Below are 57671 nucleotides of genomic sequence, written 5' to 3' on the forward strand. Positions count from 1 at the left end.
GTCGGTGGTGTCGGTGGCGGTGATGGTGACGTGGGCGCCGAGGGTGGTGAGTTCGGTGTGGAGGTGGTCGGCGCCGGGGGTGTGGGGTCCGCGTCTGCCGGTGAGGATGAGGTGGCGGATGTGGTGGGTGGTGACGAGGTGGCGGGCGATGGTGGCGCCGAGGGTGCCGAGGCCGCCGGTGATCAACACCGTCCCCTCCGGGTTCCAGCTCCCGGTTCCACCGTCGGCGGAGACCCGGCCGAGCCGGGGCACGAGCAGGGACCCCGCCCGCACCGCCACCTGAGGCTCGTCCACGGCGACCGCCGTCGCCACCGCGTACGGCAGCGCGGCCAACGAGGCGTCGTTCCCGTCCAGATCCGCCAGCAGCACACGTCCCGGATGCTCGGTCTGCGCCGAACGCGCCAACCCCCACACCGGAGCCGCCGTCAGGTCCACGACCTCACCCTCACCTGCGGCGACGGCACCCCTGGTCAGGACCAGCAGCCGTCCGTCGTCCCATCGTTCGACCCATTCCCGTAGTACGGTCAGCACCCGTTCCGCGTTGTCGTGCGCCCCGGCCACCGGGTCGTCCTGGGAGGAGACCGCGAGTACGACGAGTGAGAAAGGCGGCGTCCCGGTCTCGAGGTCCTTGGCGAGCGAGGCGAGGTCGGCGTACGACGAGACCGTGACCCCCGCCGGAGCGGGGAACGGCCCGCCCAGCACCGCCCACCTTTGTTCCCCGTCCACCCGGGCCTCCGGCGGGAGCGCCTCCCAGCGGACCCGGAACAGCGCGTCGCCGTGCGCCGCCCCCCGAAGCCGGTCGCGCCCGACCGGGCGAACCCGCAGCTCGTCGATCGAGACGACGGGCGCCCCCGTGGCGTCGGCCGCGTGCAGGGCCAACGACCCCGAACCGGAGACCACCGCGCGCACCCGCAGCGTGGTCGCGCCGGAGGCGTGCAGCCGTACGCCGTTCCAGGCGAACGGCAGCCGGGGGTCGTCGCCGAGCCACTCCAGCGCGGCGACGTGCAGGGCCGCGTCGAGCAACGCCGGATGCACGCCGTAGGGTGCCGCGTCATCCCGGGCTCCGTCAGGCAGCGTGACCTCGGCGAACAGCTCCTCACCCCGCCGCCACGCCCGCCGCAGCCCCTGGAACACCGGCCCGTACCCCAGACCGGCGCCGGCCAGCCTGTCGTAGGCGTCCTCCACGTCGAGAGGCCGCGCGCCCGGGGGCGGCCACGCCGACGGGGTTCTCACCGCGCCTCCCGCCGCGGTGAGAACCCCGTCGGCGTGCCTGGTCCACTCGCCGGTTCCTCCAGCGGTTCCCCTTGAGGGACGGGAGTAGATCTCGACGGATCGCCGTCCTGACGTCTCCGCCGAGGCGGTCGTGATCACCTGGAGGTCGACGGCCGTGCCCTCCGCGAGGACGAGCGGAGAGTGCAGGACGAGTTCCTCGACGCCGTCGTGCCCGGCGTGGTCGGCGGCGTGCAGGGCGAGTTCGACAAGGGCCGTGCCCGGGACGACGACCGTGCCGAAGACCGCGTGGTCGGCCAGCCAGGGGTGGGTGGTCGTGGACAGGGTGCCGGTGTGCACCGTGCCTCCACCGCCGGCCAGCCGGACCTCTGCCCCCAGCAGGGGGTGACCGGCCGAGACGAGGCCGAGATCGGCGGGGTCCGCCGCCCTGCGGGGTGCGTCGATCCACAGCCGTTCCCGCTGGAAGGCGTAGGTGGGCAGGTCGACGGTCCTGGGCTGTCCGGCGAGGGCGGCGGCCCAGTCGACGTCCACACCGCCGACGTGCAGGCGCGCCACGGCGGCGAGCGCGGCGGCGTCCTCCGGCCGGTTACGGCGCAACACCGGGATCGCGGTCACGCCCTCGGCGCCCAGGGTCTCCTGGACCATCCCGCTGAGCGTCCCATCCGGGCCGATCTCCAGGAACGTGTCCCACCCCTCACCCGGTTCTGCCCCCTCGTGCAGACGCCGTAAGACGTCGTGGAAGCGGACGGGGTGGCGGAGGTGGTCGGTCCAGTAGGTGGGGTCGGTGTGGGTGAGGGGTTGGCCGGTGTGGTCGGAGATGACCGGCAGGGTCGGGGGGTTGAAGGTCAGGGTGGCGATGGCGTCGTGGAAGTCGTTGAGGATGGGGTCGAGGTGGTGGGAGTGGAAGGCGTGGCTGACCGTAAGCTTTCGGGTTTTGCGGCCGAGGTGGGTGAAGTGGTCGGTGAGTTTTTGTACGGCGTCTTCGTCGCCGGTGATGACGGTTGAGGTGGGGGTGTTGAGGGCGGCGATGGTGACGTCGGGTTGGAGGAGGGGGAGCACGTCGGTTTCGGGGGCGTTGATGGCGGCCATGGCGCCCGGCGGGAGGGCGTCCATGAGGCGGGCGCGGACGGCGACGAGGTGGGCGGCGTCTTCGAGGGTGAGCACTCCGGCGAGGTGGGCGGCGGTGATGCCGCCGATGGAGTGTCCGGCGACGGCGGTGGGGTGGATGTTCCAGGAGGCGAGGAGGTGGTGCAGGGCGGTGTGGAGGGTGAACAGGGCGGGTTGGGTGTAGAGGGTGTGGTTGAGCAACTCCTCATGGGCCGGGTCGAAGATGACGTCCTTCAAAGGAACGGGGAGGTGCCGGTCGAACAGGGCGGTGACCTGGTCGAAGGTCTGGGCGAAGGCGGGGTAGGTGTCGTAGAGGGTGCGGCCCATGCCGGTGCGTTGGCTGCCCTGGCCGGTGAAGAGGAAGGTCACCCGGGGGGTGCCGGTGGCTCCGTGGGAGTCGGTGAGGGCGCGGAGTCGTTTGATCAGGTCGGCGTTCGTGGTGCCGAGGATGGCCGCGCGGTGTTCGAAGACGCTTCGGGTGGTGGCCAGGGAGTGGGCCACGTCCTCGGGGCGCAGATAAGCGTGAGCTTCCAGGTGGTCGGCCAGGCGCGAGGCCTGGGCGGTCAGGGCCGCCGCTGAGCGGGCTGACAGGGGGAGCGCGACGGGCGCGTTCTGCCTTTCGTCGCGGGGTTCCGAGGGTGTTTCCGGGGCCTGTTCGATGATGACGTGGGCGTTGGTGCCGCTGATCCCGAACGACGAGACACCCACGCGGCGGGGCCGTCCGTTCCGGGGCAACGGAACGTTCTCGGTCAGCAGCCGGACCCCGCCCCCGGCCCAGTCCACATGCTCGGACGGCCGGTCGGCGTGCAGCGTCCTGGGCAGGACACCCTCCCGCAGGGCCTGCACGACCTTGATGACACCGGAGACTCCCGCGGCGGCCTGGGTGTGGCCGATGTTGGACTTCAACGACCCCAGCCACAGGGGCCGGTCTTCCGGACGGTCCTTGCCGTAGACCGCGATGAGCGCCTGCGCCTCGATGGGATCGCCCAGGGTGGTACCGGTGCCGTGGGCCTCTACGGCGTCGACGTCGGTGGAGACCAGCGCGGCGTCCCTGAGCGCCTGCCGGATCACCCGCTGCTGCGCGAGCCCGTTGGGGGCGGTGAGGCCGTTGGAGGCGCCGTCCTGGTTGATCGCGGTGCCCCGGATGACGGCCAGCACCCGGTGCCCGTTGCGCCGGGCGTCCGACAGCCGCTCGACCAGCAGGAGGCCGACGCCTTCCGCCCAGCCGGTGCCGTCCGCGTTCCCGGAGAAGGCCTTGCAGCGGCCGTCAGGAGCGAGCCCGCCCTGCCGGGAGAACTCGGTGAACATCCCGGGGGCCGACATGACGGTCACCCCGCCCGCCAGCGCCAGATCCGACTCCCCGGAACGCAGCGAACGGACCGCCAGGTGCAGCGCGACCAGTGACGACGAGCAGGCCGTGTCCACGGTCACCGCGGGTCCCTCAAGGCCCAGGACGTAGGAGATCCGGCCGGAGGCGACACTCGCGGTGGTGCCGGTCAGCGCGTACCCCTCGGCCCCCTCCCCGGTCTCGTGCAGGCGCGGGCCGTAGTCCTGCGGCGTCAGCCCGACGAACACCCCGGTGCGGCTGCCCCGCAATGTCTCGGGCACGATGCCGGCGCGTTCGAGTGTCTCCCACGCCGTCTCAAGCAGCAGCCGCTGCTGCGGGTCCATCGCGGCGGCCTCCCGGGGGCCGATGCCGAAGAACTCGGCGTCGAACCGGTCGGCGTCGTGCAGGAAACCGCCCTCCCGGGTGGTCGAGGTGCCGGGCCGTACGCCTTCGGGGTCGTGGAGCGCGTCCACGTCCCAGCCCCGGTTGGCGGGGAAGGCGCTGATCGCGTCGGTGCCGTCGAGCACCAGTTCCCAGAGGGCCTCGGGGGTGTCGGCGCCACCCGGCCACCGTCCCGCCATCGAGACCAGCGCGATCGGCTCGTTCTCCTGGCCCCGCCGGTCGTCCTCGGCGGAGGGAACGTCCGTCGTACGGCCCCCTGCCGTCGCCTCCAGATGCCTGGCCAGGGCGAGCGGGGTCGGGTGGTCGTAGGTGACGGTCGTGGGGATCGTCAGGCCGGTCGCCGAGGACAGGCTGTCCCGCAGCTCGACGGCGCCGAGCGAGTCGAGCCCCAGATCCCTGAAGGTACGGCCCGCCTCGACGGCTCCCGGGTCCTCGTGGCCGAGGACGTCGGCGGTCGCCGAGACGACCAGGGAGAGCAGCTCGCGAGTGTGCCCGGATGGCCTGGCGACCGGCTCCGTGACGGGAGGCGCCTCAGGAGAGGGTACGGATTCGGTGGCGTCGATCCAGTGGCGGTCGCGCTGGAAGGCGTAGAGGGGCAGGGGCACGCGGCGCGCACCGGGACGCAGCGCGGCCGTCCAGTTGACAGGGGCGCCGTGCGTGTACAGGTGGGCGAGCGCCAGCAGGAACCGGTCCAGGCCGCCGTCGCCACGCCGCAGCGTCCCCGTCACCACCCCGTCGGAGGAGCCGGGCGCGGCGCTCTCCAGGATTCGCTCGAGTCCGGTGGACAGGATCGGGTGCGGGCTGACCTCGACGAACACCGTGTGGCCGTCGGCCAGAGCGCCACGTACGGCCTGGTCGAACTCGACCGTCTGCCTGAGGTTGCGGTACCAGTAGTCGGCGTCGAGCGTGGCGGTGTCGAGCGGACCTCCGGTGACACTGGAGTAGAACGCGACGCCGGTGCCACGCGCGCCGTACCGGGGGAGGAACTCAAGCAGCCGGTCCCGCACCGCCTCGGCGTGCGCGGAGTGCGAGGCGTAGTCGATCCGCACCCGCCGTACGGGGACGTCCTCGGCCTCGTAGTGGGCGATGAGTTCGTCGAGCGCGTCGGCGTCACCGGAGACCACGGTCATGTCGGGGCCGTTGACGGCGCCGATGTTCAGCCGTCCCTCCCAGCGGGCGAGTGTGGCGCGGACCCGCTCGGCGGGCAGCGGGAGCGAGGCCATCCCGCCCCGTCCCGAGATGGCGGCGAGCGCCTGGCTGCGCAGCACCACGATCGCGGCGGCGTCCTCCAGGGACAGCGCCCCGGTCACGGCGGCGGCGGCGAGTTCCCCCTGCGAGTGGCCGATCACGGCGTCGGGGCGGACGCCGAACGACTCCCACAGCCGGGCCAGCGCGACCATGACCGCGAACAGCGCGGGCTGGACGACGTCCACCCGCTCCAGGGAGGGCGCCCCCGGCTTCTGCCACAGCACGTCGGTCAGGGACCAGTCCACGTGCCGTTCGAGGGCCTCGGCGACGGTCCGCAGGTGCCCGGCGAACACCGGGGAGGACTCGGCCAGCCGCCTGCTCATGCCCGCCCACTGCCCGCCCTGGCCGGGGAAGACGAACACGGTTCCGCCGAGCTCGCGGGCCGTGCCCCGCACGGAGCCCCTGACCGGCTCGCCCGCGCCGAACGCCCTGAGCCGCTCGCGCAGCTCCCCGCCCTCGGTCCCCACGAACACCGCCCGGTGGCCGAACGCGGTCCGGGTGGTGGCCAGTGAGAACGCGACGTCCGGCACGTCCCCGTCGAGCGCGGGGGAGGCGGCCAGCCTCGCGGCCTGCGCGCGCAGCGCGGCGGGCGTTCTGGCGGACAGGACCAGCGGTACGGCGCCGGCCTCCGCGGCCGGTTCCGAGGTGACCTCCTCCCGGGTGCCGGGGGGCGCCTCGCCCAGGACGACGTGGCAGTTCACACCGCCGACCCCGAAGGAGCTGACCCCCGCGAGAAGCGGGGCGTCGGGGCGGGGCCAGGGCTGTGCCGTACCGGACGCGACCCGCAGGTTCAGCGCCTCGAAGTCGATCAGCGGGCTGGGGGTCTCGAAGTTGAGACTGGGCGGCACCTCCCGGTTGCGGATGCTCAGCACGGCCTTCAGCAGTCCGGCGATGCCCGCGGCCCCCTCCAGGTGGCCGATGTTCGTCTTGACCGAGCCGACGAGCAGCGGTTGCCCGGCGGGGCGGCCGGCGCCGAGGGCCGCCCCGAGCGCGGCGGCCTCGACGGGGTCGCCGACCCTGGTGCCGGTGCCGTGCAGTTCGACCACCTGTACGGCGGAGCCCTCGATCCCGGCCCTTCCCAGGGCCAGGCGTACGACCTCCTCCTGGGCCGTGGCGTCGGGCACGGTCAGGGCGGCGGTCGCGCCGTCGTTGTTGACCGCGCTGCCCAGGATGACGGCGTGCACCTCGTCCCCGTCCGCCAGCGCCCGGGCGAGTGGCTTGAGCACGACCAGGCCGCCGCCCTCCCCGCGCGCGTAGCCGTTGGCGCGCGCGTCGAAGGTGAAGCAGCGTCCGTCGGGGGACAGGCCGCCGAACCGGTCGGCGGTCACCGTGCTCTCCGGCACGAGGTTGAGGTTGACGCCACCCGCCAGCGCGACGGCCGACTCCCCCGAACGCAGGCTCTCGCAGGCCAGGTGCACCGCGACCAGCGCCGACGACTGGGCGGTGTCGACCGTCAGGCTCGGGCCGCGCAGCCCGAGGAAGTAGGAGACGCGGTTGGCGAGGATTCCCCTGGTCAGCCCGGCGAGGGTGTGCCGGGTCACCGCGTTCGCACCGTTCCGGTACACCAGCGTCGCGTAGTCGGAGGCCATCGCGCCGAGGAACACCCCCGAGGCCGTCCCCGCCAGCGTGGCGGGCGGCAACCCGGCGTCCTCCAGCGCCTCCCAGGCCAGTTCGAGGACGAGCCGCTGCTGGGGGTCCATGGCCGCGGCCTCACGGGGGGAGACGCCGAAGAACCCGGCGTCGAACAGGTCGACGCGGTCGAGGAAACCGCCCCGCGGCCCCGCGATCCCGGGGTCGGCCCGCAGCCGGCCCTCGGACGGCTCACCGGTCGCGTCGTGTCCCGACCGCAGCAGCTCCCACAGGTCCGCCGGGTTCGGCGCGCCGGGCAGTCTGCAGGCGAGCCCGATGACCGCGATCGCCTCCCCACCGTGACGCTCCCGCCGCGTGCTCTTCTCCGGCTCATTTCCTGCCATTGTGAAAACCCGCCTCTTGTCGTGCCTTCTTCGATCCGTTCGCGCTCCGGATATCGACTTCCGGGAGTTGTGGCGCGGGTGGTGGCCGCCCAGCGGACGTCGCATCAAAAGGCGCGTCGGCGAGAATTCGGTGAGATCGCACAGTCGTGGGGAAAAGACATTTCCCCGCTCGGTCTCTTCCTGCGGGCGGCGGTTTTACGTGGGCGGAACCCGGTGGGACTCAGCGACAGGCCCGGTCGGCCCGCCGTACGTCCCGGCACGGATGGTCGGTCGCGGTTATTTCCCTGTTCACGCTACGAAGGTCGCACGCATTTCCCTACAAAGTCAAGCGGGATTGAGGGTTTTTTGGGCCTCTGACCTGCCATAAGGCTTCCTTTGTCGTTACTCATTAAGAATCGTGATTGGACGCTCCCGTGATGCCGCGCCTAGCGTGCCAATAAGCATCGGCGGTTAAAAGAGAAGACACGGGAGCGGTTCATGACGGTTGTCGCGGCGGCACCGGGGGAGATCGGCCGCGATTCCAGGCACCCGGGGGACAGGCTCGCCCGGCTGCTCGACCCGGGATCGGTCACCCCGCTGCACCCAGAGGACCGCAGCGGCGTGCTCGCGGTCAAGGGTCTGGCCGGCGGGCATCCGGTGGTCGCGTTCTGCACGGACGCCACGGTCATGGGAGGGGCCCTGGGCATCGCCGGGGCACGGCACATCGTGGCGGCGGTCGACGAGGCCGTACGGCTGCGCGTCCCGGTCATCGGCCTGTGGCACTGCGGGGGAGCGAGACTGGGCGACGGGGTCGAGTCGCTGCACGGCGCGGGGCTGGTCTTCGCCGCCAACACCCGCGCCTCGGGGCTGGTGCCGCAGATCTCCGTGGTCCTCGGCCCGGCGGCGGGGGCGGCGGCCTACGGGCCCGCGCTCACCGACGTGATCGTCATGTCCGAGCAGGGCCGGGTCTTCGTGACCGGCCCCGACGTGGTCCGCAGCGTGACCGGCGAGGACATCGACATGGAACGGCTCGGCGGCGTGGACGCCCACGGCCGCCGCTCGGGGGTGGTGCACGTGGTCGCCGCGGGGGAGGAGGACGCCCTCCTGCGCGCCCGGCGGATCGCGCTCGCCCTCGGCGCCCAGGGAGACTACGACCTCGACGACCTGGACGAGGGCCGCGACCCCGCGGCGCTGCTGCCCTCCTCTCCCCGGCAGGCCTACGACGTCCGCCCGCTGGTGCGCGCCCTGCTGGACGAGGACGGGCGGTTCGAGGAGTTCCAGCCCCGCTGGGCGCCGAACGTCGTCGTCGGGCTCGGCCGTCTCGCCGGGCGCTCCGTCGGTGTGGTGGCCAACAACCCGCTGCGCAAGGGCGGCTGCCTGGACGCGCTCTCCGCGGAGAAGGCGGCGAGGTTCGTGAGGATGTGCGACGCCCTGGGGGTTCCGCTGGTCGTGCTGGCCGACGTCCCCGGTTACCTGCCGGGCGTCGCCCAGGAGTGGGACGGGGTGGTCAGGCGCGGGGCGAAGCTTCTGCACGCCTTCGCCGAGGCCCGGGTCCCCCGGGTGACGGTCGTCCTGCGCAAGTCGTACGGCGGCGCCTACATCGCGATGAACTCCCGCGCGCTCGGCGCGACCCGGGTCTTCGCCTGGCCGGACGCCGAGGTCGCGGTCATGGGCGCGGAGGCCGCCGTCGGCATCCTGCACCGCAGGCGGCTGGCGGCGGCGCCGCAGGAGGAACGCGCGGAGCTGCGGGCCAGGCTCGTCGAGGAGCACGAGCGGGACGCGGGCGGTGTGCGCAGGGCGATCGACCTCGGCGTGGTGGACGAGGTGATCGACCCGCGCACGACCCGCCGCCGCGTCGCCGAGGCGCTGGCCGGGGCTCCCCGGGAACGCGGCCACCACGGCAACATCCCGCTGTGAGGGTCTCCCGTCACAGGCGCAGGGCCGCCAGCCGCTCCTCGAACGGCACCGTCTCCCCGGCGCCGGTCGTCGCCTGCCCGTGCCGCATCAGGCCGGCCAGTTCCCCGGCGGCCCTCGTGACGCGGGTGGCCAGGTCCTCCCCCTGCGAGCCCGCACTCGTGCCCCAGTCCTCCGAGGCCGCGTAGACGGCGGTCGGCGCGACGACCGCGCGCAGGTAGGCGAACATCGGGCGCAGGGCGTGCTCAAGGGCCAGGGAGTGCCGTGCCGTACCTCCGGTCGCCCCGACGAGCACCGGCTTGCCCGCGAGCGCGGTGTGGTCGATCACGTCGAAGAACGACTTGAAGAGCCCGCTGTAGGAGGCCGTGAAGATCGGCGTCACGGCGATGACGCCGTCCGCCCCGGTCACGGCCTCGATCGCCTCGTCCAGCGCGGGGGACGGGAAGCCGGTGACCATGTTGTTGGCGATGTCCCTCGCCAGGTCGCGCAGCTCGATCACGCGTACCTCGACCTGGCGCTCCGGTTCGAGGTGTTTCCTGGTCGCCTCGGTCAGCCGGTCGGCCAGCAGGCGCGTCGAGGACGGCTTGCCGAGACCCGCCGAGACGGCGACGAGCTTCAGGGCTGTCAACGTTCTCTCCTTCTCGTGTTCCGTACGGCTTCTATCGGGCCTCGGCGGTGTCGCGCTCCCGCTCCGCGGCGAGGAGGGAGGCGTGGGTGGGGGCGTCGGGCACTCCTTCGGGTCGTCCGGCGGCGAACTCCCTGCGCAGCACGGGCACGACCTCCTCGCCCAGGATGTCGAGCTGCTCCAGAACGGTCTTCAGCGGCAGGCCCGCGTGGTCCATCAGGAACAGCTGGCGCTGGTAGTCGCCGAAGCTCTCCCTGAAGGTCAGGGTCTTGTCGATGACCTCCTGCGGGCTGCCGACCGTGAGCGGGGTCTGCTCGGTGAACTCCTCGAGTGAGGGGCCGTGGCCGTACACGGGCGCGTTGTCGAAGTAGGGCCGGAACTCGCTCACCGCGTCCTGGGAGTTGCGGCGCATGAACACCTGGCCGCCGAGTCCGACGATCGCCTGCTCCGGGGTGCCGTGCCCGTAGTGGGCGAAGCGCTCCCGGTACAGCTCGACCAGGCGCTGGAAGTGTTCGCGAGGCCAGAAGATGTTGTTGGCGAAGAAGCCGTCGCCGTAGTAGGCGGCCTGCTCGGCGATCTCGGGGCTGCGGATCGAGCCGTGCCACACGAACGGCGGCACGCCGTCCAGCGGCCTGGGCGTCGCGGTGAAGGACTGCAGCGGGGTGCGGAAGCGGCCCTGCCAGTCCACGACGTCCTCGTGCCACAGCCGGTGCAGCAGCGCGTAGTTCTCGATGGCCAGCGGGATGCCCTGGCGGATGTCCTTGCCGAACCACGGGTAGACCGGGCCGGTGTTGCCCCGGCCGAGCATCAGGTCGATCCGCCCGTCCGCCAGGTGCTGCAGCGTCGCGAAGTCCTCGGCGATCTTGACCGGGTCGTTCGTGGTGATCAGCGTCGTGGCCGTGGAGAGGATGAGCCTGTCGGTCCTGGCGGCGATGTAACCGAGCAGGGTCGTCGGTGACGACGGCACGAAGGGCGGGTTGTGGTGCTCTCCGGTCGCGAAGACGTCCAGCCCGACCTCCTCGGCCTTGAGCGCGATGGCGACCGTGGCCTTGATCCGCTCGTGCTCGGTGGGCGTCCTGCCCGTGGTCGGGTCGGCCGTGACGTCCCCGACGGTGAAGATTCCGAACTGCATGGTCCTCGCCGTCCTCCCCCTTGGTTGAAGTTTCAACTACGGGAACAGGGTGTGGTTCCCGGCTATTCCCGTCCCCGTCAGCGCCTTCCCCATCGGCGGCCCGGGCGGGTGAGCCGGTCGTAGACCACGGCCGTCGTCAGGCCGTAGGCGAGATGCGGAAGGAGGTCCGAAACCCACGAGGCCGCGTCCCAGCGCCGCGGGTCGGTCACCCCGGCCGCCGCGAGGGGGATGTCGCTCGCGGCCATCGCGGCCAGCGACAACCCGAGCGCGGCCAGCGGCAGCGCCGGGCGCCGCCCGCCGGGGAGCAGGCCGTACAGCACGCCGACCCCGAGACCGGCGGTGTAACCCAGCAGCGCTCCCAGGCCCGTACGCCTGCTGTCGCCCTCCTCGCCGTGCCCCAGGTCGATCCCGGCCCGCCCCGCCAGCTCGTCCGCGGCCTCGGCCGGGACGTCGCTCGCGGGACGGCCGCGCACGACCATGTCCAGGTAGCCGACGGTGTCCAGGGCGGTGATGCCCGCCGCGGCGGCGGTGACTCCGGCTGTGAGATTCATACGCGTCCCCCGAATCCGTGTGCGCGGGCCCCCGGCCTCCACGGTTCGTCTCCCCGCGGAACCCCGGCGGGCGATCCCCTGAATATGCCCAGCCGGAGCGGGCCGTACCCGCCGTGCCTGCCGTATCCGCCGTGCCCGCTGTGTCCTTTAGGTCCTTTAGGGGTGTCCGGATAGTCCGCCCTGCCCGGGGAAGGGACACAGGTCCCGGCCGAAGGGGACCTTCGGCCGGTGAGCCCGGGGCTGGACGGTGATCGGATGAGAACAGACGTGACAGGAGGTCGGAATGACGGCACACGTGGTGGTGGGAACCGACGGTTCACCCTCGGCGGAGGCCGCGGTCGGGTGGGCGGCCGAGGACGCGGCACGGCGCGGCGGCGCGCTGCGGATCGTCCACGTGCGCGAGGACTGGCGGCGCGGGACCCCGAGGGGGCTTGAGGAGTCCCTGGCGGAGGAGGCGAGGGGAGTGCTGGAGACCGCCGTGAGCCTCGCGCGCGGGCGTGCCCCCGGCGTCGATGTCACCACCTCCCTTGAGACGGGCAGGCCCGTCGAGGTCCTGCGGCGGGAGGCGGAGGACGCCGAGCAGATCGTGATCGGCAGCCGGGGGCGGGGCGGGTTCGCCGGGCTGCTGCTCGGCTCCGTCTCGCTCTCGCTGGCCGGGCACGTGGCGGCCCCCGTAGTGGTCGTCAGAGGCGAGGAGCACGGAGGGCACGGCAGAGTCGTCGTCGGGTTCGACGGTTCGCCCGAGTCCGAGGCCGCGCTGGAGTACGCCTTCGGGGAGGCCGCCCGCCGTGGCGCCGGGCTGCGGGCCCTGCACGCCTGGCAGCTGCCCGTCATGGCGGTCGGCTCGGTCGCCTACACACCGCTGATCGAGGACATCTCCGGCACCGAGGAACGGCTCGCCACCGAGATCCTGGCGCCGTGGCGGGAGCGGCACCCGGAGGTCGAGGTCGAGCAGACGGTGCTGTTCGAACACCCCGTGTTCGCCCTCGGTGAGGCCTCCAAGGCCGCCGACCTGGTGGTCGTCGGGTCACGGGGCCTGGGCGGGTTCGGCTCGGCCGTACTGGGATCGGTCAGCCACGGGGTCCTGCACCACGCCGCCTGCCCGGTCGCCGTGGTACGAGCCAAGGTCTGAGGGGTAATGGTCAGAACATAAGTCCTTTTATGGGAGGCCCACATCTCCACGGTGGGTCTCCCGGGTTCCGGGACGTCATCTGTGAGACGGAGCACCACCCATGGACGTCTTGGACCTGTCGCGCTGGCAGTTCGGGATAACGACGGTCTACCACTTCTTCTTCGTTCCGCTGACGATCGGTCTGTCCGCCGTCGTGGCCGGTCTGCAGACGGCGTGGTACCGCACGAGGAAGCCCGCCTACCTGCGGCTGACGAAGTTCTTCGGGAAGCTCTTCCTGATCAACTTCGCGATGGGAGTGGTGACCGGCATCGTGCAGGAGTTCCAGTTCGGAATGAACTGGAGTGACTACTCCCGTTTCGTCGGTGACGTGTTCGGCGCCCCGCTGGCGATGGAGGGCCTGATCGCCTTCTTCCTCGAATCCACCTTCCTGGGCCTGTGGATCTTCGGATGGGACAGGCTGTCCCCCGGACTGCACCTGGCGACGATCTGGGCGGCGGCGATCGGCACCACCATTTCCGGATATTTCATCCTTGCTGCGAATTCGTGGATGCAGCACCCGGTCGGCTTCAGGCTCAACCCGAAGTCCGGCCGCGCCGAACTCGTCGACATCTGGGCGGTGCTCACCAACTCCACGAACCTGATCACCTTTCCGCACGTCATCTTCGGCGCGTTCGTCTCGGCCGGGATGTTCGTCGTCGGGGTGAGCGCCTGGCAGCTCCTCAAGAAGAGGCACGTGGACCTGTTCCGCCCCGCGGCCCGCCTCGGGATGGTCGTCACCCTGGCCGCGGCGCTGGGCGTCGTGATCAGCGGCCACCTGCAGGCGCAGATCATGACCAGGCAGCAGCCGATGAAGATGGCCGCGGCCGAGGCGCTGTGGGACGACGAGACCTCCGCGGGCTTCTCGATCTTCGCCGTCGGCGACGTCCGCAACGGCCGGAACCACATCAACATCCAGATCCCGTACGGCCTGAGCCTGCTGGCGACCGACACCCTGCACGGACGGGTCGAGGGCATCAACGACATCCAGGCCCGTTACCAGCTGAAGTACGGCCCCGGCGACTACCGGCCCATCATCGGCCTCACCTACTGGTCCTTCCGCCTGATGATCGGGTTCGGCGTGCTGGCCGCCCTGGTCGCGCTGGCCGGTCTGTGGCTCATCAGGGGGAACCGGCTGCCCGGGAGCCGCTGGCCGTACTGGATCGCGGTCTGGGGCATCGGCCTGCCGCTGCTCGCCAACTCGCTGGGGTGGATCTTCACGGAGATGGGCCGCCAGCCGTGGACCGTCTTCGGGCGGATGCGCACCGCTGACTCGGTCTCACCCGGCGTCGGCGTCACCGAGGCCGCGATCACCCTCAGCGGGTTCACCCTGCTCTACGGGGTGCTCGCGGTGATCGAGGTCGCGCTGCTGATGAAGTTCGTCCGGCGCGGCCCGGAGGACGAACCGGAACCGGAGAGCACGGGCGAGGCGCCCGTGCTGTCCTACTGACCAAGGATCGTTCATGGAACTCACGACCGTCTGGTTCCTGCTCATCGCCCTGCTGTGGACCGGTTACTTCGTCCTGGAGGGGTTTGACTTCGGGGTCGGTGTCCTGCTGCCGGTCCTCGGCGGGGACGACGGCGACCGCAGGACGATCCTGGCCACGATCGGGCCGGTCTGGGACGGCAACGAGGTCTGGCTGATCGTCGCGGGAGGCGCGACCTTCGCCGCCTTCCCCGAGTGGTACGCCACCCTGTTCTCCGGCTTCTACCTGCCGCTCTTCCTCATCCTGGTCGCGCTGATCCTGCGTGGCGTGGCCATCGAGTACCGCGGAAAGAGCGACAGCCCGCGCGGCTGGGACCGGGCCATGTTCTTCGGCTCCCTGTTGCCGGCCTTCCTGTGGGGCGTGGCGTTCGCCAACATCGTCAGGGGCGTCCCGCTGGACGCCGACCACGAGTACACCGGTTCGCTGCTCACCCTGCTCAACCCGTACGCCCTGCTGGGCGGCCTGGCGACGCTCACCCTGTTCACCCTGCACGGCGCCGTGTTCCTGGCCCTGCGCACCGGCGGCGACCTGCGGGCCCGCTCGGCCGCCCTGGCCGGGAGACTGGCCGTCGGCGCGCTCGTGGTGGGCGGTGCCTTCCTGCTGACCACCCAGCTCACCGTGGGCAAGGCCGCCACCTGGGTCACCGTCGCGGTGGCCGCGGCGGGGATCGCGGGCGCGCTTCTGGCGACGCTGCGCGGCCGGGACGGCTGGGCGTTCACGGCCAGCGCGGTGGCGATCATCGCGGTCACCGTCACGCTGTTCGGCAGCCTGTGGCCCAACGTGATGCCCGCTCTCGACCCGGCCAACAGCCTGAACGTGCGCGACGCGGCCTCGACGCCCTACACGCTGACGGTGATGACCTGGGTCGCGGCGATCTTCACCCCGCTCGTCCTGTTCTACCAGGGGTGGACCTACTGGGTCTTCCGCCGCCGGGTCACCGGCGCCCGCGTGGGGGCGTGAGGCCGGGAGAGCGCGGGAGCGCCCTCACCGGTCGCGGTCCGTCTTCATCCGCGCCGCCAGCGCGGCCACCTGGGTACGGCGCTGCATGTTGAGCTTGGACAGCAGGTTGGACACGTAGTTCTTCACCGTCTTCTCGGCCAGGAACATGCGCTCGCCGATCTGCCGGTTCGTCAGGCCCTCGCCGATCAGCTCCAGGATGTGGCGCTCCTGCTCCGACAGCGCCTCGACCGGGTCCTTGCGGGTCGCCTGGTCGCGCAGCCGGGCGAGCATGCTGGCGGTGGTCTGCGGGTCGAGCAGCGACTGGCCGGAGGCCACCGTCCGCACCGCGCCGATCAGGTCGGAGCCGTGGATCTGCTTCAGGACGTATCCGGACGCCCCCGCCATCACCGCGGTGAACAGGGCGTCGTCGTCGGCGAAGGAGGTCAGCATCAGGCAGGCCACCCCCGGCGTCGCCGAACGGACCTCCCGGCACACGTCGACGCCGCTGCCGTCGGGGAGCCGCACGTCCAGCACCGCGACGTCCGGCCGCAACGCCGGGATGCGGGCGATCGCCGACTCCGCGGTTCCCGCCTCACCGACGACCTCGATGTCGTCCTCGGACTCCAGCAGTGCCGCGACGCCACGCCGTACCACCTCGTGATCGTCCACGAGAAACACGCGAATCATGCTCCGAAGCTAGTCGCTTGTGGCCGTGCGGGGTAGGGACCTTGGTCCCCGGTGGCCCCCTCAAGGCGGCCGGGGTCCTTCCCCTGAGCGGTGGTCCTCGACGACGGTCGTGGCGCGGGGGCCGCCGGCGCGAAGGGCGTCCCGAGGTCACGGTCTCAGGGGGACGGCTCCCGTCCGATCTCCTCAAGGGAGGTCCTCATCAGGGCCGTCGCGCGGGTGAACCAGTCGGCCAGCACGCCGATCTCGTCGGGCGTGTAGTCGGCGAACAGGCCGGAGAGCCGCCGGTAGAAGGGCTCGTAGACGGCGGCGACCCGGGCGGCGGCCGAGGTGTCGGCGACGACCAGCACCCGGCGCCGGTCGGCGGGATCGGCCTGCCTGCGGGCGTATCCGGCCTGTTCGAGGCGGTTCAGCACGCCGGTGACGGCACCGGTGGTGAGGCCGGCCCGCTCGGCCAGCTCGCCCGCGCTGATCGGCCGTCGCCAGGCCCCCATGATGTGGCCCAGACAGGTCAGGTCCGTCGTGTTCAGCCCGAGACGCTGGGCGATGTGCTGCTGGCCGACGAGGCTGAGCGCGATGAGGCCGTCCATCCCGGCCAGGGCCCGCTCCGCCGTCGCCTCGGGCCGCGGCTTGCCCTCCACAGGCATTCTCCTTAGCATCTAAGATAATTATTACGTGAGATAAGTATTCTACGTTCGCCGAGGAGAGGCAATGAGCGGTGTGCACGGTGACGTCGATCTGGGACACACCGTCGCGGGATGGACCGGATGCGTCATCGGCCTGGCCGGTTTCGCGGGAGCGGGCGCGGCCATGTGCGCCGGATGGGCGCCCGGCCTCTGGCTCGGCGCCGGGGTGATCCTCTGTGCCGGCCTGGTCACCTGGGCGCTGCACCTGGCGGGCTGGGGCAAGCCGAGCGGCCCCCGGCCCGCCGGGCGGCGGAACTGGCGGGTGAAGGACCCCATGACCGGCCATCGCGACTGCCTCGCGTGCCGGTTGGCGGGGCGGGCCTGATCGAGACCGGCGCTCAGGCGGACTCGGCGCGGCCCACCCGCCAGTAGCCCATGAAGGCGACCGAGCGCCTGTCGAGGCCGCGCTCGGCGACCAGGTGGCGGCGGAGCGTCCTGATCACGGCCGCCTCACCGGCCAGCCACGCGTACACCGAACCGGCCTCCCGCCCCTCCGGCGGAACCTCCCACAGGATCTCGCTGTCCACATCGACCTCGGGAAGGCCCTGGGCGGCCGGTCCGCCGGGGGCGGGCAGCAGCCGGTCGGCGGCGGCCCGTACGGCGGGCACCAGCAGGTCGCCGTGCTCCGCGCCGTCGCGCGGCAGCCACGTGACGGCCAGCCCCTCCGGCGCGTCGAGATCGAGGACGTCCGCCGCGCACGGCACCTCGAGCAGGGCCTCGCCACGCCGGTCGCGGGGCAGGCGTTCGAGGATCGAGGCGACGGCGGGAGCGGCGGTCTCGTCACCGGCCAGCAGTATCGGCCCGTTCCCCTCGGGCAGGCGGAACTCGATCCCCGTCGGCTCGCCCCCGTGCCGGGCGTCCGGCCCGAGCAGCACGGCCTCGTCGCCGGGCCGTACGGCACGGGCCCAGCGGGCGACGGGGCCGGGGGAGCGGGTCGGGGTGAGCCTCCCGGTCCCGTGAGCGGCCTCGCGTGCGGCTGCGTGCGCCGTGGCGTGCGCGGTCTCGTGCATGACGATGTCGAGGTCGACCTCGCGGAGGCCGTGCCGTACGGCTCTGACGGTGTAGGTGCGGAAGGGGTTGCGCAGCCCGGCGGGCAGGGCGCGCCAGCGGGCGTACCAGTCGGAGCCGGTCGGCAGATGGGCGAAGCCGTGCTCTCCACGGGCCTTCTCGCGGGGTTCTTCGCGAGGCCCTTCGTGGGGGAGGACGAGTTTGATGCGCTGGTCGAACCCGTTGTCCGCGAACAGGTCGAGGTCGTCGCCGGTGAAGGTGACCCGCAGGAAGGAGGGGCTGAGCCGCCGCAGCCCGCTCACCTGTACGTGGAAGAAGCGGAACGGGTCGATCATCGGCTGGGCCTTCCCCTCTGCGCGTGCCGCCGGAGACGGTCCCGGCGAAACAAAGGTAAGGCTAACCTACTCTCTTTTCGAGTGCGGTCGGGTGGTTAGAACCCGGCATTCGGGACACGGATCGGGTGTCGACAGAGAGGAAGGCGAACACGATGAGTGAGCATGAGCGCTCCCGCAGGATCTCCGCCTCCGCGGAACAGGTCTTCGACCGGGCGAGCGACCTGGACAGCATCGACCGCTGGCTCCCCAGGGACCTGCACGTACGGCCGGACGACCTGCCCGCCGTCACGGTGCACGAGGACGAGACGGGGCGCGACGCCCGGGGCCTGTTCCAGGCGGAGCGTGACCAGCTCCGGATGGAGTGGGGCACCCGAGACGACGACAGCTACGCGGGCTGGCTGCAGGTGGCGGGCATCTCCCCGCAGGAGAGCGAGGTGACCGTACACCTGTCGTTCTTCGAGGAGGGGCACCCGCCGCCCGGCGAGTACGTCGAGCGCGCGCTCGACGAGAGCCTGGCCCGGCTCGCCGAGCAGGTACGGCAGCCGGCCTGAGAGCGGGCCGCCGGAGGCGGTGACACCGGGTGACACCGGGTGACGCCGGGTGACGCCGGGTGACGCCGGGCGACGCCGGGACCCGTCCCGGCGTCGCGGCAGGCCCGCGCGGGAGGCCGCGGCTAGCAGATCACGGTGCGGTCATAGGAGCCCAGATTCCAGCGGAAGGTAAGGGCCTGGCCGTTTTTCAGGGAGTAGCAGGAGTTGTCGGGGCCGTTGTCGATGGTAATCTTCACCCTCATCGTCCTGCCGCAGACGTTTGCGACTCGGGCTACTTTAATGTTCTTGTGCACCTCGCGGCCGACACAGGCCGGTGCCGTACCTCCGGCGGCGGTTACGGACGCCGGAGTCGCCTGCTCACGGGCGGAGGTCGCGTTTGCCCGAACGGCGGCGACGCCGGTCACCAGTGCCGCCGCGGACAAGGCGATTCCGATCTTGCGATGAGGCCGAAACATGAGGATTCCCTTTTCTCGCCGGCGCGGAGAATCGCAAGGAGGTAATTCCACGACCCGCGCTCGCCCCGTCTGGCACATTGAATGCCGGGGTAATTCATTCATGTTTCGCGCTGACGCGTCATTGGCTGTGGGCGCACTGGTCTATGCGTGGGGCGCACTGTCGCCTTCCGGCCTTGAGGCTTCGCGCTGTGGCCGCATGACGCGGGAGCGGACTCTCTCCCGAACGTGCCCTCAGCCGGTCAGGTGGCGGAACGACCCCCCGGGGAGGCGGTCACAAGCGCCCGGGCGGGTGCCCTGACGGCGCTCGCCGCGGGGTCACTCGCCGCCACCGCCGTCGCCGCCTCCACCGCCGCCTCCACTGCGCGGACTCGGTATGGCGCCCCCCAGCACGGTGCTGGTGTCACGCAGGTCCTCGGCGAAGGCCAGCACGGCCCCGACACCGCGGGCGCGGTCCTTGCGTTGCTGCCAGCTCAGCCTGAGACCGAGCTCCCCGGCGAGCCCCGCGCCGTCCACGAGGTCGCTCAGGAACAGCAGACGCTCGTCAAGCGGGGCCCGCTGGTCGTAGACGGCGCTTAATCGGGCGATGAGCGAGCCGCGGGCCGACGGATCAGGATGGTGACGCTCTCCGGCCAGGAACCTGCCGGGCCGGTGACGCAGCAGGCCCAGCTCGATCAGCGCGTCGCGGTGCAGGGCGAGAGCCGCGTGGCGGCGATGGCGCAGCCACTTGTGCATCCCCGCGCCGGACTGCAGCGCGCCCAGCACGTCGTCGGCCCAGCCGAGACCGGTGCGGCCGGTGTCCAGCAGCTCGATCGTGCCGCTGAGGCGGTAGACCTCGAAGCCGAACAGTCTGGACTTACGGACGCGTACCCGCAGCCTGCGGCGCAGTGCGAGTTCGCCGAGCTCAGCGGCGGCGCAGCCGTAGGCCGCCTGCTCGGAGTCACGCACCCTGCCGGACTCCTGATGCGCGAGGAGCAGGAACTCCCCAGGCAGGGGCAAGTGCCACATGGGTTCATTATGTGCCGCGGAAGATCGCCGCGAGGCTCAACGCGCGAGCCGGATCGCGGGCACCGTGGGGCCTTTCGGCGCGAGGTCTCCGAGGACACCGCGCGTTGCCACCGAAGGTCGGTGATCAGTAGGTTCACGGCACCGAGGATCGAGCGGGAGGGGTTGCCGAGGTGCTCACATTGACGGCGGTCGCCGAAGACCCGCTTGCCCTGACGCGTCACCTGAACCTGAATGACGGTTCGGAGGTCGTCTTCCGGCCGCTCGTGCACACCGACGCGGAGCGTCTTGCCGGCTTCCTCGAGGGGCTGTCCGCCGAATCGAGGCGACTGAGCACCTTCGACGGGTACGACCTCGGGGCCGCCAGGAAGCTGTGTGACGCGATCGCGCGTTACGACAAGCTCAGGCTGGTGCTTGAGGACGTGTCGTCCGGCAGGGTCGTCGGCCTCGTCGAATTCGGTCTCGACCTCCATCCGGCTGACCTGGTCGGGCGCCGTACCGGGAACCAGGCGGAACTCGGGCTGTCCGGCCGGTGTCCCGGTGCGGCCTGCTTCCGCCGTGTTCCGGTGGCACCTCCTGATCGGGAGGCGGGCAACCCGCGTCCGACCGAACCGGCCCGGCGTCGTCGTCGGCGGTTCGGTCGCCGCTCAAGGGCCGAGTTTCACCGAGCGGTTTCGCCGCCGCGCCATCGGTGACGGTTACGGGTTTTGACCGGCTCCTCACCGTCCGCCATACCGGAAAGTCAGGGCGGTGTTCATCGGGCGCCGATGATTTCCGGTCAAAGGTAATTGGGCGCGCTTTCGGCTGGTGGCGACCGTATGTGAATGTGTTTCGCCTGACGGTCGCGGCCGTGGTCACCTGGGGTCGGCCGGATACCGGCCGTGACGGCGCCCGAGAGGTAGGGCTCCGTGTCGCTTCGGGTAAGCGCGTGAAACAAACTATGTATGACAGAAATGTCTTTTTATTTACTAAGTCTCGATAAATGGTTATTTTGGGTGTTGAGCCGGTTTGTGGTGGACGGAAACAGGGAGACGGGGCGCATGGGGGAGTCCGGTGACCAGGACGATCCGGTTGGTTTCGATGTTCGGCATCTCGGGGGGACGACGGCGCGGGAAACCGGGCCGTCCGGCCGGACGCCGCCTCCCGCACGCCGGTGACGGGTGGCTCCGGCAGCGGTGACCCCCTGAGCCGCAACGGCCCCCGGCCCTTCGCGCCCCGGCGCCGAAGGCCGGGCGCCCGGCACTCCTGACAGGGGACGGACAAGGACCCCGCGCGGCGCACGCGCGGGCACGGGCCCCGGCGCGTTCCACACCGGAAACCGGGGCGTACGGCCGACGTGGCAGGCCGTCGAGTACGGGATTGTCGGTGCGGGGCATTAGCGTTCCGCGCATCACCGTCACAGGTACCGATCCCTGAGGGCGGATTCGTGTCGTGTCGAGAGGTGGGGAGCGTTGGGCTGGCTGTCGGCGGGCGACGGGTACGAGGTCGCCCTCGTGGAGGGCCGGGTGGTGGCGAGGTCCACCTCCGGAAGGGCTGCGGGAAGGCAGCTGAAGTCGCTGCCGAAGCAGGTGCGCGAGCACCCCGAGGCGGAACGGCTGCGCCGCCTCACCGAGTGGCTCGACCGGCACGCCGCCGCCTGCCTGGCGCAGGCCGACACCTGGATGGTCTCCTCCCTGCCCGTCCCCACCGGCCTGGTGGCCGCGGTCTGGCCCGACGAGGCCTGGCAGTCGGTGCTGCGCGACCTCGTGGTGGTCGGCGACGACCCGGAGGAGGCGGGCTTCCTGCGCGACGTCACCGCCACGGGCGAGCTGCGGGTGGTCAACCTCGACGGCGAGACCGTACGGCTGTCGCCGCTGACGGTCACCCTGCCGCACCCCGTCCTGCTGCCCGACCTCGACGAGCTGAGGGAGTTCGCCGCGGAGCTGGGCATCGTCCAGCGCGTCGAGCAGATCCACCGGGCGACCTGGGCCAGGCCCGCCGAGCCCGCCGACCGGGTCGCCGAGGTGACGGAGTTCTCCGGCGGCGGCTTCGACTCCCGGTTCGGCCTCGCGGCCAGGGCGGCCTCGCTGGGCTACCGGGTCTCCGGCGGCTACGTCACCTGCGCGGCGCGCGACGCCGGGGGCGTCACCGAGGCGTCGGTGTGGATCGGCGAACCCTACTGGGACGGCGAGACGGAGACGGGCGGCCTGACCTGGCAGGGCCACGACGGCAGGAAACTGTCGGAGCGCGAGGTCGGCCCGGTCGCCTGGTCGGAGGGGATGCGGATGGCGGCGGCCCTCTACGCGGGGCGGACGGTCGAGGAAGGAAGGGACGCGTGAACGGGGACATGCCGACGGAGGGCGCCGCGACGGCGACGGGAGACGGGGCACGCGAGCTGCTCGACGCCGGAGCCGTCCTCCTCCCGGGGGCCGACGGCGGCGACGAACGGGCGGTCGCGCTCACCGCGCGCCCCTACCGGCACCCGGGGCTCGACGGCCGGGTGGTCGTCCGCCTGGTCACCGAGGACCTGGGGGTCGCGGAGGACGCCGCAGCGGGCTTCCTCGGGCTGGAGGCCGCGGGCGAGCCGGTCGTGGTCGGGGTCGGCCTGCGGCGCTCACTCGGCTTCCCCGAGTGGGTGCTGGTGCACCACCCCCACGACGGCCACCACGCGCTCGCCGTCGTGCCCGAGCTCGAACGCACCGCCAGGCAGGCCAGGACGAAGCCGAAGGCCGCCCTCGACGCCTACCTGCGCCTGGCCGCGCAGCTCGCCGGATCGGTCCCGCACTTCCTGCCCACCTTCTTCGAGGAGGCGGGCCGGGCCTTCCTCGCCGCGGAGAACGTCACCTACGCGGCGCAGATGTTCGGCCAGGCGCGCAGAGCCGAGGCCGAGCACGGCCTGCCGGTCGACGAGGAACGCCTCGACGCGGTCTTCCTGGAGTTCGCGCTCGCCGGGGCGCTGCCGGTCAAGGCGCTGTCCGGATACGCCAAGGAGCTGGCCGCCAGGGTGCCCGCCCAGGAGGCGCTGCGCAGGTTCCGCGGCCTGTGCGTGCGCCGTACGGCGGGCGGCCTGGCACCGTCGACCCAGATGGCGGGTGACCTGCGGCGTCTGGCCAAGGCGGCGGGCAGGGACGCCGAGGCCGAGGAGCAGGACTATCTCGCCGAACTGCTCGGCCTGCCCGCGACCGCCGGGGCTCCGCTCGGCTGGTGGAAGGCGCACCGCTCCGCCCTGGTCGCCCTTGGCGCCCGGGACGCCTCCGTGCGCGGGGCGCTGCTCAACCTCATGCCCCGTGGCGACGAGCGGCAGCTGCCCGCCCTCTGGCTTGAGATCCTCAAGGAGTCGGGGGCCGACGCCGGCCTCGGCGAGGGGGAGGTGACCCCGCAGGAACGGCCGGGCGACGGCGCCGCGGGCTGGCTCAGGCGCTTCCAACGGCTCTGGAGCCCGGGCTGGCAGGCGGAGCCGCGCCTGATGGGCCTGTACGACCTGGTGGGACAGATCGCGGGACGGCTGCGCGCCGAGCTGGCCGAGGCGGGCGAGAGCCTGACGATCAAGCTCGACGTCGACCTGCTCGACCTGCTGCTGGCCGAGGGGGTGCCGGTCGCCGCCCCCGGAGACGACGCCGCCCTGCTGCTCGAACCGTGGGCGCGGGGCGAAGGACAGCGCGACCTGCTCGCCCTGGCCGCCGACCCCCGCTTCACCGCGGCCTTCGACCAGGCCGCCGACCGGTTCCGCGACGACGAGGACGGCAGGCGGGCGGTGCGCGTGCTCGCGGCCTCCCCGGGCGGCAGGCCGATGCTGGCCCGCTGGATGCGGGCGGTCGCGGGCCGTTCGTTCACCATGGGCCTGCCGCAGCTGCCCGACGCCCTCAGAAGGCTCACCTGGCTGCCCGCCGAAGGCCTCGTCCTGGCCGCGGAGGAGGTCGCCGCGGTCGCGCGGGCGGACCTCGCCGCCGAACTGGCCAGGACCCTGCGCGGCGGTCTCGTCGACGAACTCGGCTGGCCCGCCTGGGAGGAGGCGATCGCCGCGCTCGTCAGCCCGAAGGACCTCGACGAGATCGAGGTCGCCGACGCCTGGCCCCACCTGGTCGTCTCCGGCCCCTCCCAGGCCAGGGTCATCGGCGCCGAGGGCACCGTGCTCGTCCACGACCTGCGCAGGCCGCCCGCCGACGTCTACGGCGACCCCGGCTTCCACTACGTGGACGGCGAGCTGCTGGTCTACTGGAACGCCTACGGCGCGGGCGACCAGCTGCGCGGATACTGGCACTCCTCAGCCGGGTCGCTGCGCACCCTCCAGGGACGGGCCGGGATATGGGCGCTGCGCAACGACCTGGTGACCCTGCCGTTGCCCGGCGGCGGCCGGACGACGGGCGCGGGCGTCATCCACCAGGGAGACACCGTCGTGCCCGCCAGGAGCAACCTGATCAGCGACGGAACCTCCTTCTGGGTGCCCGACCAGCAGGGCGACGGCTGGCGCGAGTACGACCCGGTCAGCGGGACGTACGGCAGGCCCGGGCTTCCCGGCTTCCTCGCCGACGCCGTGCGCTCGGCCCCGCCCGGCGGTGCGTTCGACGGCGGCTGGCTGCTGCCCCTCCCCTCGGCCGAGGCGACCCCGGTCGCCGTCCCGGTCGACGGGCTGCTCGGCTGGCGGGTGGTCCGTCTGCCCGGCGGAGGCCTGCGCGGAGAGGACCTCGCGGGACGCGTCGTCACCCTGCCCGGCGACCGGGAGACCCTCTCGGGTGCCGTGACCTTCCCCGGGGACGACCGGCCGCGCGCCCTCGTCGAGAGCTACCCCAGGATCAAGCTCGTCGATCCCGAGGGGGTCGTCGTCGCGGTCGTGACCGTGGGCCGGGAGCCCGGCATGTTCGCCGAGGGCACCGCGATGCTGCCGCCGCCGCGCTACTGGCGCTGCCTGCGCCCCCGCGACCCCGAGGGCTCCCTCGCGCTGCGCCGGATCGACACCGAGACCGCGGTCGCCCTGCTGAAGGCCGCCGTCTGCGCCGAGTGCGAACGGCAGGGACAGCCGGTCCAGGCGGTGCGGGAGGAACTGCACGCGCAGGTCCGCGCACTGCTGCCCCAGGTCAGGGACGAGGCGCTGATCGCGGGAATCGCCGGAGTCGCCCGGTTCGCCGCCGCCCAGCAGATCACCCTGGACGCCGTGGCGACCAGGCTCGGCCGTGCCCTGGCGGGCGGCCACGAGGACCGGGCGCCGTCCGGCCCCCCCGACCAGGTGCTCGCCCGCGCCCTCAACGGCCTGGGCGTCTCCGGCCCCTGGTGGTACGGCAACGCCTCCCACGACTCCTTCCAGCAGCTGAGGACGATCGGCGGGGTCCTGCGTTCCGCCTCGGCCGACACGGTCCCCGAGGAGAGCCCGGCCGCGGTCCAGGGCGTCGCCCTCCACTTCGACGGGCCGCAGCTGCCGGAGACCTCCCTCAGATGGGAGCCCCTGCTCGACCGCTGCGCCGCCGTCGCCTACCGCGCCGTCTCCGCCGCCTTCGAACCCGGGCACACCGAGGCGACGCACGAGCTGCTCCGTGAGATCGGCGCGCTCGGCCTCGGCTCCGCCGCCGAACCCGCCGTCTGGCGCCGCATGTCACTGCACCTCGACGACAAGTGGCTCGTCGACGCGGGAGGGAACCGGCGCGAGGGCACCTGGTGCGGAGTGCTGACCCTGCCGGACGGGGCCTTCATCGCCTTCCAGAACAACTCCCTCGACAACGGCGGCTGCGACTTCACCGCGCTCTTCCACGACCCGTCCGGCCGCTTCGACGTCCCGCCGCCCTACACCGAGCGTCTCTCGGCGCCGGTCGGTGAGGACCGCGAGGACGGCTGGATCGACGGGCTGCTCGCCCTGTGGGCCGAACACGGCCCCGCCCCCTGGCGGCCGGAGGCCGCGGAGGAGTTCGCCCGCCTCACCGGTGTCACCCTGACGACGGCCAGGCTGGTCGTCGCGGGCCTGCCGTACGTCGACAGCCACGACCGGGGCTTCCTGCCGACGGCGGTGAGGACCGGGCTCGGGCTGAAGGCCGCAGACGCCGTCGTCGCCAGGGACGAACTGCGCGAGCTGGACGCCACCGTCCGCAGGCAGGTCGTCGCGGCGCTGCTGCCCGCCGACCCCGCGACGCTGTGGACGGACGGCCCGGACGTCGCGGCGGCGGCGCGGGTGTGGAACGAAAAGGTCGGCAGGCGGGTGGCCGTCCCCGAGTGGATCGTCTCCGAGGCCTCCCACGCGGTGCGGACCCCCTGGGAGCCGAGCCGCGCGCTTCCCGCGCTGCTCGACCCCGCCTCCGCGCCCGAGCTGAGCGGAGACCTGCGCTGGCGGGTGTACCGCGACCGGGTCTCCCCGATCGAGGAGGGGACCGTGGGCTTCACCGAGTCCACGCTCGTCAGCGTGGTCGCCGTGATGGCCTGGCTCGCCCACCGGCTGCCCGCGGGAGACCCGGTGCGGGCCGTGCTGCCCGCCGCGCTGGCCACGGTCAGGGAACGGCTGGCCAACCCCGACCTGATGCTCAGCCTGGGCCGCTACGTCAACCTGCCCGGCTTCAGGAAGGTCGCGGGAACCCCCAGCGAGGTCGCGGACGGGTGGGAGCGCTACGGCGCCGTGATCATGGCCACCCACGACAACCAGCCCGCTCCGGGCATCAGGATGGCCCTGCTCGACGCCTCGGGGGAGGACCCCTACCTGCCCGCCCTGCGAGCCCTCGCCGGGGAGGCCGGGGCGCCGTTCCCGGTCGAGCTGGCGCTGCGAGCCGCCAGGGACACACGTTTCGAGGCGCTCCTGGCGGACCCGGGCGACCCGGCCCAGGGTGAGCGGGCGGCCGACGGCACCTGGTGGCCGCAGGACCCCTCCCGTTCGGCGCCCGAGCTGGTCTCCGAGGTCGTCGCCGAGTACGGCATCGGCGCGGACGCGGCCACGCTCTACCTGATCCTGCTGGCGATGCCGGACCCCACCGACAGGAACGTCGCCCGGTGGACCGGCTGGAAGCCCGCCCGGCTGAAGGCGGCCCGCGCCGAGCTGGCCGCGACGGAGCTGGTGGTCGAGGCCAGCCGGGTCAGGGCGGGGCGTTCACTGTTCCTGCCGGGCGCCTGGACCGACCTCAAGACGCCGCGTCTGCCGTTCGAGCAGTGGAAGGCCCCGCTGTACGACCTGATCAGCGGAGAGAGCGCGCAGCTGGGGGTGGTCGTGCCCATCGAGCCTGCGGCCGCCCTCCACGCCAGGGCGTGGCGGCGCGTCCGCGACGGGGACGTTCCCCGTTTCGAGGAGCTCCGCATCCGGCGCGGCAGGCGCCGCTGAACCCCATGACGTCACGGTCCGAGCCTCTCGCCTGAGCCCCGGCCGGGATCAACGGAGGGGGCGAGGAACGGCCCCGGGACGGATGTCGAAGCCGCCCCCGGGGCGCCCCGCGCCCCCACCACCGCACCATCCACACGACACGCCCTCCCGAGGGGCGCGAGACACGAAGGACCTCCCTCCATGACCACGACGCGACAGGTGGCGCCCGACGCGACCTCGGACGGGGTTCCCCCGGCCAGGCAGGCACGGCCGGCCGAGGAGCGCCACGCCACCGAGCTCGCCTTCCTCGCGGCGTACGACGACGGCCCCCGCCCGCCGGGCTGGGCGCTGACCCCGCGGGCGGTGGTCACGTTCATCTGCGGCAGCGGCGGCGAACCCCTCGAACTGCCGAAGGGGCGCCGCTCCGGCGCCGACGTCACCACCCCGGGCGACGGCACCCCGGGCGACGGCCAGGCGCCGCCGTCCCGGCTCGTGGTCGAAGCCAAGTTCGTCGGTGAGCGCGCCCTGGTCGAGCGCTGCGTGGTCACCCTCGCGGGCGAGCGCGGGCTGCTGCTCGTCGGCGAGCCGGGCACCGCCAAGTCGATGCTCTCCGAACTGCTCGCCGCCGCCGTCTGCGGCACGAGCGCCCTCACCGTGCAGGGCACGGCGGGCACGACGGAGGACGCCTTCCGATACGGCTGGAACTACGCCCTGCTGCTCGCCCAGGGGCCGAGCCCTCAGGCGCTGGTCGCCTCCCCGGTGCTGACCGCCATGCGCTCCGGGCGCGTCGCCAGGGTCGAGGAGATCACCCGTTGCCTGCCCGAGGTGCAGGACGCCCTGGTGTCGATCCTGTCCGACCGCCGTGTCAGCGTGCCCGAACTGGCCGGCACCCCGGACGCCCAGGTCGCGGCGGCCCCCGGCTTCACCGTGATCGCCACGGCGAACCTGCGTGACCGGGGTGTCTCCGAGATGTCGGCGGCGCTCAAACGCCGGTTCAACTTCGAGACCGTCAACCCCATCGCCGACCCCGAGGCCGAGACCGCCCTGGTGCGTGGCCAGGCCACGGCCGTGGTCGGGCGGGCGGGCGCCGCCTTCCGCGTGGACGACGCGGTGCTGGACGCCCTGGTCACGGTCTTCCGCGATCTGCGTTCCGGCCGTTCGGCCGAGGGCTGGGACGTCGAACGGCCGGGAACGGTGATGTCGACCGCCGAGGCGGTGCAGGTCGCGGCCTCCCTGGGGGTCGCGGCCGCCTACCTGCCCTCGGGGGACGTCCTCGACCTGGTGCCCGGCCATCTGCTCGGCGTGGTCCGCAAGGACGACCCCGCCGACCATTCGAGGCTGCTCGGCTACTGGGACGGCCCGGTACGGCGCCGCGCCGAGGACGGCTCCGCGATGTGGCGCCGCCTGTGGGACCTGCGGGAGAACCTGCGTTGACCACCGGAGAAGGCCGGGGGAACGGGGCCCCCGAGGACACGACGGACGTCTCCCGGGAGCCGGAGAGCGGTTCCCGGGCGGCGGGCGGCCCTGGAAGGGCGGCCGACGGTCCCCGGCGGGCCGTCGACACGTTGGCCTCCTGCGCCCGGCCGTACCTCCTGGGGGTTCGCCACCACAGCCCCGCGCTGGCGGCGGTCGTGCCGGCGCTGCTCGCGGAGGCCGGGGCTGAGGTGGTCTGCGTGGAACTGCCCGCCGACTTCCAGCCGTGGCTGGTCCACCTGGCCGATCCGGCGACCGTCGCGCCGGTGGCCCTGGCCGGGACCGGGGAGGACGGCAGGCTCGGGTTCTACCCCTTCGCCGACTTCTCCCCGGAGCTGGCCGCCGTCCGCTGGGCGAGGGAGCACGGGGCCGAGGTGCTCTGCTGCGACCTTCCGCTGTCCGCCCCGGCCACGGCGCGGGACGGGGCACGCGTCCTGTCCGCCCGCGCCCAGACGGGCCGGGCCGGGGTCGCCGCCAGGCCGGGTTCCGAGGAACCCGAGATCTCCGAGCCCCCCGGAACCCCCGCGGGCCACGGGGACGCCCCGGACACGACCCTCCGGGCGGGGAACGCGTTCGCCGACGGGCTCACCGCCTCCTGCACCGGCAGGCAGGGCGACGACATGTGGGACCGCGCGGTCGAGGTGCTCGCCCCCGGCTGCTCCCCCGAGGAGGTGCGCCGGGCCGCGCTCGGCGTCGGCTGGGCACTGCGTCAGGACGCCGAGTCCGCCGGAGGCGTGCCCTCTGCCGACCTGGCCCGTGAGGCGCACATGCGCGAGGTGATCGCCGGAGCCCTGGCCCGTGGGGCGCGGGTCGCCGCGGTCGTCGGCGCCTTCCACGCCCCCGCGCTGCTCCTCGCGGAGGAGGAGCCTGGCGCCGCGGCCTCCGCGCAGGGGCAGGCCGCCGCGCGGGTCCCCGCCCCGGAGGCCGTCCCGGCCGCGACGTCGCTGGTGCCGTACGCCTTCGACCTGCTCGACTCCCGCTCCGGCTACCCGGCGGGCATCCGGGACCCTCGCTGGCAGCAGGAGGTCTTCACGGCCGGAGGAGACCCGGACAGGGTCAGGGACGTCGCGGCCCGCGCGATCACCGGCGTGTGCAGGAGACTGCGCGAGGCCGGGCACACCGCGGGCACCGGAGAGGCCGTGGAGACGCTGCGGGTCGCCTGCGACCTGGCACGCCTGCGCGGGCTGCCCGCGCCGGGCCGGGGAGAGATCGTCGAGGCGGTGACCATGGTGCTCGGCCAGGGCGAACCCCTGGGCCGGGGCAGGGCACTCGCCCGCGCCCTGGAGGCCGTCCTCGTCGGCGCCGAACGCGGCAGGACCGCCCCGGGCACGCCCCGCTCCGGGCTCGGCCCCGCCGTCGAGGCCGAACTGGCGGCGCTGAAACTGCCCTGCCCGGACAACCCCGACGCCAGGGAGGTCCGGCTCGACCCGCTCCGCTCCGACCTGGACGGCCGCCGCGAGATCCTGCTGCAACGCCTCCTGGTGTGCGGGGTCGGGTACGGCAAGCAGATCGAGGTCACCGGGACGGGGGACGCCTCCGCGCTCACCACCCGCTGGCGGCTCTCGTGGACCCCCTCCGTCGCGGCCCTGCTCGACCTGGCGGGCATCCGCGGCGTCACCGCGGAGGCGGCGGCGGCGGGCACCCTGCGCGAGAACTTCCGCCGGGAGTCCGCGGAGGGCGGGCCGACCTGCGAGCTGATCCTGACGGGACTGCGCGCCGCGGCCGTCTGCGACCTGCCCGGCCTCGTCGCGGACCGGCTCGAGGACGCCGCGGCCGTGCTCCCCGCGACCGCCGGACTCCCCGACCTGCTGCGGGCGCTCGACCTGCTGGAGGCGCTGCGGAGACGGCACCTGCCGGGCACCACCCCGCACAGCAGGGAGCAGGCGGCCGAACTCGCCGCGACCCTGCTGGACGCCGCCGTCCGCGCGCTGCCCGGTCTGGTCGGCAGCGACCGGCACGAGGACGCCGCCGCCCTCGTCGCGCTCGTGACCCGGGCGGGTGAGCACCGCCTCAGCATGCGCATGGACGACGTGCTCGCCACCCTGGCGAAGGAGGGGTCCCCGCTCATGCAGGGGGCGGCGCTCGCCGCCAGGGTCCTGCTCGACCTGGACGAACCACGCACCCTCGGCACCCGCGCCGCGGGGTGGATCGACACCGCGACCGGGCCCGAGGGGCGTCACCGCCTGTCCCGCCTGGTCACCGGCCTGCTCACCGCGGCCGGGCCGCTGCTGCAGTCGGCGACGCCGGTGTTCGAACCGCTGCTCGACCGCGTCGACGGCCTCGCCGACCGCGAGTTCCTCGACCGGCTGCCCGCCCTGCGCGGGGGATTCGACACGCTCACCCCGGCCGCCCGTGACCGGCTGCTGCTGGCCGTGACCGACCGGCTCGGTGACCGCGTCGATCTGGCACTGGGCGCGCCACCGGCGCTGCTCGCGCTGTGGACGGCGGCGGACGCCGCCGGGCTGGCCGCCCTCGGCGCCCTCGGAGTCCCCCTGCCGTCTCCGAACCCCGAGGAGACGGACGCCGGAGAAGAGGGACCGCCGGCCGTCCGCGACCCCGGCACGCCGTCACGGGCGGCCCGGAGGCTCACCCCGGCCGACAGGTGGCGTCTGCTGCTCGGCAGGGAGACCGGACGGCTCCCCGAGGACGCCCGCCGCTACGCCCACGCGCTCGACGAGCTGTACGGCGGCGGCCGGGGAGAGGGGGCGGACGACCTGGCGGCAGGGCAGGGCGGACAGGCCGGTGGCCAGGGGGCCTCCTTCCCCGGGGCCCGCGAGTGGGCCGCCGAGCTGGACGCCCTGTTCGGGCCCGAGGTCCGTGAGGAGGTGCTGGCCAGGGCCGCGGACGAGGGACGGACCGACGTGCTGTCCGTGCTCGACCCGGACGCGGTGCGTCCCTCGGTGGAGCTGCTGACCTCGGTCCTGTCCCTGGCGGGCGGCCTGCCGGAGCAGCAGCTGGCCAGGTTGAGACCGCTGGTGCGGCGCCTCGTCGCCGAACTGTCGCGCGAGCTCGCCACCCGCCTGCGCCCCGCGCTTACCGGCCTGTCGACGCCCCGGCAGAGCCGCCGCCGCAACGGCAGGCTCAACCTGCCCGCCACGCTGAGGGCCAACCTGGCGCACACCCGCAGGAACGCCGACGGCGGGTTCGTCGTCGTCCCCGAACGGCCGATCTTCTACACCTCGGTCCGCAAGGAGGCGGACTGGCGGTTGATCTTCGTGGTCGACGTGTCCGGGTCGATGGAGGCCTCGGTCGTCTGGTCCGCGCTGACCGCCGCCGTCCTCGGGGGCGTGCCGACGCTCTCGACCCACTTCCTCGCCTTCTCCACACAGGTGATCGACCTGACCGGCCAGGTGGCCGACCCGCTGTCCCTGCTGCTGGAGGTCCAGGTCGGCGGGGGCACCCACATCGCCGCCGGACTCGCCCACGCGCGGTCCCTGGTCACCGTGCCCAGCCGGACGCTCGTCGTCGTGGTCAGCGACTTCGAGGAGGGCTACCCGATCGGGGGCCTGCTCGGAGAGGTCCGCTCCCTCGTCTCGTCGGGAGTGCACCTGCTGGGGTGCGCCGCGCTCGACGACACGGGGGCACCCCGTTACTCGGTGCCCGTCGCCCAGCAACTGGTCGCCGCGGGCATGCCCGTCGCCGCGCTCAGCCCGCTCGCCCTCGCCCGCTGGGTCGGCGACCGCCTCAGAGGAGAGAACCGTTGACCCCGCCCGCCGTACGGCTGCCGCAGGTCGAACCGCACGTGGCCGCGACCGCGGTCGAGAACCTCACCCCCCGGCTGCGCAAGAGACTGGAGGAGGCGGTCGGACGCTGCGCGGGCCTGCCCATGACAGAGGAGCGGGGCCGCGTCTCGGTCAGCTGGGGGGAGGACGCGGTGGTCACCCTCAGCCCGGCGGGGACGGGCGTCGTCACCGACCCGGCGGCGGCGCTGTGCAGCTGCCTGCTGGCGCCGCGCTGCCTGCACCTGGCGGCCGTCCTCAGCGCCTGCCCGATCGCGGAGGGCGGCCCCGCCGACGACCCGGTCGCGGAGACGACCGAGCCCGTCCTCGCGGAGACGCCCCAGGCCGAGACATCCCCGGCTGAGACACCGCAGGCGAGGAGGCCCGCTCAGGGACAGGTCGCGGCGGCGGCCGAGCTGTGGGCCGCGGGCACGGCCGTGCTGGCGGCCGGGGTGCCGGGAGCGGGGGCGCTGCTCCAGGCCGAGCTGCTCAGGGCCGCGCACACCGCCAGGCTCGCCGGGCTGCCCAGGGCGGAGGCCGCGGCGCTGCGCGTCGTCGGCGGCGTGCGCGCCGCCCGCGAACGCCAGGACGGCCACCGCCTGTCCGACCTGGTCTCCGCGCTCGGCGACCTGCTGCTGACCTCCGGCAGGCTCGCGGCCTCCGACCCGGACCCGGCCCTGGTCGGCACCGCCCGCCGCGCCTACCGTCAGGGCGAGGGACTGCGCGTCTACGGGGTCTGCCGGGAACCGGTGATCAGCGCGACCGGCTACGGCGGGGTGGTCACGCACCTCGTCACCGAGGACGGCCGCTGGTTCTCCGTCGCCGACGTCAGGCCGGGAGGGCCGGCCCGCGCGAAGGGGGCGGGCACGGCGGCCGTCGCGCTCGGCTCCGCGGCCCTGAACCACGCGCAACTGGCCAGGGGAGGCCTGCTGATCTCCGGCGCGACGGTCTCCCCGGAAGGGCGACTCGGTTCGGGAAAGGGCGTCAGGGCCACCTCCGTCACGAGACCGCCCTGGTCGCAGGGGCCGCTGGAGGCGCTGTTCTCCCGGCCCCTGGCCCAGGCGGCGGACCTGAGCCTCGCCGAGGAGGCCTGGCGTGAACCACGGGAGACCGACGAGACGAACCGGCCGGTCGGCTGCGACCTGATGGTCGTCGGAGCCGTCGGGGAGCTGCTGCTCGCCCGCGAGCTGTCTCCCGGGGGAGAGGCGCAGGACGGGCCGCTGATCCGCCTGATGGCCGCGAGCTCCGACCCCGGCCTCGCCCACGTCGCCAACCTGCGGCAGCTGGCCTCCCGGCCGGGGCTGCGGGTCAGGGTCCTCGGGCGGCTCGACCCCGACAGGGCGGCGACCATGCGCCCGCTGGCGGTCGGGCCGGTCCCGGGGGCGGGGGTGACACTTCGCCTGCCCGCCGAGTGGCACGGTCACGCCGACCTCGGCTACGACCGGCTGAGCGGCTCCCACCTTCCCTCCCGTGAGGCCTGCGCGCAGGACGGGCCGGTCGGGGACGAGGCGCCGGGCCCCGACCCGGTGGCCGGCTCACCGCTGTGGCGGGTGCGCCGCCTGGTCGAGCTGGCCGTGACCGGCGGCAGGAGGGCGCTCGCCGAGTCCGCCAGAGGTGGCGACTGCCTCGCCCAGCGGGCCTCGCTCCGCCGGGCCGGCTTCGGCACCGCGGCGGAACTGGTCGGCGCGCTCGGCGCCGAGGCCGACCGCCGTGCCCGTGACGTGTTCGGCCGCCTGACGGACACCGGGGGCGACCGTTACGCCTGGGCGTGGCTGGCCGCCGCCCTCCACCTCGCCGCCACCGAACGGGCGCTGGTCAGGGCCTCCTGGCAGCCGGAGCGCCCCGGCTGAGGAGGAGGTCAGGCGAGCAGGTCGGCCAGGCGCAGGCCGTCCAGCTCCGGGGCGTCCCGTGACGGCAGCCGCAGTGCGGCGGCCTCCTCAAGTGAGCGTTCCCCGCCGGGAACCACCCCGAGCCGCCTGACCTCGTCGATCTCCCCGGCGACCAGCGTGGCCACCCGCTTCCTGTCCAGCGGCGTCAGGTCGGGCGAGCACCAGGCCCGCACCACGGCGTCGGAGCGCAGGTCCCGGAACGTCTGGGTCTCCCCGCGCCGGAGATACTCCTCCCCGGCGCGGTCGATCAGCTGGGCCAGTTCGGGGAAACGCCAGTCGTCCCGCTCGGCCCTGCACTCGATCCGCAGCACCAGGAAGTCGGCTCCGACGGGAGGTCTGCCGTCCACGAGCAGCCTGCCGTCCTCGATCGACGGCGTCCCCGGCGGCTCGGGAGAGTCGATCACCACCAGGTGCCCGGCGCGCACGGTCCTGACGCCGGAGCCGGAGACGCCGGGCACGGGCGCGACCATGGTCCAGTGCACGCCGAGAACCGGCTGTTCTCCCAGGTCGCCCAGGATTCTGTCGACGCCCTCGGACACCTTGGCCGCGATGGTCGCGGCGGCGGCCAGCGGCGGCGCGACCAGCCCGGCCAGCCCCCCGGCGATCTGTACGGCGGTGCCGAGCGGCCCCCTTCCCGAGACGCGGTACAGGCCCGCCTGCACCGTCACCGTGCCCCCGCCGTACGGCAGCAGCGGCGTGATCGGCTCGCCGAGTGTGACGCCGGGGGCCATCCAGGAGGACTGCCCGGCCATCGTGGTGAACGCCAGCGGCTCCCCGCCGAGGAAGGACAGCGAGACCCCGCCGTGCAGCGCCGGATACTGGTCGGCGGCCCAGCTGCGCCGGTCGGCGAGGAACCCCTCGGCGACGAACAGCCGGACGTATCCCTCGTACGGCGCCAGCGCCGCCGCGTCCTCCTCGGGGACGAATCCGACGGTGATGTGCTCAGAGGCGGCGTGGAACCAGGATTCGATCCGCTGCCACATGGTCATCCGGGGGTGTCCTCTCCTGTGAGGGTGGTCGGCAGGAAGAGCAGCACGTCGCAGACGGCCTCCCGTTCGCCGCCCGCCTTCCCGACGAGGGCGCGCAGGTCGCGCTGGAGCCGCAGCAGGTGCCGGGGAAGAAGCGAGGCGCCGTGCCCGGAGGCCCTCGACCGCACCAGGGACACGGCCTGGTCGGCGACGGCGTCGGGCAGCGGAGGGACGACGAGCACGGCGCGGGTGCCCATGGCGAGAAGCTCCCTCGCCATGGCGGCGAAACGGCCACGCTGCTCGGCGAGCGGCGCCGGGGGCCCGTCGACCGGGTCGGCCTGCAGGGCGACCAGGGTTCTCGTCCCGGCCTCCATCGACATCGGGCCGAGCAGTTCGGACCGTCCGCCCTGGAGATCCCCGTTGAGACGGATCCGCGGTCCCGCCGCCGTCGTCACGGCCGTGCCGACGACGTGCAGCATGGAGAAGGACGTCCGGCGCACCACCTGCCCTTCCGCGTTCCGCTCAGGGACGGGCGGTTCGACGGGTGGTGCGGCGGCGCCCCGGAAGACCCGGGCGTGGGGCGGAAGGCGTGACTCCCAAGGCTCGTCGTCGAGAGAGGAGGGAAGTTCGAGCCGGACGAAGGATCGGAGGCGGTCGGCGAAATGGGGGCGCTGGAACTTCCACATGGCGAACTCCCCGCCGTCAGGGGGCCCGCTCCAGGCCACGTCGGCCCAGTCCAGCCTCCGGTTCCGCGGGGACCGGCGGCCGACGACGCGGATCACCGCGCGACGGTGCCCGACGCCCACGACCGTGACGACGAGCATCCGGGGGATCAGCCGATCCAGGAAACCGATCGCGTCCACCGGCACGAGTCGTTCCCAGCCGGAGGGCAGCACCAGGACGATCGCCGCGGTGAACGGGACCAGGGCGGACAGGAACCGCAGGACGGACGGCAGGCGGTCCGCGACGGGAAGCAGCCCCGCCGTGAAGGCCAGCGCGAGCAGCGCCACGACGGCCACCCCTCGTACGGCACCGCCGAACCCGCCGACGGCGAAGGCGGACGAGGAGGCCCCGGGGGACAGGGGAGCCGAGACGGCGAGGTCCAGGGCCAGCTCCGGCAGGTCGGAGCCGGTGGCGGAGGGGTCCGCAAGAAGGCCGCGCAGGTAGGCGATCCGTTCCGGCCAGCCGGAGCCGGGCGGGAGATCCACCTCCCCGAGGGGAAGCGCGTCCAGGACCGCGACGGGAGGCCGCTCGCGCGGGTCACCGGCGCGCACCCGGGCCAGCAACGCCAGGATCCGGGCCTGAAGCGCGCCACGCCGGTCGTACGCCCTGTCGAGCAGCGCCGCCGCCTCGTCGAACATCGGCCCGGCCAGGTCAGGGGAGCGCAGGGCGAGCGTCTCGGCCTTCTCCAGCAGCCGTCTGCCCTCGCCTCCCGGTCCCGGGGGCGGCACCGGCGGGCGAACGGCCGAGGTCTCCGGGTTCCCGGTGTACTCCTCGCGGGCGGCCAGCGTCAGCTCCCAGGGGATGCCGGGCTCGGCCGTGGACGGCGGACCCCAGCCCGGCCGGCCGCCGGCCAGGGCACGCCTGTCCTGGCACTGCCACCAGCCGTACCAGCTGCCCGCCTCCTCGGGTGAGGCGGGCCGTGTCCCGGTCACCAGAGTGAGGGCGATCCAGGCCTCCGCGCGCACCAGGGGCGTCCCCGAGGTCGCGAGTGAGGCCAGTTCGGGGCAGAGGGAGAGCGACCTGACGCGGCGGCAGGTCCGGATCAGGGCGAGCTGGCACTGCTCGACGGTGTCCGGGTCGTCCCCGGCGGCGACCGCCGCCTCGACGCGCCCGCGCAGCAGTTCCGCGGCCCTGGCGGGCTCGCCGAGGGTCAGCCACGCCTCGGCCACCTCGGCCACCAGCGGCCGTACCCGGTGATGCTGCCACGCCGACGCACGTCTGGCCGGGGAGTAGGCGTCCAGGACGGTCAGCGACTCCAGGACGTGCGGGTCGAGCGGCCGTCTCCCGTTGTGGACGCGTACCCGCCAGGAGAGCAGCCGTTCCACGTCGATGTCGTCGATGGGGGCCGAGAAGGCGTGCCACGGGGTCTGAAGGTCGTCGTGCTCCTCAAGCCCCGCCGTGACCAGCCGCCACACGAGCAGGCAGCGCGCGTCCAGACGCCGGGGGACGCGCCAGTCGGCCCAGGCGGGGACGGGCGCGTCACCGGGGGAGGCGGTCGCGACCAGCGCCAGGGACAGGGCGGTGGTGTTCCCCTCCGAGGTGCCCGGCAGGGGTCTCCGCACGGCGGGCAGGGCGGCGGCGAACGCGTCGGCCGCCAGCCGTCCGGCGGCCTCGCGATCACCGTGGTGCAGGGCGAGCAGGGCACGCTGGGCGGTGACGGCGGCGGCGATCCCCGTCCGCGCGGAGCCGTCCGGGCGCCCCTCCTCGGCACGGTCGAGGCCCTCGCCGATCCGCCGCAGGTCCGCGTCCCGCAGGGCGGACCAGTCGCCGTGCCGCATCCACCCGTCGAGCGCGGCGACGAAGGAACCCTCGGGGGCGGCGCGCCGGGCCACCACGCCGGGCAGGACGTCGCCGAGCGGGACATCGGTCCCGGCCGCGGCCAGGCCGAGAAGGGCGCGATCGGCGAGCGCGACGGCCTGGGCCGGATCGGGATGCCCGGGCGCGTGCTCGGCGACCCGCCGCCACAGCTCGCCGGTGCCCCCGGTCCCGGTGTGCGTCCTGGCCGCCGCCTGGGTGGCGAGGATCGCGGCCAGGATCGACGGCCCCGGTCCCCCGGCCCGCGGCGCCTCCTCGGCGGCGGCGCGCACCGTGACCTGCTCGGCCCACGGCCAGGCCCCCTGCGTCACGGCCCTGTTCTCGACCCTCCGCCAGAACTCCGCCGCCTCCCCGGCGGGCAGCAGGCGGACGGCGGCCAGCACGGTCGCCGCCGCGACCTCGGACAGGACGGGGGCGGTGTCGGCGACGGCGGCGGCGTCCCGGCCGAGCAGGTCCCTCCTGAGCGGGAACCTGCCCGGGTCCGCGGCCGTCACGCGGCGCAGGCGGATCCTGACCTGCTCCTCAAGCTCGACCACCCGGGGGCGGCCGTCCCGTCCCGTCTCGGTGACGCGTGCCCACTCCTGGGCGGCCAGACCGTCGAAGACCGCGTCGGGGTCCAGGCCCAGGCGCAGCAGGGCCGGGCGGACCTGCGCCCGGTCGAACCTGCCCAGCTCGGCGGCGACCGCCAGCGCCCGGGTCACCCCCTGGTCGGCGAGACGGCCGATGATCCGGTGCTCGACGTACGGATCACCCTCGGCGTTCCGCAGCCGCAGAGGGTCGAGCCCGGGCTCGCTCAGCGCCCACTCGGCGTAGGCGGCCAGGTCGAAGGGGTTGAAGACGTCCCCGTTCGCCGACCGGGCGAGCACGGCGGGCCTGAGCGGCGGCGGCACCTCACGGGCCGTGAGGTAGTGGTCCGCCTCGGCGTGGGTGAAGCCGTGCGTCCTGACCACCCGCAGGTACGGCCTGGGCCGCAGCAGGGGCCCCGCGGACGCCTCGGCCTCCCCGGCGGCGCCGTACGGCGTGGCGAGCCACCGGCGCCCGGCCAGCAGGACCCGGATCGAGGGCGCCCGTTCGCGCAGCCGTTCCAGCAGGCCGAAGGTCATGTCGATCGCCGGTGCGGGCGCCCCCGGCGGGTACAGCTTGGCCAGCTCCTCGCAGGTGTCCAGCACCAGCACCACCGGCGCCGGAAGCTCCCCGACGAACCGGGCGAAGGCCCTCACCATGTGGTCGAGCATCGGGGCGGCCCTGCCGGACAGGCGCCTGCCGCGCGCCAGCTCCTCGTGCAGGCCGGTGACGGAGTCGGCGAACCTGCGGTGGGCGTTCTCGGCGTCCCTTCCGATGCCGAACCCCAGCAGCTCCTCGCCGAGGGCGAGCAGGATCTCCCCGGGGCGGTCCTGCGGATAGCGGGGGTCGAGGTGGTCGAAGTCGACCCTGGCCACCGGAACGGGCGCCAGCCCCCGGTCCCGGGCGTAACGGCCGGAGGCCAGGTGGCGGACGACCATCGTCTTGCCCGCCCCGCCCGCGCCCAGCAGGTGCAGCGCCCAGTACGGCGGGTCCTCGCCGAGCAGGTCGGCGAGGGCGGCCTCGATGCCCGCGCGGGGCAGGTAGTGACGCAGGAAACGGGCGTCCTCGGCCTCGCGGGCCGCGCGGTCGACCCGGCGCCGTGCCCGCCGCGCGGAGCCGGCGAGCGGCTCGCCGAGGACCTCACCGAGCATCCGGGCGGTCGCGACGAGCTGGGCGGCCTCGCTCACCGCGCCCGACTCGACGAGGCCGGAGACGTCCGCCATGAGCGTGGCGCCCGAGCGGTCCCCGCGGTAGACGGTCGCGGCGCGCCGCCAGTCGCCCAGCTCGGCGACGCGGTACGTCAGCTGGAGCAGCTCTCCGGTGACCTCGTCGAGCAGCCGCCCGTGCGCCTGGCGCAGGTGGGCGCCGAGTTCCGGCCGCCTGCTCGCGCGCACCCAGAACGCCTCCTGCCCGGTCGGCAGGGTCCGCGACTCGACCAGCCCCAGGTCGTCGAGGTCGTCGAGGAACCCGGGCAGCTCCTCCCCGGGGGCCAGCGAGAGCCGTACGGCCAGTTCCGTGGTCCACTCGGGCAGCAGCGCGAGCCTGGCCAGCCGGGCCGGGTCGAAACGGCCGAACTGCTCGGCCCGCCACGCGGCGGCGTGCCGTTCCAGCTCGGCGCCCAGGTCGGCCGGGTTCACGGCTCGTACCTCAGGCCGTGGGTACGGGCGTAGACGCTCCAGCCCTCGGTGTCGTCGTGGGTGAGGAACACCTTGTGCAGGGCCAGGAGCTGCGCCATCCGGTACAGCTCGGTCTTGATCAGGCCGGGACGCCCTTCGAGGTGGAGCCTGAAGCTCTCCCTGAGCACCGCCGGATCACTGCCCGGCGCGGCGTAGTAGGTCAGGCGGAACCGCTCCCTCGGGTGCCACGGCTGCAGCAGCACCCACTGGAAGCCGAGCGAGGCCTCCTCGTCGGACAGCGGTTCGAGGTCGTGGAAGGCGCACCACGGCATCCCCGACTTCTCCTCGCGGAAGCTGCGCAACGGCGGGCACTCACCGAGGGCGGCGGTCGCGACCACGGGGACCGGCCTGGCGGCGGTGCCGAGACCGTCCGGGGTCAGCAGGTCGAGCAGCCCCTCCGAGGGCTCCGTCCAGCCCAGGGCCCCGACCCACAGGTGCAGCGCCTCCGCCAGGACGACCACGCGGGTGTGGGCGCCGAACGGCGGCCCGAGCGTCTCCGCCGCACCTGCCAGGTCGGCCAGGTCGGCGGCGAGCAGCGTGTCGACCGCGCTGGGCGCGAGCGGTGCCGCCGACGTGGCGAACCGGGCGACCGCCGACTTCACCCGCTGCCGCGCCACCGCCTCGTCCGCGTCAGGGCCGTGCCGTCCCTCCCCGCCCCCCGGTGGTCCGGCCCGCAGGGACCGCAGCCGTGGCACCGGGAGCGAGAGACGCTCGCCTGTCCGCACGACCTGCGCGAGAACCTCCCCGACGACCTGGCGCAGGCTGTGCGGCGCGGACTGGACGTCGTTGAACGGCGCCAGCAGCAGAGGAAGGTGACCCGCCTGCAGCAGCCGGAACCCGATCTCCCTGAGCAGCCGGGTGCCGCCCATGCCGCCGAAGGCGCCGCCGCTGGTGACGCCGAGGAAGGTCCGCTCGCTTCCCGGCGCGATCAGCCCGTCGAGGGTGTCGAAGATGGGTCCCCTGCCGACGTAGGCGGGCCCTTCGAGGAGTTCGAGCCTTCCCGCCATGCTCCTGGTGCGGTTGACCTCCCCGGGATCGACGGCCCTGAAGTCCGCGGGCAGCGTCTCGGCGAGGAACAGGGTCGGCATCGCCCAGTCGAGACGGTCGTCGGGGTTCGGCTCGCCGAGAAGGGCGGCCCTGCGCCCGTGCGCGGCGGCCTCGGCGACCGCGTCCCCGTGCAGAAGCGCCTGCACGAACCGCCGGGAGAACAACCGGCACGCGTACTCGGTCACCTCCCCGGCGACGGCGACCACGATGGGCACCCCGCCGCGGACCAGGGTCTCCACCAGCCCCGAGGTGCGGTCGAGACCGCCGTGCGCGCCGCTGTGGCAGACGCTGAGGACGACGGCCAGCGGCGGGGGCGCGTCTCCCGAGACCAGCGTCGAGGCCAGGCCGCCGCCCCTGGTCCACTCGCCCGCCAGCTCGACCCAGGTCTCCCCGTCCACCGGGTCGGGCCTGCCGTGGGCGACCAGGTGCACCAGGTCGGGCCGGAGGGACGCGCAGCGCCGCCGCAGCCGGTCCGCGGTCGTCTCCTCGGAGATCCTGGTCATCGCGAGCCCCTGCGACTCGCACTCCCTGACCAGGCCGAGGAACATCGCCCCCGGGCGGATCACCGGATCGGTCAGCTTCGCGCCGGAGGCGAACAGGATCCTGGGCGTTCCCCGCACGGTGCGGTGCCCGCCGGGCCCCGGGGCGGGGATGAGCCGGGTGACGGCCACGAGCAGGCGGGGGTGGGCGGCCAGCGGGCCGTCCTCGGTGTACATCGCCTCCCAGATCAGGGGCTGCAGTTCCATCGGCAGCCGCAACGCCAGTTCGATCCCCCGGCCGTTCCCGGCCAGGCCGGTGACCGTCCGCCAGACGGGCCGCAGCAGGGCCTCGAACAGCGCGGTGCCGTACGAGCGGGCGTCGGGGCAGGCGGCGGCCCTGGCCGTCAGCGACGGCCCGGCCCCGCGTTCCAGCGGATAGGAGACGGCCCCGTCGTCGCAGGGCAACGGCCTGCCCTCGTGCAGGACCGTCACCGTGTTCTCCGGACCGGTCACACTGACGAGCAGCCGGGTGCTCATCGCGTGCTCCCGAGCAGTCGTCCCGTCAGTTCCTCGGCCAGCCGGGCGACCGGCGGCCCGGCGGGAGAGGAGCCGAGCCTGCCCGGCGGGCCGCACCGGGGCAGGTGTTCCAGCAGGTTGGCGTGGAGCGCGGACGGAGCGGCCGGGTCCGCGTCAACGGCCGTCGCCGCCGCCGCGAGGAGCAGCCGCGCCGAGTACGGCTCCGCCAGACGGGGCAGGAACGGGTCGGATCCGGCCAGTGAGCGCGCCTGCGCCCGCACCGGGCCCCGTTCGGCGAACCACCCGGGGGACAGGCCGCTGAGCTCGACGAGCGTACGGCCACCGGCCCGCAGGCCGAGCAGTGCTCCGGCGGCCCCGGCCAGCCCGGGGGCTCCCGCACCGCCGAGGCCCGCCTGCCTGGCGACCTCGGCCATCAGCGCCAGCCGTACCGGGAGAGGCGGATAGCCGCCGTGAGCCCGTGCCAGGGACTCGGGAGGGCCGTGGCCCAGTTCCTCGACGATCCACGCGGCGGCGGGGCCGAGCATCAGGACCGAGTAGGCGTCGGCGAAGGACTCCAGCGCCCAGCGGCGCCACCTCTCGTCACCCGTCGCCTCGGCCAGGGCGTCCCTGCTGGCGTTCTCAAGCCCGGGGTCCAGGTCCTTGTGCACGTGGTGGCCGACCTCGTGGGCGGCCAGCGTCAGCCACCACGCCTGGACGGCCGTCCACTCGGGCAGGCAGACCACCGGGACGGGCAGCCGTCCGACGAACTCGGCGACCAGGGAGTCGGCGGGCAGGCGCAGGTCGGGCGGCACGGAGACGCGCGGAGTCGCGAAGGCGTCGAAACGCGGCTCGACGTAGGCGAGCGGCCCGGTCGGCGGCTCACGCCCGAGATCCTCGAACGGCTGCCGCCAGCAGCTGAGCACGACCTCGTCGGCGCAGGCCAGGACCCCGGACAGAACGGGGTCGCGGCGCTGGTCGTACTTGGCGGCGTACCAGTCGAACAGGCGCCGGATCGTGAACACGGCCCCGTCGAGCTCGCCGCAGCGCCGGTAGGCCTCCCCGGAGGCCGAGCGGGGGTCGATCGTCTCGATCTCACGGACGACGGCGCCGAGCATCCGCGACAGGACTCCGTCGAGCACGTCGAGATGGCCGGTGAAACGGTGGAGCCGCCGGTCGTCGTGGCCGCGCCGCATCCAGCCGCCGATCTCGTGGCCGAGGCGCAGGGCCGTGGTCGCAGACCGGTCCAGCCTGGCCCGGACCCGCTCGGGATGCACAGCAGCAAAATATGCCGGGGGAACGCGTTCTCGCGGGTGGATGCGAATTCGTGACCGGGTCGTTGCGGGTGACCTCGGCCGCCCGCTCTCACCTGACGTGAAAAACCCCTTTTATGCCGTTATTTCGGCTTTTGGGAGCGAAAATGCCCTTATTGAAGAGGCTCTGGAGAAAGGGAACGGACCCGCGTCCTGGTGAGACGCGGGTCCGTCCGAAGAAACGACCAGAGGGGTCAGATCTTCTGCCAGAGGCTCGGCACGTTCGCCGGCTCCCAGCCGGGCAGGGCGGTGTGGCCCTGCAGGCAGCGGTAGGTGGAGCCGCCGTAGGTGACCTGGTCACCCGCGCGGTAGGCGGTCCCCGCGGCCCAGGTGCCACCGGGGTTGGAGGTCGGGGTCACCGTCGGCGTCACCGTGGGGGTAACGGTGGGCGTGACGGTGGGGGTGGGGTCGGGGTTGCCGCCGCCCACCTGTACGTCGACACACGCGTAGAAGGCGTTGCCGGTGTCGGCGACGTTCCAGACGGCCAGGACCTTCTGACGTCCGGTCCTGCCGCCCAGGCTCACGCTGTGGGAGACGGTCGAACCCGGCTGCCTGCCGCCGTCGTTGAACGAGGCGATCTTGGAGCCGCCGATGAAGTACTCCCACGTGCTGGTGGCGTGACGCGCGGTCAGCGTCCAGGTGAAGTTCACCGTGTTGCCGACGCTGGTGACCGGCCACGCCCTGCTGTCGTCGTCGAGCTCGGTGAAGCGGGAGCCGCCGCTGCACTGCCTCGAACCCTTGGGGGCCTCGACGCTCTGCGGCTCGTACTTGACCTGCCCGCAGGAGATCTTGCCCTGGGCGCAGAACGCCTGACGGCTCGGCGGGGAGGAGATGTAACCGTGTGCCTCGGCAGGAGTCGCCATGAAGACGGTGGTCACCATGGCCAGTATCGAGGCCGATGCGAGGGTTGTCGTTCTCCGCATGTGGTGCTCCTTTGCTGGGGGGTGACTCCAAATATAAAGGAAAGTTTCCTAACAGTAAATCCTCGTGTGGTATTGAGGCCCGGGACGAGGCCGTGACGGGAAGCCGTCACGCGGGGGGTGCTCGTCCCGGGCCGGGGGAGTGTCACGAGGACAGGAGTCCCGCCTGGGAGAAGCCTCCGCCTTTCTCGCGTATGCGCAAGGGGTGTTGAACGCTCGTTGAGTGCCGGTTAAGGGATCGTTAAGGGAATCGGGGAACGTTTCGGAGGGCCGGCGGGAAACCCCTGGACGACGCCGGCCGCTCCCGCCGTCCGGTGTGCCCCGGGCGCGAGCCGTACGGTCCGGCGAAGTCAGGCATCCATGGCCATCTCGGGATCTTCCCTGTCAAAGGGTTGTCAGGGATGGCTCTGCGGGCGTAAGAATCCCGTTTGGATCACTTTTTCCGATCGATGGCCGCCATAGCGTGCTTCTCGCGCGGCCACCGCGCCTCGCTACCTGAAGGAGAAGGAGTCCATGGAGATCTCGCGCCGGAACGACCCCCCGCTGCTGGTGCCCGTACGCGCTGGCCGGGGGAGCCTGGCCCTGCGCCTGTTCCGGACGGCGACCGGGGAGAGGACGGCGGTCGCGTTCACCTCGCGGGACCGGCTCGTCCGGGCACTCGGCGACGGCCACGCCTGGATGTGGCTCACCGAGCGCGCGTTGCGGAGGATGCTGGAGGACCTCGGCGTCAGCGGCATCGTGATCGACCCGGCGGGAACCGAGGGAGACCCCAGCCTGCAGGCGGCGTGAGACGGGCCCCGCCCGGAGGCCCCGGGCGTCCCCCCGCCATCCGTCCGCCCGGCTGACACGGGAACGAGGGAGGGCGGCCGAACGGCCGCCCTCCTTCCTCCTCCCGCTGCGGCGGGCCGGTGCGCGGAGGTGAGGTGGGCCCTACCCCAGGCGTTCCGGCGGGCGGACGGGGAAGGACCACCCGCATCGGCTGTACGGCGCGCGGGAGGGCCCAAGGAGGGGCGGATGCCGGAGAAGAGACTCACCAGAGCACGCTGGACGCACGTCGCCCTGCCCAGCGGCGATCTGGACGGGGCGATCGAGTTCTACACCACGATGACCCCGCTGGTCGTCGTCTCCCGGCACGAGGACGACCAGGGACGCAACGCCTGGCTGTCCAACGAGGGGCAGGTCGAGACGCCGTTCGTGCTCGTGCTGGTGGAGTTCGCCGCGGACCGTGGCAGGCGGCAGCCACAGCTGTTCCCGTTCGCGCACCTCGGCATGGAGGTGCCCGAACGTGAGGACGTCGACCGCGCCGCCGCCGAGGCGAGAAGGCGGGGCTGCCTGCACTGGGAGCCCATGGACCTGCCTCCGCCGGTCGGTTACGTCTGCGCGTTGCGCGACCCGGACGGCAACGTCGTGGAGATCTCCCACGACCAGCGCGTCTTCGAGGAGGTCCGCACCCTCTGGGGGGACTGACCCTCTCCGCCGGTGTCACCGGTCTGGCATCGTGGCACCGGACAACCCGGGCGAATCAGCGGGAACGCCGGAGCCCGGCGGGGGAGAAGGGGAGCCATGACAGGCGGCGTGGAGGAGACGACGGCTCAGGAGGGGGTTCACGGAACGGCCCGTGGGAGGGGCCGGGCGGAGATCGTGACGACGGTGGTCGCGGTGACCGCCGTCGTCGCGCTGTCCCTGAACCTGCGCCCCGCCCTGGCCGGGTTCTCCCCGCTCGCCGGGGAGGCCGGGACCGAGCTGGGGCTGGGCGCGGGCGCGATCTCCCTGGTGACCACGCTGCCGCTGGTGTGCTTCGGGGTCTTCGCCCTGTTCGCTCCCGCGCTCAGCCGAAGGTTCGGCGCCGAGCGGGCGCTCATGGCGACGATGCCCCTGCTCGCGGCGGGCATCCTGCTGCGCGGCGCGGGCGCGACCACGGCCCTTCTCCTCGGGACCGTCCTGGTCGGGATCGCCATCGCCATCGGCAACGTGCTGCTTCCCGGCGTGGTCAAGAGGCGCTTCCCCACGGCGACCGGGGCGATGACCGGCCTGTACGCCTCCGCGATAGGCGGCGGCGCGATGCTCGCCGCCGCCCTGGCCAGACCGCTGGACGACCTGACACACGGCTGGCGCCCGGCCCTGGCGGTGTGGGCGCTGCCCGCCCTGGCCGCCGCGGTGCCCCTGGCACTCCTGGCCCGCGCCACCCCGCGCGGCGCCGTGACCGTACCGGACTCCCAGGTCACGCAGGAGGCGGACGCCGGTCGGCGTCCGGTGGGACGGCCGACCACGGCGGCGCTGGCCGTCTTCTTCGGGCTGCAGTCGGTCGTCTTCTACGTCGTGCTCGCCTGGCTGCCCCGCGTCCTCACCGAGACGGGGACCGCCCCGGCCGACGCCGGGTTGCCGCTGTCGTTCGTCCAGCTCGTCAGCCTGCCCACGGGCCTGACGGTGTCGATACTGGCGCGTACTCCCCGAAGCCAGGCGTGGTACGCCGCGGCCTGCGGGGTCGCGGGCGCCGCCGGGTTCACGGGACTGCTGGTCGCACCGGGGGCGGCCCCGTACGCGTGGGCGTTCCTGCTGGGGCTCAGCGTCGCCTCGTTCCCGCTGGCCCTGGCCATGATCACAGCCAAGGCGGGCGGCCCCTCGCACGCCGACCGGCTGTCGAGCGTGGTGCAGGGCTGCGGCTACCTCATGGCCGCCGCCGGTCCGCTGGCCGCGGGGCTGCTGCGGGACGCGACCGGCACGTGGACGGCGTCGCTGGCGTTCCTGCTCGTCATGGCCGTTCTTCTGGCGCCCGTCGGCTGGCTCGCCGCCAGGCTCTGACCTACCTCCGGGCCGGACCGGCGTTCCGGATACCCGGCCGATGGCGACCACATGACCGTCATCGTGGCCGCGTGTTCAGGCCTCCGCCGGAATTCCCGCGGAGGCCGTTTCACGGAAGACGCGCTCTAATCGAATGACAAAAGGTTATGGTCACGGCCTTCTTCGAGGCCGGAGAACACTCCCTTCCTCTCACAAGCGCGCATTATCATGCGGCAATGACAGACATGAGAAACGGCGTCTGCGCGGTCTGCGGAGGCGAGGAGATCTACACCGCGTCGACCCGTCTGGAGACTCCGACCGCTCTGTTCGGGATGCTCCACACCGAGAAGGTGGATCTCTACGCCTGTGTCTCCTGCGGATTCCTCCAGACCTTCATCGACCGTACGGACGACCAGGCCCGGTGGATGCGCAACTCCTGGAAACGGGTCTGAGGTCAGGAGCAGTTCAGGCCGGGGTCGTTCCCGGGGCCGCACGGGCCGCGGTTACCTCCGCCGTCCGTCACCTCGCCCGCCCGTCCCCAGATGACGAACCCGCCGTTGTCCGTGCCGTCATTGCGGGCCAGTTCGACCGGCGCCTGCTCGGTGCCGGAGACGTGGACACCGTCCTTGATGGGGTCGCCGTCCCTGTCGACGGCGCCGAGCGGGGCCAGGCCGTTGTGCACGAAGGTGTTCCCGCTGACCGGGTAGGGGGTGACCCCGGTGAAGCGGATGGGGTCGATGAGGATTCCGGCCACCCGGTTGCCCTCGAACTTGTTGCCGCTCACCGACACGTTGGAGAAGCTGACCCAGAAGGTCATGCCGTAGCGGTTGGCCTTGAAGACGTTGTTCTCGACCCTGTTCGGGGCGCCGGTCGAGTGCTCGGCACGGAAGCCGACCTGGGCGTTCGTGAAGACGTTGTCGGTGTAGAGGTTGTCGTTGCTCCGCTCGGTCAGGTTCACCGGGAAGGCGTCGAAGAGGTTGCCGCTGAAGACGTTGGAGCCGCTCTCGGCGAGTTCCAGGTAGCCGTTGCTCAGCACGCTCCCCTTGACCGTCCACCCGTGCCCGTTCGTCCCCTGGAGCCGTCCGTGCACGGTGCACCGGTCGATCGTCAGGACGGAGGAGCCGGTCACGTCGATCCCCTCGGCCAGGCAGGCGGAACGCGGGCCGACCAGGGTCAGGGAGGCGGCCTGGTCCGCGCTCAGCGCGTTGCCCGCGAACCTCACCCGGGAGAAGACGGCCGCGCCGCCGACGACCTCGGCCCCCAGGCGGAACCCGCTGATCACGCCGTCGTGTACGGCGACGCCCTTCCTGTCGCCGACGGCGACACCCCTGCCGGTACCGTCTCCGGCGATGCGGTGGCCCGCGAGGTCGACGGTCACTCCGTCCGCGCCGATCGTCAGCCCGTCACCGGCGCAGTTCAGGTCCCGGGTGAGGGTCACGTCCGAGGTCAGTACGGCGCCACAGCCGACCTCCTCTTCGGCCGCGGCCGAAGGCGAGGGCACGGCCAGCGCGGACGTCAGGGCCAGGGTGAGGGCGGCCGTTTTTAAAACGTGCCTTTTCCCCGGTTCTTTTCCGTAATTCACGATGGTCTCTTCTCTTTTTTGGGCGGATCGTCCAGGCGTTTTGGCCGGGCCGATGCGAATTCCTTGGCCGAAGAACACGCAAGGCCAAAGACTGCATGATCCGCGCTGATTCGAGAAGTCAGAAAACCTGTGCCGCCAATGCCGTCGTTAAAGCTTTTCCGCTACTGGATCGAAAACGCCGGACGCCTTCTCCCGGCGGCCGGCGAGGTAGTGGTAGGCGCACACCTCCTCGAAGCCCGCCCTGCCGTACAGCCGCGGGGCCGGCCTCTCACCGTCCACGGCGAAGCGCCTCCTCGCCGCGACACTTGGTCAGGACCGTCCTCGTGATCAGTCGTTCGCGTCCCTCAGCAGGGTCAGGTTGTGTTCGACCTCCTGGCGCATGATCTCGCTCGCCCGTCCGGCTTCGCCTCGCCGTACGGCGTCGACCAGGGCGGTGTGGCTGTCGGCGCCGGGGTCGGGGCGGTCGTGGCGCAGGGGGAGCAGCCTGACCAGGTCGACCAGGCCGCCACGCAGCGCGGGCTCGAAGGCGGAGAACAGCTCGGTCAGCACCGGGTTGTGCGCGGCGGCCACGACCGCGGCGTGCAGCGCGACGTCGGCGGCGACGAACTCCTCGTCGCCGCCGAGGGCCGCGGCGTGCCGGGCGGCCAGCGCGTGGTCCAGGGCGGCGAGGTCGTCGTCGTCCCTGCGCAGCGCGGCCAGCCCCGCCGCCTCGACCTCCAGCAGCGCGCGGACCTCGAAGAGGTGGACGGCCGAGGCGCGGCGCAGCGTGGTCCGCAGATCCTCGACCGGCCGGACGGCGACGACGAACACCCCCGACCCCTGCCGGGTCTGCAGCATCCCGGCCCCGGCCAGCGCGCGGATGGCCTCCCGCACGGTCGAGCGGCCGACGCCGAGCTGTTTGGCCAGTTCGTTCTCGCCGGGGAGCCTGGTGCCGATCGGCCAGCGCCCCGAGGCGACCTGTTCGCGCAGCGTCCGCGCCGCCTGGTCGGCCAGCGGGCTGCGGGTCAGCGGGTTCAGTGTCACCTGTCCAAACCTCTCAGGTTGTCTGAGGAGTTGTTTCGGGGTTAGTCTACCCGGCATGACACCGCGTGGTCTCCTTCTCGGCCGCCGCGGCGGGGCCTGACCTGACCGGCACCCCGTCGCGGAGTGCCGTTATGCCGCCGGTCACCACGACGGCCCAAAGGAAACCCCCGTGATCTGGAACACCCAGCGCCCCAGTGCGATGCCCTCCTTCCGTTACCGCCCGGCGCACGAGCGCGTCCCGCTGCCGCCGGTCGACCGAGCCTGGCCTCTGCGCCGGATCGAACACGCCCCCCTGTGGGTGCCGGTCGACCTGCGCGACGGCAACCAGGCTCTCGCCGAGCCGATGGACCCCGCCCGCAAGCGCCGCATGTTCGACCTCTTCCTCGCCATAGGGTTCAAGGAGATAGAGGTCGGCTACCCCTCGGCCAGCCAGACGGACTTCGACTTCGTCCGCCACCTGGCCGAGGAGGACCTGGTGCCCGACGACGTCACCGTGGTCGTCTTCACGGCCGCCCGCGCCGACCTGATCCGGCGGACCTACGAGTCCGTCGCGGGCCTGCGCCGCGTGGTCGTGCACATGTACACCGCGACCGCGCCGACCTGGCGCCGGGTCGTCCTCGGCCGGGAGCGCGACGAGCTGCGCGACCTCATCCTGGCGGCGGGCCGGGACGTCGCCAGGGGCGCGGACGCGATGCCGGAGGGCTCGGTGCGCTTCGAGTTCTCCCCCGAGGTCTTCAACCTCACCGAACCCGACTACGCGCTGGAGGTCTGCAACGCCATGTCGGAGCTGTGGGACGCATGCCCGGACCGGCCGGTGATCCACAACCTCCCGGCGACCGTCGAGATCGCCACCCCCAACGTCTACGCCGACCAGATCGAGTACATGGACCGGAACCTGGCGCGCCGTGACGGAGTCATCCTGTCGGTCCACCCCCACAACGACCGGGGCACCGGCGTCGCGTGCGCGGAACTGGCCCTGCTCGCCGGGGCGCAGCGCGTCGAGGGGTGTCTGTTCGGCAACGGCGAGCGCACCGGCAACGTCGACCTGGTCACCCTGGCGCTCAATCTCCACGCCCAGGGGGTCGACCCGATGATCGACCTGTCCGACATCGACGGCGTCCGCCGTACCGTCGAGCACTGCAATCGCATCCGGGTCCACGAACGCCACCCGTACGGCGGGGACCTCGTCTACACGGCCTTCTCGGGAACCCACCAGGACGCCATCGGCAAGGGGCTGGCCCATCACGCCAGGCGGGCCGTGGAGCTGGGCGTCCCCGTGGAACGGGCCCCCTGGGACGTGCCGTACCTGCCGATCGACCCCGCGGACGTGGGCCGCGACTACGAGGCGGTCATCCGGGTCAACAGCCAGTCGGGCAAGGGCGGTGTCGCCTACGTGCTGCGGACGGCCCACGGCCTGGACCTGCCGCGCCGCCTGCGGATCGAGTTCTCCGGGGCGGTGCAGCGCGCGGCCGACCGCGACGGCGGCGAGATCGGCGCGGAGGGACTGTGGGACCTCTTCCGGGCCGAGTATCTCGACCGGCGCGGCCCGGTGACCCTCGGTTCCTGGCGGGTGAGCGAGCCCGAGCCGGGCACGCACCTCTTCACCGGCGAGTTCCACGCCGGCGGGGAACGGGCCGAGTACACGGGGACGGGGCAGGGGCCGCTGTCGGCCCTGACCCGGGCCCTGGCGGAGATGGGGATCGAGGCCGATGTCCTCGACTTCGCCGAGCACGCGCTGGGACAGGGCCGTGACAGCCACGCCGCCGCCTACGCGGAGTGCCGGATCGGCGGGGTGACCCGCTGGGGAGTCGGACTCGACGCCTCGGTGCTCACCGCGTCCGTGCTCGCCGTGCTCTCCGCCGTCAACGCCGTGCTCTCTTCCGAGGGCGCCCGGGACGGGGTGGCCGCCGGGAGGTGAGCCGGGTCCCGCGGGGGTGGCCCGATCGGGCCAACTCCCTGTGACCGGGACGAATCCTTGGATAACGTCTGAGGTGGTGCCGCGTGCGGGCCGGGGCCCGCACGCCGGACGGCTGTCGCTGATCTCGGGGGCCCGACGAGAGGCGAGGACCAATGTCAGACCTCACGCCGCATCCCGAGGACTCGCTCGTCGTCGGAGCCCGCCGCGTCGTCGTCTCAGGACGGGGCTCCACCCTTCTCCCCGCAGGGGAGCTCCCGTCGCCCGTGCGGCGGCTCCTCCCGCCTCCGCTTCCTCCGCTCGGCGAGGAACCGCTCGGCCGTGAGACCGAACGGGCCGTGCTCGCGGCGATGATCCTCCCCGGTGAGCCCGTGCAGATCCACGGGCCGGAGGGGATCGGCAAGAGCGTGCTGCTGCGCAGTCTCGCCCACGACCTCGCCCACGACGCCGCGGGGCGGGGCAGGCCCGTGGTCCACCTGCACGGGGCGGGCAGGGAGCCGGACGACGTGCTCCAGGACCTGTTCGCCGCGTGGTACGACGAGGCCGGGTACGCGCCGGGCCGGACGCGGCTGCGCGGCCTGCTCGGCGGGATCTCCGCGGTGCTGATGATCGACGACCTGGACTTCCCGCCCGGCGGGCTCGACGCCTTCCTGCGGACCGGGCCGGGCATCGCCCTGGTGTTCACCTCCAGGGTCAGGCGGTGCGCGGCCGGCAGGACGGTCGAGCTGGGCGGCCTCGGCGAGCCCGCGGCCCTGGCCCTGCTGTCCAGGGCACTGGGCAGACCGTTGCGGGAGGAGGAGGTCCCCGCCGCGACCGCGCTGTGGGAGGCGACGGGGGGCGGGCCGCTCGAACTGGTCCGCGCCGCCGCGGCCGTACCCCCGGGAGGCGAGCTGTCGTGCGAGGTCGCGGCGCCGTACGGCGGGCTCGGGGGGAGGGAGAGCGAGGTGCTCGCCCCTTTCGCGGCCCTGCCGTCCGCGCTGGTCTCCGGAGAGGTCCTCGCCCGGATCACCGGGGTGGCGGACGCGGCCGGGACGGCGGTACGGCTGGCGCGGCTCGGGCTGCTCACCGAGGAGACCTCCCAGGGAGGGGTCCTTCACCGGCTCGCGCCCGGCGCCGGGGTCGCGGCGCCCGGCGGGGACGTCCTGGCGGGACTCGCCTCACGGGCGGCGGGGTGGGCGGAGGCCGCGGAGACCTCCCCGTCGGCGCTGGCCGCGCACGCCGCGCTGGTCACCGGCCTGGTCACGGCCGTGACGGACGGCGACCCCGGCCTCGCCGTACGGCTCGCCCGTACCGCCGCGCCGGGTCTGGCCAGGTCGCTGCGTTGGAGCGCCTGGCGGGCGCTGCTCGACGCCGGGCTCGCCGCCGCCGGACGGGTGGGCGACGGGGAGGCCGTCACGTACTTCACCGGAGAGCGGGCGGTCCACGCGCTCGCCGGGGACGGCGGGGGCGCCGTCGTACCGGTCACCGGGGCGGCCACGGTGGCGTGGTACGAGATCGGCGGTCAGGACGATGTCGCGGCAGGGGAGGCGGTCGCCCGGGAGGGCACGCCGGCGGGATCCGTGAGCCGGATGAGAAGGAGAACGCCGACGAGGGCGACCGCGGTCAGGACCGGTCTGGCGATGCTGGGGACCGTGGCGGCGGTCGCGGGCGCCGTCCACGTCGTGCCGTCCCTCGTCCGGCTGGTCGAGGAGCGCCCCAGGACCTTCGGGTGCGTCACCGTCGCGCCGGGCAGGCTCGCCTTCCCCAGAGGGGGCGGCGGGACGGTGCAGGGAATACGGGTGACAGGCACCTGCAGGACGATCGTCGGGTCCGTCGGCGCCGCCTCCTCCGACCCCCGCTTCGCCGTCGTCGCGGACACGTGCGCGGGCCGTCCGCTGCCTCCGGGGCGGACCTGCCTGATATCGGTGCGGTTCACTCCGGCGGGGGAGCGGGAGGTGGACGCGGTCCTGCGGGTCACCGCGGGGGACGCGGCAGGCGAGGTCGAGCTCCTCGGGGCGGGCGCTCCCGGCCCCGGCCGCCCTCGGGAACGGGTTAGAAGTCGGTGATCCTGCGTTCCTCCGGCGGCAGCAGGAGCACTTCGAGCGCCCTGGCGCAGGCCCGCGCGTGCATGGCGAACCAGCCGATCCGCGTGTCGGTGATGACCTCGGGCGTCGAGCGCACGGCCAGCGCGTACCTGACCTGCTCCGCCCGGTCCAGGACCGGGACCGCGAGGGTCCTGATCCCGTGGGAGGACTCGCCGTCGTTGAGGGCGTATCCGACCTTGCGCACCCGTTCTATCTCGGCGCGCAGCTCCTCCGGGTCGACGATGGTGCGTTCGGTCTGCGGTCGCAGCGGGCCGAGCGCGGCGACGTCGTCCTCTCCCGGTGGGGCCCAGGCGAGCAGGACCTTCCCGAGCGCGGTCGAGTGCAGCGGCCTGCGCAGGCCCGTTCCGTCATCCGGGTCGACCGAGCCGCCGATCAGGATCACGGCGTGGGGGCCGTTGCGGATGGCCAGGTCGACGGTGGCGGAGGTGGCGTGGGCGAGCTGGCCGAGCTCCGGCGCGACCCGGTGCAGGCCCCGCTGGTGGAAGGAGAGACGGCCCAGCTCCGTCATCGAGGGGCCGAGGCGGTACCGGGAGGTCCGCGCGTCCTGTTCGAGGAAGCCGGTCGACACCAGCGCGCGGGCCAGCCGGTGCGCGGTCGAGGTGGACAGTCTCGTCCTGCGGGCGAGGTCGGAGGCGCTCAGCGTGGGGCCTCCGTCCCTGAAGCAGGCCAGCACGCTCATGGCCCGCTGTACGGCCTGCGTGCCGGACGGGCTCCCACTCTTCTCCATATTCCCACGATATAGGAAATATCCGCATGTCACCGGGTTGAGGTCCGGCCTTATCGCCTGCTTCGCGCGGTTTTGTTCCCATATTGTGGGATAAAGCGTATTTCCTGCTACTTTAGTGGCGAAGAACGGGAGGGTTGGTCCTCTCCTCCTGGGCATGTCCCAGGGCGACCTGCGCGTGAGGGCGTCTGCCGCGGCAGGATGCTCAAGAAGGTATGGCGTAATGAGATGGCCCGCCGGTGGCGGCCGGAATCGGACGGGGCGTCCGACCCCATCAGCCATGTTTCAATGCCCCGTCGTTCTATATCGCGAAGTTATGGAAATTCGTGGGGTACTCCGCCATACCTCCTCGGTGTCAGCTTTGGTCCAGCCCAACTGTCAGGGCTCCTTGCATCCCTCTAACCCCCCAAGGGACACCGAGAGGAGTCACCCCGCGTGAATCCCAAGGTCAAACTGGGCGCGGTGGCCATGCTGGCGGCCGCAGCCATGACCACTACGTCGATCGTGAGCGCCACGAGCGCCACCGCGGCACCGGCGAACACCGCGGCCCGCACTATAACGGCGGAGGCACCCGGCTTCACCAAGCCGACCCCCCAGGGCCAGAAGAACGCCATCGCCCTCGCGGGCAAGGCCATCGCCGCCCAGGAGAAGAGCCTCGCCAAGAGTGAGGACGACGTCTTCTCCCTGGAGAAGGCGACCTCGGTCGGCGGTGCGCAGTACCTCGCCTACAACCGCACCTACAAGGGGCTGCCGGTCTACGGCGGTGGCGTCGTCGTCGCCACCGACGGCGCGGGCCTGACGGTCTCGACCCTTGAGACCGCGCAGAAGACCGAGCTGAACCTGGACGTCAAGCCCTCGCTCTCGGCGCGAAAGGCCGCGAACAAGGCGCGCACCCTGGTGGCCAAGGTCGAAAGCGTCACCACCCCCAAGCTGGTCGTGCACGCCCTGGCTGAGACGGGCGCGCCCCGCCTGGCCTGGGAAGTCGTCGTCAGCGGCAGCTCCAAGACCGCCCCGAGCGTCCAGCACGTCTACGTCGACGCGCTGAACGGCTCGATCCTGAGCAACTGGGACGCGGTCAAGATGGGAACCGGTAACGGTTTCTACAACGGCCAGGTCACCATCAACACCACCCCCTCCTACACGATGCGGGACAACACCCGCAGCGGTCTGGCGTGTGGTGGCCAGGGTGGCTCGCCGTACACCAAGAGCACCGACACCTGGGGCAACGGCCAGGGAACCAACCTTGAGACCGCCTGCGTGGACGCCTACTGGGCCGCGCAGAAGGAATGGGACATGCTCAAGGACTGGTTCAACTACAACGGCTTCAACGGCCGTGGTGGTGGCTTCCCGGCGCGGGTCGGCCTGGACCAGGTCAACGCGTTCTGGAACGGCTCCTACACCAACTTCGGCCACAACCAGGCCAACAACCAGCAGGCGACCCCGATGGACGTCGTCGGCCACGAGTACGGTCACGCCATCTACCAGTTCGCCGGTTCCGGCGGCGGTGGCGGCGGCGGCAACGAGGACGGCGGCCTCAACGAGTCCACCGGTGACATCTTCGGCGCCCTGCTCGAGCACTACGCCAACAACCCCAACGACCCCGGTGACTACACCGTCGGCGAGGAAGTCAACCTCGTCGGCCAGGGGCCGATCCGCTACATGTACAAGCCGAGCACCAACGGTGACCCGGACTGCTACAGCTCGCGGATCCCGAGCACCGAGGTGCACGCCGCGGCAGGCCCGCAGAACCACTGGTTCTACCTGCTGGCTGAGGGCACCAACCCCGGTGGTGGCAAGCCCTCCAGCCCCGTCTGTGGCGGCCCGTCCAGCCTGACCGGCATCGGCATCCAGAAGGCCGGCCAGATCTACCTGGCCTCGCTGCAGCTGCGGACCACCTCCAGCCTGACCCACGCCCGGGCTCGCTCGGCGACGCTGGCCGCGGCCAAGCAGCAGTTCCCCAACAGCTGCACCGAGTTCAACGCCGTCAAGGCCGCCTGGACCGCCGTCAGCGTTCCGGCCGTCTCCGGTGAGGCCACCTGCACCATCCAGAACCCGAACGACTTCTCGATCGCGGTGAACCCGGCCACGGTGAGCGTCCAGGCCGGCGCGTCCGGCTCGGCGACCGTCAACACCGCGGTCACCGCCGGTAGCGCGCAGAACATCGCGCTGACCGCGACCGGTGCTCCCGCCGGGACCACCGTGAGCTTCAGCCCGGCCAGCGTCACCGCCGGTCAGTCGTCCTCGGTCAGCATCGCCACCTCGGCGAGCACCCCGACGGGCAACTACACCATCACCGTCAACGGTGCGGGCAGCTCGGTCGGCCACACCGCCACCTTCAAGTTGTCCGTCACCGGCCAGCCCGGCCAGGACGACTTCTCGGTGTCGGTGAACCCGTCCTCCGCGACGGTCAAGGCCGGTGCGTCGACGAGCGCCACGCTGTCCACCGCGGTCACCTCCGGTAACGCGCAGAACGTCGCACTGAGCGCCAGCGGCGCCCCCGCCGGGGTCACCGTGAGCTTCAGCCCGGCCAGCGTCACCGCCGGTGGGTCCTCCACGGTCAACATCTCCGCCTCCTCCAGCGTCCCGGTCGGCAACTACACCATCACCCTCACGGGTACGGGTGCCTCCGCCGCCCACGGCACCAGCTTCGCGCTGACCGTCAACGGCGACACGGGCAGCACCACCTGGCAGGAGTGGAAGCAGTACAACGCCGGTGACGTCGTCACCTACAACGGCGCCAGCTACCGCTGCCTCCAGGGTCACACCTCCCTGCCCGGCTGGGAGCCGCCGAACGTCCCGGCTCTGTGGCAGCCGGTCTGATCGCTGACTGATCGATCACACAACTGAAGACCGGGTACGGCGGGCGGGCATGGCCGCCCGCCGTACCTTTTTCTCAGCTTTCTCAGCAACGGTCACCAGCCCTTGGGCGGGTGACCGTTTCGCGTGGGCGGGTCAGCGCAGCAGTACGGCGGCGCCCTCGACGCGGTCGGCGGCCAGGTCGGCGAGCGCCCGGTCGGCGGCCTCGAAGGGGTAGGCGACGGTCTTGACCTCGGGGGGATGTCCGGTGGCGAGTTCCAGATAGGCCCGCGCGTCGGCGCGGGTGTTGGCGGTGACGCTGCGCAGCGTCCGCTCCTGGAACAGGTGGCGCCGGTAGTCCAGCACGGGGATGTCGCCGAGGTGGATGCCCGCGACGGCGAGGGTGCCGCCCCGGTCCAGGGCCTCGAGCGCGACCGGCACCAGTTCTCCGGCGGGCGCGAACAGGATCGCCGCGTCCAGTGGCTCCGGCGGGGCCTGCGCAGCCTCGGCCGCGGAGGCGGCCCCCAGCCGCAGCGCCAGCTCGCGGGCCCGCGCCGAGCGGGTCATGACGTGCACGGTCGCGCCCTGCGCCACGGCCAGTTGCGCGGTCAGGTGCGC

At 73.0% G+C, this 57671-nt stretch carries 38 protein-coding genes (1 of these 38 running past the window's edge); 19 read left to right on the forward strand and 19 right to left on the reverse strand.

The window, feature by feature from the left end; genetic code table 11:
* Positions 1–7287, reverse strand: a 7287-nt coding sequence (locus tag ACFYY8_RS35060; RefSeq protein ID WP_390048573.1) for a type I polyketide synthase, incomplete at its 3' end; no start/stop codon positions are given.
* 477 nt (positions 7288–7764) lie between these two features.
* Here ACFYY8_RS35060 and ACFYY8_RS35065 point away from each other — a divergent pair.
* Positions 7765–9183, forward strand: a complete 1419-nt coding sequence (locus tag ACFYY8_RS35065; protein ID WP_390048575.1) for an acyl-CoA carboxylase subunit beta — start codon at positions 7765–7767, stop codon at positions 9181–9183.
* 10 nt (positions 9184–9193) lie between these two features.
* Here ACFYY8_RS35065 and ACFYY8_RS35070 read toward each other — a convergent pair whose 3' ends face one another.
* From ACFYY8_RS35070 to ACFYY8_RS35080, 3 genes are all read right to left on the reverse strand, one after another.
* Positions 9194–9808 carry an FMN reductase gene (locus tag ACFYY8_RS35070; RefSeq protein WP_390048577.1) on the reverse strand — a complete coding sequence of 205 codons (615 nt, stop codon included), beginning with the start codon at positions 9806–9808 and terminating at the stop codon, positions 9194–9196.
* Between the two features lie 31 nt (positions 9809–9839).
* Entirely contained in the window at positions 9840–10937 is a 1098-nt protein-coding gene (locus ACFYY8_RS35075; protein WP_390048579.1) for an LLM class flavin-dependent oxidoreductase, read from the reverse strand.
* A 77-nt stretch (positions 10938–11014) separates the two neighbouring features.
* Positions 11015–11488, reverse strand: coding sequence for a hypothetical protein (locus ACFYY8_RS35080; protein ID WP_390048580.1), 474 nt, complete (start codon positions 11486–11488; stop codon positions 11015–11017).
* A 283-nt stretch (positions 11489–11771) separates the two neighbouring features.
* Between ACFYY8_RS35080 and ACFYY8_RS35085 the strand changes: the two genes are divergently transcribed.
* From ACFYY8_RS35085 to cydB, 3 genes are all read left to right on the forward strand, one after another.
* A complete protein-coding gene (locus ACFYY8_RS35085; protein ID WP_390048582.1) occupies positions 11772–12620 on the forward strand; it encodes a universal stress protein in 849 nt (282 codons plus the stop codon).
* A 100-nt stretch (positions 12621–12720) separates the two neighbouring features.
* On the forward strand, positions 12721–14106 hold the full coding sequence (locus ACFYY8_RS35090; RefSeq protein ID WP_390048584.1) for a cytochrome ubiquinol oxidase subunit I: 1386 nt from the start codon (positions 12721–12723) through the stop codon (positions 14104–14106).
* Between the two features lie 13 nt (positions 14107–14119).
* The gene (gene cydB / locus ACFYY8_RS35095) at positions 14120–15103 is read left to right on the forward strand and encodes a cytochrome d ubiquinol oxidase subunit II (protein ID WP_390048586.1); all 984 of its coding nucleotides are present in this window, start codon (positions 14120–14122) and stop codon (positions 15101–15103) included.
* Between the two features lie 24 nt (positions 15104–15127).
* On the opposite strand, the gene ACFYY8_RS35100 is transcribed toward cydB, so the two are convergent.
* Both ACFYY8_RS35100 and ACFYY8_RS35105 read right to left on the reverse strand, forming a co-directional pair.
* A complete protein-coding gene (locus ACFYY8_RS35100) occupies positions 15128–15769 on the reverse strand; it encodes a response regulator (RefSeq protein ID WP_390048588.1) in 642 nt (213 codons plus the stop codon).
* A gap of 155 nt (positions 15770–15924) precedes the next feature.
* Positions 15925–16407 (reverse strand): MarR family transcriptional regulator, encoded by a 483-nt coding sequence (locus ACFYY8_RS35105; RefSeq protein ID WP_390048590.1) that lies wholly within the window; start codon positions 16405–16407, stop codon positions 15925–15927.
* A 70-nt stretch (positions 16408–16477) separates the two neighbouring features.
* Between ACFYY8_RS35105 and ACFYY8_RS35110 the strand changes: the two genes are divergently transcribed.
* On the forward strand, positions 16478–16777 hold the full coding sequence (locus tag ACFYY8_RS35110; protein ID WP_390048592.1) for an HGxxPAAW family protein: 300 nt from the start codon (positions 16478–16480) through the stop codon (positions 16775–16777).
* A 13-nt stretch (positions 16778–16790) separates the two neighbouring features.
* Here the strand turns inward: ACFYY8_RS35110 and ACFYY8_RS35115 are convergent, their stop codons facing one another.
* Complete coding sequence (locus ACFYY8_RS35115) at positions 16791–17795, reverse strand: siderophore-interacting protein (RefSeq protein ID WP_390048594.1); 1005 nt, start codon at positions 17793–17795, stop codon at positions 16791–16793.
* Positions 17796–17947: 152 nt separating this feature from the next.
* Here ACFYY8_RS35115 and ACFYY8_RS35120 point away from each other — a divergent pair, with 152 nt between their 5' ends.
* The gene (locus ACFYY8_RS35120; RefSeq protein ID WP_390048596.1) at positions 17948–18346 is read left to right on the forward strand and encodes an SRPBCC family protein; all 399 of its coding nucleotides are present in this window, start codon (positions 17948–17950) and stop codon (positions 18344–18346) included.
* Between the two features lie 122 nt (positions 18347–18468).
* Here ACFYY8_RS35120 and ACFYY8_RS35125 read toward each other — a convergent pair whose 3' ends face one another.
* Positions 18469–18801 (reverse strand): hypothetical protein, encoded by a 333-nt coding sequence (locus tag ACFYY8_RS35125; protein WP_390048598.1) that lies wholly within the window; start codon positions 18799–18801, stop codon positions 18469–18471.
* A gap of 315 nt (positions 18802–19116) precedes the next feature.
* Positions 19117–19806 carry a GPP34 family phosphoprotein gene (locus tag ACFYY8_RS35130; protein WP_390048601.1) on the reverse strand — a complete coding sequence of 230 codons (690 nt, stop codon included), beginning with the start codon at positions 19804–19806 and terminating at the stop codon, positions 19117–19119.
* Positions 19807–19976: 170 nt separating this feature from the next.
* Here ACFYY8_RS35130 and ACFYY8_RS35135 point away from each other — a divergent pair, with 170 nt between their 5' ends.
* The 6 genes from ACFYY8_RS35135 (at position 19977) to ACFYY8_RS35160 (ending at position 34091) form a co-directional block, all read left to right on the forward strand.
* Positions 19977–20498 carry a hypothetical protein gene (locus tag ACFYY8_RS35135; RefSeq protein ID WP_390048604.1) on the forward strand — a complete coding sequence of 174 codons (522 nt, stop codon included), beginning with the start codon at positions 19977–19979 and terminating at the stop codon, positions 20496–20498.
* Between the two features lie 756 nt (positions 20499–21254).
* Positions 21255–22121 carry a DUF4132 domain-containing protein gene (locus ACFYY8_RS35140; RefSeq protein ID WP_390048606.1) on the forward strand — a complete coding sequence of 289 codons (867 nt, stop codon included), beginning with the start codon at positions 21255–21257 and terminating at the stop codon, positions 22119–22121.
* Positions 22118–27070 carry a DNA-binding protein gene (locus ACFYY8_RS35145; protein ID WP_390048608.1) on the forward strand — a complete coding sequence of 1651 codons (4953 nt, stop codon included), beginning with the start codon at positions 22118–22120 and terminating at the stop codon, positions 27068–27070. Before ACFYY8_RS35140 ends, ACFYY8_RS35145 begins: the two co-directional genes overlap by 4 nt.
* A gap of 180 nt (positions 27071–27250) precedes the next feature.
* A complete protein-coding gene (locus ACFYY8_RS35150; protein ID WP_390048610.1) occupies positions 27251–28483 on the forward strand; it encodes an AAA family ATPase in 1233 nt (410 codons plus the stop codon).
* On the forward strand, positions 28480–32226 hold the full coding sequence (locus ACFYY8_RS35155) for a DUF5682 family protein (RefSeq protein WP_390048612.1): 3747 nt from the start codon (positions 28480–28482) through the stop codon (positions 32224–32226). Before ACFYY8_RS35150 ends, ACFYY8_RS35155 begins: the two co-directional genes overlap by 4 nt.
* Positions 32223–34091 (forward strand): hypothetical protein, encoded by a 1869-nt coding sequence (locus ACFYY8_RS35160; protein WP_390048614.1) that lies wholly within the window; start codon positions 32223–32225, stop codon positions 34089–34091. The genes ACFYY8_RS35155 and ACFYY8_RS35160 overlap by 4 nt, the downstream gene beginning before the upstream one ends.
* 8 nt (positions 34092–34099) lie before the next feature.
* On the opposite strand, the gene ACFYY8_RS35165 is transcribed toward ACFYY8_RS35160, so the two are convergent.
* From ACFYY8_RS35165 to ACFYY8_RS35185, 5 genes are all read right to left on the reverse strand, one after another.
* Positions 34100–35119 (reverse strand): hypothetical protein, encoded by a 1020-nt coding sequence (locus ACFYY8_RS35165; protein ID WP_390048616.1) that lies wholly within the window; start codon positions 35117–35119, stop codon positions 34100–34102.
* Complete coding sequence (locus ACFYY8_RS35170; RefSeq protein ID WP_390048618.1) at positions 35116–39837, reverse strand: hypothetical protein; 4722 nt, start codon at positions 39835–39837, stop codon at positions 35116–35118. Before ACFYY8_RS35170 ends, ACFYY8_RS35165 begins: the two co-directional genes overlap by 4 nt.
* The gene (locus ACFYY8_RS35175; protein ID WP_390048620.1) at positions 39834–41939 is read right to left on the reverse strand and encodes a CHAT domain-containing protein; all 2106 of its coding nucleotides are present in this window, start codon (positions 41937–41939) and stop codon (positions 39834–39836) included. Before ACFYY8_RS35175 ends, ACFYY8_RS35170 begins: the two co-directional genes overlap by 4 nt.
* On the reverse strand, positions 41936–43192 hold the full coding sequence (locus ACFYY8_RS35180; RefSeq protein ID WP_390048622.1) for a hypothetical protein: 1257 nt from the start codon (positions 43190–43192) through the stop codon (positions 41936–41938). The genes ACFYY8_RS35175 and ACFYY8_RS35180 overlap by 4 nt, the downstream gene beginning before the upstream one ends.
* Before the next feature lie 230 nt (positions 43193–43422).
* Positions 43423–44151, reverse strand: a complete 729-nt coding sequence (locus ACFYY8_RS35185) for a lytic polysaccharide monooxygenase (protein WP_390048624.1) — start codon at positions 44149–44151, stop codon at positions 43423–43425.
* 510 nt (positions 44152–44661) lie between these two features.
* Here ACFYY8_RS35185 and ACFYY8_RS35190 point away from each other — a divergent pair.
* The 4 genes from ACFYY8_RS35190 to ACFYY8_RS35205 all read left to right on the forward strand — a co-directional run bounded on the left by ACFYY8_RS35190 (position 44662) and on the right by ACFYY8_RS35205 (position 47381).
* Positions 44662–44937 carry an SAV_915 family protein gene (locus ACFYY8_RS35190; RefSeq protein ID WP_352015761.1) on the forward strand — a complete coding sequence of 92 codons (276 nt, stop codon included), beginning with the start codon at positions 44662–44664 and terminating at the stop codon, positions 44935–44937.
* 225 nt (positions 44938–45162) lie between these two features.
* Entirely contained in the window at positions 45163–45615 is a 453-nt protein-coding gene (locus tag ACFYY8_RS35195; RefSeq protein ID WP_390048627.1) for a VOC family protein, read from the forward strand.
* A 96-nt stretch (positions 45616–45711) separates the two neighbouring features.
* Positions 45712–46950, forward strand: coding sequence for an MFS transporter (locus ACFYY8_RS35200; protein ID WP_390048629.1), 1239 nt, complete (start codon positions 45712–45714; stop codon positions 46948–46950).
* Positions 46951–47165: 215 nt separating this feature from the next.
* Positions 47166–47381 carry a hypothetical protein gene (locus ACFYY8_RS35205; protein WP_390048631.1) on the forward strand — a complete coding sequence of 72 codons (216 nt, stop codon included), beginning with the start codon at positions 47166–47168 and terminating at the stop codon, positions 47379–47381.
* A 2-nt stretch (positions 47382–47383) separates the two neighbouring features.
* On the opposite strand, the gene ACFYY8_RS35210 is transcribed toward ACFYY8_RS35205, so the two are convergent.
* From ACFYY8_RS35210 to ACFYY8_RS35220, 3 genes are all read right to left on the reverse strand, one after another.
* Positions 47384–48511, reverse strand: coding sequence for a right-handed parallel beta-helix repeat-containing protein (locus tag ACFYY8_RS35210; protein ID WP_390048633.1), 1128 nt, complete (start codon positions 48509–48511; stop codon positions 47384–47386).
* Between the two features lie 147 nt (positions 48512–48658).
* Complete coding sequence (locus ACFYY8_RS35215) at positions 48659–48790, reverse strand: hypothetical protein (RefSeq protein WP_390048635.1); 132 nt, start codon at positions 48788–48790, stop codon at positions 48659–48661.
* A gap of 48 nt (positions 48791–48838) precedes the next feature.
* A complete protein-coding gene (locus ACFYY8_RS35220) occupies positions 48839–49534 on the reverse strand; it encodes a FadR/GntR family transcriptional regulator (protein ID WP_390048637.1) in 696 nt (231 codons plus the stop codon).
* 199 nt (positions 49535–49733) lie between these two features.
* On the opposite strand from ACFYY8_RS35220, the gene leuA reads away from it, so the two are divergent.
* Together leuA and ACFYY8_RS35230 are read left to right on the forward strand one after the other, a co-directional pair.
* A complete protein-coding gene (gene leuA, locus ACFYY8_RS35225; protein ID WP_390048817.1) occupies positions 49734–51452 on the forward strand; it encodes a 2-isopropylmalate synthase in 1719 nt (572 codons plus the stop codon).
* A gap of 152 nt (positions 51453–51604) precedes the next feature.
* Complete coding sequence (locus ACFYY8_RS35230; protein WP_390048639.1) at positions 51605–53494, forward strand: hypothetical protein; 1890 nt, start codon at positions 51605–51607, stop codon at positions 53492–53494.
* Here ACFYY8_RS35230 and ACFYY8_RS35235 read toward each other — a convergent pair.
* Positions 53481–54260, reverse strand: coding sequence for an IclR family transcriptional regulator (locus ACFYY8_RS35235; protein WP_390048641.1), 780 nt, complete (start codon positions 54258–54260; stop codon positions 53481–53483). The genes ACFYY8_RS35230 and ACFYY8_RS35235 overlap by 14 nt on opposite strands.
* Positions 54261–54692: 432 nt before the next feature.
* Here ACFYY8_RS35235 and ACFYY8_RS35240 point away from each other — a divergent pair, with 432 nt between their 5' ends.
* Positions 54693–57077 carry a M4 family metallopeptidase gene (locus ACFYY8_RS35240; RefSeq protein ID WP_390048643.1) on the forward strand — a complete coding sequence of 795 codons (2385 nt, stop codon included), beginning with the start codon at positions 54693–54695 and terminating at the stop codon, positions 57075–57077.
* Between the two features lie 132 nt (positions 57078–57209).
* On the opposite strand, the gene ACFYY8_RS35245 is transcribed toward ACFYY8_RS35240, so the two are convergent.
* On the reverse strand, positions 57210–57671 hold the 3' end of the coding sequence (locus ACFYY8_RS35245; RefSeq protein ID WP_390048645.1) for a zinc-binding alcohol dehydrogenase family protein. It continues 564 nt past the right edge of the window; 462 of the gene's 1026 nt are visible here — the last part of the coding sequence; its start codon lies off the right edge, out of view; the stop codon is at positions 57210–57212.

Origin of the sequence: Streptosporangium sp. NPDC001559 (genome assembly GCF_042893955.1) — a bacterium.
GTDB lineage: Bacteria > Actinomycetota > Actinomycetes > Streptosporangiales > Streptosporangiaceae > Streptosporangium.

Bases quoted from the DNA above. Each gene is read 5' to 3' on its own strand.
- ACFYY8_RS35065 (WP_390048575.1), top strand. From the start codon at position 7,765: ATGACGGTTGTCGCGGCGGCACCGGGGGAGATCGGCCGCGATTCCAGG.
- ACFYY8_RS35075 (WP_390048579.1), bottom strand. From the start codon at position 10,937: ATGCAGTTCGGAATCTTCACCGTCGGGGACGTCACGGCCGACCCGACC.
- ACFYY8_RS35080 (WP_390048580.1), bottom strand. From the start codon at position 11,488: ATGAATCTCACAGCCGGAGTCACCGCCGCCGCGGCGGGCATCACCGCC.
- ACFYY8_RS35085 (WP_390048582.1), top strand. From the start codon at position 11,772: ATGACGGCACACGTGGTGGTGGGAACCGACGGTTCACCCTCGGCGGAG.
- ACFYY8_RS35090 (WP_390048584.1), top strand. From the start codon at position 12,721: ATGGACGTCTTGGACCTGTCGCGCTGGCAGTTCGGGATAACGACGGTC.
- cydB (WP_390048586.1), top strand. From the start codon at position 14,120: ATGGAACTCACGACCGTCTGGTTCCTGCTCATCGCCCTGCTGTGGACC.
- ACFYY8_RS35100 (WP_390048588.1), bottom strand. From the start codon at position 15,769: ATGATTCGCGTGTTTCTCGTGGACGATCACGAGGTGGTACGGCGTGGC.
- ACFYY8_RS35110 (WP_390048592.1), top strand. From the start codon at position 16,478: ATGAGCGGTGTGCACGGTGACGTCGATCTGGGACACACCGTCGCGGGA.
- ACFYY8_RS35115 (WP_390048594.1), bottom strand. From the start codon at position 17,795: ATGATCGACCCGTTCCGCTTCTTCCACGTACAGGTGAGCGGGCTGCGG.
- ACFYY8_RS35120 (WP_390048596.1), top strand. From the start codon at position 17,948: ATGAGTGAGCATGAGCGCTCCCGCAGGATCTCCGCCTCCGCGGAACAG.
- ACFYY8_RS35125 (WP_390048598.1), bottom strand. From the start codon at position 18,801: ATGTTTCGGCCTCATCGCAAGATCGGAATCGCCTTGTCCGCGGCGGCA.
- ACFYY8_RS35130 (WP_390048601.1), bottom strand. From the start codon at position 19,806: ATGTGGCACTTGCCCCTGCCTGGGGAGTTCCTGCTCCTCGCGCATCAG.
- ACFYY8_RS35150 (WP_390048610.1), top strand. From the start codon at position 27,251: ATGACCACGACGCGACAGGTGGCGCCCGACGCGACCTCGGACGGGGTT.
- ACFYY8_RS35165 (WP_390048616.1), bottom strand. From the start codon at position 35,119: ATGACCATGTGGCAGCGGATCGAATCCTGGTTCCACGCCGCCTCTGAG.
- ACFYY8_RS35175 (WP_390048620.1), bottom strand. From the start codon at position 41,939: ATGAGCACCCGGCTGCTCGTCAGTGTGACCGGTCCGGAGAACACGGTG.
- ACFYY8_RS35185 (WP_390048624.1), bottom strand. From the start codon at position 44,151: ATGCGGAGAACGACAACCCTCGCATCGGCCTCGATACTGGCCATGGTG.
- ACFYY8_RS35190 (WP_352015761.1), top strand. From the start codon at position 44,662: ATGGAGATCTCGCGCCGGAACGACCCCCCGCTGCTGGTGCCCGTACGC.
- ACFYY8_RS35195 (WP_390048627.1), top strand. From the start codon at position 45,163: ATGCCGGAGAAGAGACTCACCAGAGCACGCTGGACGCACGTCGCCCTG.
- ACFYY8_RS35200 (WP_390048629.1), top strand. From the start codon at position 45,712: ATGACAGGCGGCGTGGAGGAGACGACGGCTCAGGAGGGGGTTCACGGA.
- ACFYY8_RS35205 (WP_390048631.1), top strand. From the start codon at position 47,166: ATGACAGACATGAGAAACGGCGTCTGCGCGGTCTGCGGAGGCGAGGAG.
- leuA (WP_390048817.1), top strand. From the start codon at position 49,734: ATGCCCTCCTTCCGTTACCGCCCGGCGCACGAGCGCGTCCCGCTGCCG.
- ACFYY8_RS35230 (WP_390048639.1), top strand. From the start codon at position 51,605: ATGTCAGACCTCACGCCGCATCCCGAGGACTCGCTCGTCGTCGGAGCC.
- ACFYY8_RS35235 (WP_390048641.1), bottom strand. From the start codon at position 54,260: ATGGAGAAGAGTGGGAGCCCGTCCGGCACGCAGGCCGTACAGCGGGCC.